The sequence below is a fragment of the Micrococcus sp. Alg238-R198 genome, from assembly GCF_900537135.1.
Classification (GTDB): domain Bacteria; phylum Actinomycetota; class Actinomycetes; order Actinomycetales; family Micrococcaceae; genus Micrococcus; species Micrococcus luteus.
The window spans coordinates 1-53,441 of sequence record NZ_UNRH01000012.1 but is presented as its reverse complement, the minus strand read 5'-3'; the positions used below and the strand labels follow the sequence as shown (position 1 = coordinate 53,441).

The following is a 53,441-nucleotide window of genomic DNA, read 5'->3' as shown; positions in this document are numbered from 1 at the left end:
TTCGACAAGACCGGCACCCTGACCGAGGGCGCCCACGTCGTCACCGCCGTCACCGCGATGCCCGGCGTGTCCGAGGCAGAACTGCTGGCGGTGGCCGCCGCGGCCGAGGCTGACAGCGAGCACCCCGTGGCCCGGGCCATCGTCACCGCCGCCGGGCAGCACCCGCAGGCCAGCACGTTGCGCAAGCGCGGCACGGACTTCAGTGCTGCCATGGGCCGCGGGGTGCGCGCCACCGTGGACGGCTCCGAGATCCTCGTCGGGGGCCCGAACATGCTGCGCGAGCTTAACCTGACCATGCCGGCGGAGATCACTGAGCACACCGCCTCCTGGACCGCGCGCGGGGCCGGGGTGTTGCACGTGCTGCGCGAGGGGTCCGTTATCGGCGCGGTCGCCGTGGAGGACAAGGTCCGCCCCGAGTCCCGGGCCGCCGTGGCCGCCCTGCACGCCCGCGGCATCAAGGTCGCGATGATCACCGGCGATGCCCGCCAGGTCGCCGAGGCCGTCGGGGCGGACCTGGGCATCGACGAGGTCTTCGCCGAGGTCCTCCCCCAGGACAAGGACACCAAGGTCACCGAGTTGCAGTCCCGGGGACTGTCCGTGGCCATGGTGGGCGACGGCGTCAACGACGCCCCGGCGCTGGCGCGGGCCGAGGTCGGCATCGCCATCGGCGCCGGCACCGACGTGGCCATGGAGTCCGCCGGCGTTGTGCTGGCCAGCAACGACCCCCGCGCGGTGCTGTCGATGATCGAGCTCTCCCAGGCCAGCTACACCAAGATGATCCAGAACCTGGTGTGGGCCACCGGCTACAACGTGCTCGCCGTGCCGCTGGCCGCCGGCGTGCTCGCCCCGATCGGGTTCGTGCTCTCCCCCGCGGTGGGCGCGATCCTGATGTCCGTCTCCACCATCGTGGTGGCCCTCAACGCCCAGCTGCTGCGCCGGATCGACCTGGACCCGGAGCACCTGGCTCCTCTCGAGCGCCCCCGGTCGCAGGCTGCCCTTCAACCCGCGACCTCCTGATCGCGCCTCTTGGCGCTAACTCTGATATGAACCCTCAACCCACTGTGGAAGGACCCACCATGAAACGCACCATGACGCTGACCGCCCTGGCCCTGGCCTCCGCCCTGACCTTGACCGCCTGCGGCACCGGCGCCCAGGACGAGAACGCCGGCGCTGAGGCCTCGGCCACCGCGACCAGCTCCGCCCCCGCCGCCACCCCTGCGGCCACGGCCACCGCGACACCGTCCACCACGGCGACCGGTTCGGCCGAGGAGGTCTCCGCCGAGCACAACGACGCGGACGTGATGTTCGCCCAAATGATGATCCCGCACCACCAGCAGGCCGTTGAGATGAGCGAGATGCTGCTGGCCAAGGATGACGTCCCGGCGGAGGTGGCCGCGTTCGCCCAGAAGGTCATCGACGCCCAGGGCCCGGAGATCGAGCGCATGAACGCCATGCTCACCGCCTGGGGCCAAGACCCCGTGGACACGGACGGTATGGAGGGCATGGACCACGGCGGGATGTCCGGGATGATGTCCGAGGAGGACATGGCCGCCCTGGAGCAGGCCCAGGGCACCGAGGCCGCCCGGTTGTACCTGGAGCAGATGACCGCCCACCACAAGGGCGCCGTGGACATGGCCAAGGACGAGGTCGAGGACGGCCAGAACCCGCAGGCCGTGCAGCTCGCCGAGCAGGTCATCGCCGACCAGGAGGCCGAGATTACCGAAATGCAACAGATGCTCGACAAGCTCTGAGCACCGTCGTCCGCTGCGGGCATCCGGTGAGACGCGGCTGGCGATAGACCCCGAAACCGGAACGGGTCCTCCAGGAAAGGAGACGAGCATGCAGGACAAGATCAAGGTCGCGGTGAACGGGTACGGGGTCATCGGCAAACGCGTCGCCGACGCGGTCCGGGCCCAGGAGGACATGGCGCTGGTCGGAGTCAGTGACGTCATCGCTGACTACCGGATCGCGACTGCGGCCGGGAAGGGTATCCCCGTCTACGCCTCTACCGAGCAGGCCCTACCGGTGATGGCGGATGCCGGCCTTCCCGTCGTCGGAGGCCTGCACGACCTGCTCGAGAACGTTGACGTCGTGGTGGACTGCACCCCGGCCCAGGTGGGCGCCGGCAACCTGGAGCTCTACCGTGCCCACGGGGTCAAATCCGTGTTCCAGGGCGGGGAGAAGCACGATCTCACCGGCCACTCCTTCGTCGCCCACGCCAACTACGCCACCGCCCTGGGCCGGGACAGCACCCGGGTGGTGTCCTGCAATACCACCGCCACCGTCCGGGCCCTTACCGCGCTGAAGGACGTCGGACTGCTGTCCAAGGCCCGGGGGGTGCTCATCCGCCGGGCCACCGATCCGTGGGAATCGGACCACTCGGGGATCATGAACACCATCGTCCCCGAGGGCCGAATCCCCAGCCATCAGGGGCCCGACGCCCAGTCGGTGGTCCCGGACCTGGACGTGGTCACCATGGCCGCCAAGGGAGCCCACACTCAGAACCACCTGCACTACTGGACGATCGAGCTCACCCGCCCGGCCGAGAAGCAGGAGGTGTTGGAGGCGTTCCGGGCGATGCCGCGGATCGCCTTCGTCCGGCGCTCGGACGGCGTCGTGGCGGTCAATAGCACCGTGGAACTCATGGAGGACCTGGGCCGGCCCCGGGGTGATATGTATGAGGTGGCCCTCTGGGAAGACATCCTCACCGTGGACGGCAACGAGCTGTACTACACCTACACGGTGGACAACCAGGCGATCGTCGTCCCCGAGAACATCGACGCGATCCGGGCCCTCACCGGAACCGTCGACGACGGCGGCGAGTCCATCCGGCGCACCGACCGCGCCTTGGGGGTGCGCCAGGACTTCGTGCGCTCCTCGGTGGCTGCCCGTTGAACTGCGCGGCAGACGCCGCTGAGGCGGTGCCCGGCCCCAGGAATGGGGGGTGGTCGGACACCGCTTCGGCGGCCGCAGACTACCGCAGCGGTCCTATGGCCTCCGGTCAGGTGCGAGAGGCCGTCGCGATCGCGTTGATGGCCTCATCCAACACCGCATTGAACTGCGCTGGGCTCTGGGCCGTACTCAGCCCTTCGGTCAGGGCGCGGGAGAAGCTGGCGATCACGCCGTGGTTGCGGGCCAGCAGGGTGGTGGCCTGGGCCCGGGTATAGCCGCCCGACAGGGCCAGGACGCGGATCACTCGGGGATGGTCCACGAACTCGCGGTAGAAGTCCGCCCGCTCCGGCAGCGTCACTTTGAGGATGACCGACTAGGGCATGTCTGACAATCGTTTGGACCATGCGATCACAGCATTCAGCACCACAGCGGACCGGTAGACGATCGCGTACTTGTCATACCGGGTCGCCAGACCCCGCCACTGCTTCAGGTGCGCGTACTGACGCTCGATGACGTTGCGGCCCTTGTAGGCGTCCGCGTCGAGGCTGACGGGGCGCCCGCCGCGGGCACCGCGCCGTCTGCGGTGGCCCTGCTGGTCGGCCGGTTCGGGGATGACCGCTTTGATCCCACGGGCACGTAGGTGGGTGCGGATCGCCCGGGAGGAGTACGCCTTATCGCCCAGCACGGCCTCGGGGCGGGTCCGGGGCCGCCCTACTGGCCGGGTCACGCGCAGCTGCGCCAGAAGAGGAAGCAGCATCGGGGAGTCCCCTGCCTGGCCGGGGGTGATCAGGCTGACCAGCGGCAGYCCGGTCCCATCGACGAGCTGATGGATCTTCGTGCTCAGCCCGCCACGGGAGCGCCCGATGCCGTGATCGGCCGGCTCCTCACGCGGATTCTTGTAGTTCGATCCATCCCCCTGTGTGGCGGGTGATGCTCGTCGCGTGCTGGTGGGCGCGGGCGATCGTGGAGTCCACCGAGACCGACCAATCGATCAGGCCTTCGGCGTCAGCGGCGGCGGTCAGCGTGGCCAGCACCGTGTCCCATGTGCCCTCTTCAGCCAAGCGCCGATGCCAGGTCCACACGGTCTGCCAGGGCCCGTAGACCTCGGGCAGATCCCTCCAAGCGATTCCGCACCGGTACCGGTAGATGATCGCCTCCACCATGGTGCGGGCGTCGGCGAACGGCCTGCCGGCGCGGCCGGTCCGGGTCGGGAGCATCGGGGCGATCAACTCCCATTGGGCGTCGGAGAGCATCTGGAACCGGGACATGTCCCCAGGGTCTCAGCTGACTCGTGCATCTATTCTCAGACACGCCCTAGTCGCAGCCATCGCGCTTGGCGCCCTGCCCTCAGGTGTCCTAGGGGCCGCGATCCTGCACATCGTGGGCCTGCGGATCATTATCTCCGGCAGCCTCGCCATCGCCGCCCTAGGACTAGCTCTCGCCGTGCTGGCCTCTGCGAACGGATCACTACCCCTGCTGGTCGTCAGCTTCATCGTGACCGGCTTCGGCCTGGGCGGCACCTKCGCCGTCGCTTCCGCCGCCATTATGGGCAACGCGCCTCCGCGAAAGGCCGGCATGGCGGCCTCGATCGAAGAAGTCTCCTATGAGATGGGCTCCCTCTCGGCTGTAGCACTCCTCGGGAGCCTCCTGACCTTCGTCTACGCCACAGTCGTCCGACTCCCGGATGGCACTCCCGCCGCAGCGGGGGAGAGCATTGCCGATGCCCTCGGGATCGCCGACGGAGATCTCGACGTGATCGCAGCCGCCACCTCCGCCTACGACACGGCCTATTTGGTCACGATGATCGTCCTCGCTGTCATGCTGGCTAGTGGAGCCGCTCTGACCAATCGGCTGCTCCGCGCTTACGGGCGCGGCAGCGAGGCAATGGAGTACGCCGAAAACCACTGAACCAATCGGAGGGGCGCATGATGGTGCGTGAGAGCAAGAAGACCATGATCCTCGACGCCGCGATCCAAGTGATCGAGGAAGACGGGATCACAGCAGTCACGTTTGACTCTGTCGCGGCCGCTGCAGGGATCACCAGGGCCGGGATCATCTACCACTTCCCGTCACGAGACGACTTGATCGCTGCGATCCACCAGAGACTCGCTGATCGCTGGGAGCGGCAGTTAGAGATCGCCTGTGGAAAGCCGACCGCTGAGGCAACGCCGATGGAGCGCCTGACCGCCTACATACTCACTTGTTCGACAGCCGCCTCCCGCGCCGAGTTCCAGMTGATTCTCGACAGCCAGCACACCCAGCACAAGGCGATCTGGGAAGACCTCATCGACCGATGGACCGGACGTAGCGAACGAGACGAAGCTGAGCGCGACCAGATGACCTCGCTCGCCCTGCTCGCTGCTGACGGGCTCTGGGTCAACGACCTGATCGGAAGCAGGCCCATCTCACAGGACCACCGGAGTGAAACCGCAAAGCAGATCATCGCGCTACTCCAGAATGACGTCCATGAATCCGAGGCCAAGCCCAACGGGTAAGCGAGCCAGCGCGCGGTTGGAGAAGGCCGGATCGACGAATCCGTCGAGCGCGATGATGGGCAACCCTGTCAAGCAAGATCGCACCCTGGCACCTCTGTCCAGCAGCACCCAACTGGCTCTGACACATGCGCCTAGTGGGTATACCCGCCTGGACGGGGTCAGCCTGTGACAAAGCTAGACCAGGAGAAGACCGCCGCGGTCCAGGCCGTGGTGACCCGCGCGTTCGGAGTCTCCCGGACCACGATCTACAAGGCCCTCAACACCACCGAGACCGGCCAGCCCTGAACGGCCCACGCCCTGTGGATACCCGTGGTCCGGGCCGGTTCTTCTCCGTAGGGTGAGACCCGTCGCGGTGTTCTTCTTCGAGGGCCGCGACGGTGAGTGAGCCGCCTGTTCTCCTGTCCGGGTATGGTCACCCCGCCCTTGTCTTGGTCAATAGGGGGCAAGGGGATTTCACTTCCGCCCGGTCCACGCGCGACCCATCGGCAGCGCCCAGCACACATCACCCGTGGTCAGACCGGGGAAGTAGTGCAACTAACGCAGTACCGCAGTACCGCATTCACCCGTGCGGTGCTGCGGTAGCGCGGTGGTGCGGTTATAGCGCTGACATCGCTGTCAAAATGGGCATGGGACACACTGAACCTACTGATCATTCCACTTCCTGGGCGGCGTCAGCCATCCCCTCTCGATTCGATCTTCAGCGGCCATTTCCTCCGTCATTTTCTTGGTCTTGCTCCAAGCTTGCCGAATTTCCTCATCACTCATACCGGGCCGCCACGTCTTTAATAACAATGCTTCAGTCCCAAAGACTGTGAACATCGCGATAGCTCCGCACGCAGCGTGACCCGGAGAAACGAACCACCCCACCATTGCCCCCACAAGTGGGGGAATAACGAACCCCCAAATTGCATAGCCCCACCCGCCTGGGTCTGAGTGACCAGCAGAAACAGTAAAGGGCCGCTCACACAAAGTCACGACAATAGAACTAACCACTACAGCAGCAGCAGTGAGGGCAAGGGAAAGAGATCCGCTCAAAGGGCTGGAGAGGAGCTTGCTCAACAGCCACCAAAACAACCAGACCACCGGGGACAGTAGCGCCGCAGTAGACAAGTGTCCCCCTACGGCCAAGGAAATAGGAACGACATGGGAGGGGCCCCCTTCCTTCGGAAAGGAACCCCTCCCCCTGTTTGGGATTAGCCCTGACATCAGCTCAGGCAAGCCTCCACAAGCCCGGGAACCCCCAGGAGTTCGGAGAGAACATTCACGGCATCCTCACCGATCTCAGCGGCAGCCTGACCGGAACGAATTGCACGCCAAATGCCGCTAACTCCGCCCCAAAGGCTCCGCGCCTTCTTAATCCAAGCAATGATCTTGAATACGGGGAACCCGAACTGAACGACGAAATTGCCAAGCGCCAGCGAGCATCCAAAAACATTAAACGCTGGACTTGCCTCAGCGTCGCCAGATGAATCCACTGGAGTCTGAATTGTCGTGAGGCCTTCAAGGTAAGGCGCGATTTTCTCGCTGTATCCCGGGTATGTGTGAGGATCAGCTCGCTTAAGCTCTTCAGGCATCGAATCCAGCGCCCTCAGAATCATGTCGAGCTGCTCATCTTCCGTGTAGGAGGACTGCGGCTTGCGCCACGCCGACTGAGGCGGCCGTCGCCCAGCATGAGGCGGCCGTCCAATCGGCTGCCCGGCGCCCGCCAAAGTCGGCGCAGCGACTGCAATCAGACCCCCAGAAACCAACGCTCCCGAAAGACCACGCATGGCTTGACGTCGATCGAAAATAATCCCCTCCAATATTCAGCTTGTCATCTGACGCATCGAAGCCTATCTGCGTGCTGTACATCACACAAGTTGCAGGCGAGGCCCCCTGTCATGCGGTGGCAGCAACAGGAGGGGAGGTGGACGTTCCCCGCCGGGGTCGGGCTTAGCTGACCTGGAGGATGAAGTATGTGGTGGGGTATCCCAGCGGGAAGCGGTCTTCTCCGTGGTCCACTGCACATCCCCTCGATGCTCACTCCGTCTGCTTGCGTTCGGTCCGTTGTGGCGAGTTCGTTCTTGCGCCGCGCGGCTGAGTGAACTATCTGTTCTCCCGTCCAGAGACCTCCCCTGACTTGGTCGATTGAGGGATGGAGGCCTTTCAGTATCCCCCGGCTCCTGGATGGTCAACCGGCAGCTACTCAGTGCGTATCGCTCTTAGTCAGACATGGGAAGAGGCGTCTCTAACGCAGTACCGCACTACCTCATTCATGCGCGCGGCACTGCGGTATTGCGGTCAGTCTTCGGGGTACTTGGCTTCGATGGCCTGGATGATCAGTTGGGACATGGGCACCCCGACCTCGACGCTGTGCCGGCGCAGGTGCTTGTGCAGGCGTTCGGGTAGGCGGATGGAGGTGGCCTTGATGGGCTCGGCGGCTGCCTGGGCGTGGGCGGCGTAGGCCAGGGTCATGTCCGGGCCGTCGGTGGGGGTGGCCGGGGTGGTGGTGCGGCGTCCGCGGGCGGCGCCGGGGGTGGGCTTGGTGCTCACGGGCGGGTCATCTCCTGGATCTCCTCGGCGACCTGGAGCCAGGGGCCGAGCGCGGTACGGGTGGGGTAGGTGCCGTGGGTGTGCTTGAAGCTCTCGCGGGTGGGGATCGTGGTGGCCAGCTGCGGGACGTTCTCGGCGGCCAGCAGGTCCACGACCTGGGTGAAGAGCTTGGTGCGGGGGTTGGCCTGGTTCAGCAGGGCCACCAGGCGCACGGTGGGGCCCAGGGCGTCGACGGTGGCCCAGGTGCGGGCGATGTCGTCGGCGCTGGGAGTGGTGGGGATGATGACCAGGTCGGCCGCTGCGGCAGCGGCGGACTGGACGTCGGGGGTGCCCGGTGGGGTGTCGATCACGACGAAGTCCGTGCTCGGGCGCAGCCGTTTGAGGTCGGAGAGGTTCACGGCCCGGTAGGTGAAGGGGATGGGCGAGCCTGTGGGGCGTTCTTCGGCTGCGATCTCCAGCCACTCGCTGGCCGAGCCCTGGGGATCGGCGTCGAGGACTTCGACGCTGTGGCCGGTGTGGGTCAGGGCGGCGGCGAGGCAGATGGTTCCCATGGTCTTGCCCACGCCTCCCTTGGAGGCGATGAACGCGATGGTGACAGGAGCTGGTGCCATGAGGGCAGGATAACCCGCACTAACGCAGTGCCGCACGCGGTGATGCGTTAGTGCGGTACTGCAATCCCTCGGGCCTAGGCGTACATATCGCGTTGGCCAGGGCGGGAGCTGGTGATGGCTCCTCCTCCGTGTGGCAGAGCGTGAGCTCCGTGTTGTCCACCAAGTGGGGATTCTGCTTGTTCAGGAGAGCTTCTCCTCCGTGTCGCTTTCCTCGAGGCTGGCACGCAGCTCGTTCTGGATGCGGAGCAAGGCCGGAGAGTCTGAGTCCTCATCGAAGGGGCAGACATGCGTGTGTGGGATGAGCACCTTGTCGGTGGGGCGTTCTGCGGGGCGTTGGATGGCGATGATCTTCCGACGTCGAGGAAGGCGCCACTGAGCCTTAGGGGGCAATCCAGCGCTCTCGTACTCTTCCGGCTGGAAGGGCCAGGGTGCTTCGCGTTCGGTGTAAATCCAGATGATCGGCAGTCGACAGCGTCGGCAACGGCCTCTCTTTGGTTTGGACCAGAGATAGGTGGCTGGGGCGTCGTCAGCAGGGTCTGAGAACAAGGCCTGCTTGATCTGCTGGGGTTCATGGAGACGATGCCGGGGTGGTGGTTGCTCTTGGCTCATGTGGGTCTCCTCTGCCTGCGCACGCCGGTGATGTTTGGATTCTCACCCGATGGCCGGCTGTACACCAGAGGAAGGAGGGACTGGTGCACGTGTAGGTGACAGTCGTCTTCACGCCGCGTCTGCGGGCGTGTGGTCCATGATCAACTCGTACTCGACCGGCGTCAATCGGCCCAGGCGCACCTGCCGGCGGCGGCGGTGGTAGGTTCGCTCGATCCAGGTGATGATCCCGGCCCGCAGCTCGGGGCGTGTCAGATGGTCTGTGTAAGCCGTACCGAGAGGAACGGTAAGAATCATGACCATGATCGACGAGAAGAACCCAGGCGAGCCCTCGGGCCAGGACCTGGTCGAGCAGCTGAAAGCCTCAGGGCAGCTTGATGCCCTGTTCGCGCAGATCGACGCGGGCGGCGTCGAGCTCACCGGTGACGGCGGGTTCGTGCCCGCGCTGGTCAAGGCCGCGCTCGAGCGGGGCCTGCAGGCCGAGCTGACCAGCCATCTGGGCTACGAGAAGGGCTCGAGCGAGGCGCCGAAGCACGCCAACTCCCGCAACGGGACCACCCCGAAGACCGTGGAGTCCGAGGTCGGGCCGATCGAGCTGGACGTCCCGCGAGACCGGGGCGGGTCGTTCACCCCGCGCCTGGTGCCCAAGGGCCAGCGGCGCCTCGGGGGCCTGGATGACATGATCATCAGCCTCTATGCCGGCGGAATGACGATCCGGGACATCCAGCACCACCTGGCCTCCACGATCGGCACGGACCTGTCGCACGAGACGATCTCCAACATCACCGACGCCGTGAGCGAAGAGGTCCTGGCGTGGCAGTCGCGGCCGCTGGAGGAGTTCTATCCGGTGATCTATCTCGACGCAATCCGGATCAAGATCCGAGAGAACAGCCAGGTCCTCAACCGTGCCGCCTACATCGCCGTCGGCGTGGACCTCGAGGGCATCAAGCACGTGCTGGGGATCTGGGTCCAGGACACCGAGGGCTCGGCGTTCTGGGCCCACGTCTGCGCCGATCTCGCCAACCGGGGCGTGCAGGACGTGCTGATCGTGTGCTGCGACGGGCTCAAGGGCCTGCCGGAGGCGATCGAGGCGACGTGGCCGGACTCGATGGTCCAGACCTGCGTGGTTCACCTGATCCGGGCCGCGATGCGGTTCGTGGCCTACCAGGACCGCAAGAAGGTCGCCGCCGCGCTGAAGCCGATCTACACCGCCCCCAACGAAGAGACCGCGAGGAAGGCGCTGGCCGAGTTCGAGGCCTCCGAGCTCGGCACGAAGTACCCGTCTGCAGCCGCGACCTGGGCGAACTCCTGGGAGCGGTTCATCCCGTTCCTGCAGTTCCCACCCATGCTCCGCAAGGTCATCTACACGACCAACAGCATCGAGTCGCTGAACTTCCAGCTACGGAAGGTGACCAAGAACCGCGGCCACTTCCCCTCGACCGAGGCGGCGGTGAAGCTGCTCTGGCTGGCGATCTGCAACATCGAAGACAAACGCGCCGCCGAACGCGCTCGGGACCGGGGCAAACCCGCCGGCCAGCGCAAAGCCCAGGGCCGGCTCGTCGAAGGCCAGGCCGTCACGAACTGGAAGCAGGCCCTCGCCCAGCTCGCCGCGGCCTACCCCGACCGGATCAACCCCTACCTGTGACCACCCCGCTTACACAGACAAGTTGACACGCCCCGCCGTACTGCCCGCCGATCACCTCCTGCAGCTTGCGGGCGTAGACCGCGTCAGGCTTCTCGGGGCTGGAGACGTGCTGAAGCTTCTGCTTGTGGATGTACACGAGAGACTCCCTCGATCGGGTCAGACGCGCGAAGGCCCGAGGGGCTCCACGCCGGACACCATCCACGCTACGCGGGTCTGACCGACCCGCGTAGAGCTGACCCACGCCAGAACTGCCTCGGTCACCACCCACGCCATGGACGCCAGCACCACTCGGGGGGTGAGCGCTTTCGCCATCCTCCGCCTGCGGATGCGGCGGGTAGGTGACTCCCAGCGGCACGCGGTACAACCGGTCGTTTGTGGCTGCGCTTCCACGAGCACGAGACCAGCCCCTCACACTCCGAGCGTCTCGCCCTATCTCCACTGCGCCTCTGCACTGCTATCTTCCTAGCCATGTTCACTCTCTGACGGCATCGCGCTGAACACCCCACCATCACGAGAGGAACAACTGTGCCCACTGACCTTCTGACTCTTCACTTGCCGCAGCTCTACCCTGCTGACCAGCTCCCTGGAGGACTCGACTTTCGAGGGTTGGACGTTGGGATGGCCGACGATCTGGCCCAGTGCTATCTGATGAGCTACCCACCCGACGTCGCCGCCTCCGACCTGGCCGAAGCGCGGGAGGAGATGGAGGCGACCTTCCGCGGCGACTACGGGGAGCTGCGCGCCGACGCGAGCGCCTCGGCGTGGGTGGACGGCCGCCTGGCCGGGGCGATCATGGTGGTCACCCACTCGATCTGGGACGCGGACCTCGCGGGGCCGTTCATCATTGACCTCTTCACCGATCCCGCCGCGCGCGGGAAGGGGGTCGGGCGCGCCCTGGTGCAGCACGCCGTCGACGTCTGCTCCGCCGCCGGCGACCCCGCCCTGAGTCTGCGCTTCGGCGAGGGCACCTCCGAGGCGGCCATGGGGATCTACCAGAAACTTGGATTCCAGCCCGTCGATTAGGCAGATTCGGTCGTTAGTGACGAGGGGCCCTGCCATGCGCCGTGTGCGCCACCTCCGGCCCTGCCCCCCGCCGCACGGCCCGCCACAACCAACCCGCCAGAGCGGCAGCCGCCCGTACGTTTCGGGCGATCCCCGGGACCCGCGGGGGCGCCCACCTGGACACCCAGTGTCACCCCGGCCGGATCCCGCCCGATACGCGAAGAGTCCACCGCGCGTCGTGTGGAACCTTGCCTGCATCTCGACAGCAAAGGCCCTTGCCCACCGATCCGCATCGTGACACAGTTCACCCCATGATGCAGCAGCAGTGACGCCGTGGGTCCGACGAGCCACCACCGGCCTCCCCGCGCGCCCGTCTCGAGCACGGCTCGACGGGTGCCTCTGCGCCCACCCCTTTCTTCAGAAAGCAGTCACCGCATGCCTGACATCATCGAATTCCCCCTGCCCGTCTCGTCGGACGACCCCCACTGGCGGGCCTACTGCCAGCTCGGAGACGAGTACAACCACGAACTGATCGGCACGACCGAGTGGGACGAGACCCCCACGGACGCGCTCATCCAGGCCGCCGCCGAGACCGACCACACGCTGCGCCGCTACCTGGCGTACGTCGACGGCGAGGCGGTCGGCTACGCCCGTGTCCTGATCAACCACGTCGACGACCCTGACGCGGCCGCCCTCAACGTCTACGTCCACCCGCGGCACCGCGGACGCGGCCACGGCCGGGCACTGGCCGAGCGGCTCGTCCTGGACACCGCCGGCCTCACCCGTTTCGAGACCTGGCCGCTGACGCCGCCGCCGGTGGCCGGGCAACGGGCGCTCACCCCGCCCAACGGCGCCGGCGCGGTGCCCGCCGAGCATCCGGGTGTGCGTCTCGCCCAGTCCTACGGCTTCGCGCTCGCCCAGATCGAGCGGGTGAGCCGGTATGACTTCGCCGATCCGGGGATCGACCCCGCCGTCGCCCTGGCCGAGGCCGAACGCGTCTCGTCGGACTACGAGCTCCACGCCTGGGAGGGCGCGGCCGACGCGTCCCTGCAGGACGACCTCGCCGTCCTCAAGGCCTGCATGGCCACGGACGTGCCCTCCGGGGAACGCACCGTGGTGGAGCAGGTCTGGGATGCAGCCCGCGTGCGTCGCATGGACGAGCAGATCCTGACGACCGGGCGGCTCTTCCGCGCGGTGGCGCGGCACCGTGCCACCGGCCGGATCGTCGCCCTGAGCGAGCTGGTGGCGCCCCGCTCGCGCCCGGACGGGCTGATCGACCAATGGGACACCATCGTGCTGCCTGAGCACCGCGGCCACCGCCTCGGCATGCGCGTGAAGGCGGCGAACCTCATCGCCGTGCGCGACGCGCTGCCCGAGGCCCGCGCGATCATCACGTGGAACGCCGAGGAGAACCGGCACATGCTCGACGTCAACGAGGCGTTGGGCTTCCGGCCCGTGCTGGCCGAGGCGTCCATGGAAGCGCCGGCACCGCTGCGACGTCGCTGACGGCCCGCGACCCGCGGCGCCGCCTCACCCCCGCTCGAGCGTCCGCTGGGCCGCCTCCCGCACCGCCCGCGTGAGCCGCACCAGGCGCGTCACGGGCAGTGTGGCCGCCTGCCAGTACAGGGGCACGAGGACGTCGTCGAGCCCGGGCACGCGGACCAGCCGGCCGGCGCGCACGTCCTCGACGGCCTGGGCGCCCACGAGCATCCCCCACCCCAGGCCGGCCCGGACGGACCGGTGGAACCCGTCGAACGACGGCGCCAGGTGCGTGGGCGGGGCGACGTCCAGCCCGGCGCCGCTCAGCGCGAGGCGCTGCAGGTCGTCCTTCGCGTTGTAGCGCATCATGGGCATCGCGCCGAGGTCGACGACGTCGCCCGCCGCGTGCCGGGCGAGCAGGGCGGGCGAGGCGAGCGGGACGTAGCGCATGCTCCCCAGCGGCTCCGCCGCACACCCCTGCACCGGCTGCGGCTCCGTGGTGACGGCGGCCAGCACCTCGCCCCGGCGCAGCAGCCGGGCGCTGTGGTCCTGGTCCTCGACGTGCAGGTCCAGGACCGTGTCGTCCCAGTCGGCGGCCTCGGCCAGGACGGGCCCGAACCACGTGCCCAGCACGTCGGCGGGCACGGCCAGGGAGGTGACGCTGCGCCCGGCCGCCGTGCGACCCAGCCCGGCCCACGCCTCCTGTTCGAGCACCCGCATGTGCCGGGCCACGCGCACCAGGCCGACGCCGGCCTCGGTCGGCTCGCAGGGTGTGCCGCGCCGGAGCAGCACCTGGCCCACCTCCCGCTCCAGGGCGCGGATGCGCTGGCTGACCGCCGAGGCGCTGACGCCGAGGTCGTACGCGGCCGCCTCGAACGAGCCCTCGTCCGCGATCGCACGCAGCGCCTGCAGCTGATCAAGGTTCATGAAGCAGAGCTTAGGCACCTGCAGTTCTCTTCGTTTGGCTCAGGCCCGGCCGGGCCCTAGCGTCCTCACCCATGTGGACCCTCGCCGGCACCGGCCTGCTCACCGGACTCGCCCTCATCGTCGCCATCGGCGCCCAGAACGCCTTCGTGCTCCGCCAGGGCGTGCGCCGGGAGCATGTGGGCGCCGTCGTGCTGGTGTGCATGGCTTCGGACGCCGTGCTGATCCTGGCCGGCACCGCCGGGGTGGGCGCGCTCGTGCAGGCCGTGCCGTGGCTGCTCGAGGTGCTGCGCTGGGGCGGCGCCCTGTACCTGCTCTGGTTCGCGGTCTCCTCCCTGCGTGCCGCGCTGCGCCCGCAGGGGCTCGTGGCCGAGCAGGCGCCGCGGACCGCGGGCTCGGTCGTCGCCACCACGCTCGCACTGACCTGGCTCAACCCGCACGTCTACCTGGACACCGTGGTGCTGCTGGGCAGCCTCGCCAACCAGCACGGTCCCGACGCGCGGTGGGTCTTCGCCGCCGGCGCCGTCGCCGCCTCGGTCCTGTGGTTCACCGCGCTCGGCTACGGCGCGCGCCTGCTGGCCCGGGTGCTCGCCGACCCGAAGGCGTGGCGCGTGGTGGACGTGGTGATCGCGGTGGTCATGGCGGTGCTCGCGGTCCGGCTCATCGCCGGTTCCGGCGTGTGGGGGTGAGCCGACAGACGCCGGTTCTGGCGTCGGGCTGAATCAAGGTCGCTCAACGTCGACCCGCCAGAGCTGGGCTCGTGCGGCCTCCGCGAACAGGGGTGCACCGCACGGCACCAGCCGCTCAAGGACGTCCCTGACGGTCAACGGAGGATTCCGTGTCGCGCCCGCTTGGGCTGCGAGGGCCGTCATCACTCGAGCCGGGTCCAGGTCGAGCTGGTTCATGAAAAACTCATCCGGACTCTGCACCTCGATGTCGAAGGACTCAACGACCTCCCGCGGGAAGTCCTTCAGATTCGCCGTGACGATCAGGTCAGCACGTCCCTGGATCGCGGCGGCGACCACATGCCGATCATCGGGGTCCGGAAGATCAATCCCGGGCACGAGCTGCTCCCACCCCTCGACCCGCGCGTCGTCGAAGGCGGCGTCCATGACCCCGGCACGGTGACGCGCCGCCCCCGACGCACGCATGTCTGGATGCATCGCTTCCAGTGCGCGCACCGTCTCGTCGAGGATCCGCCCACTCCATACCGGCCGATAGAGGCCCGCCTCGGCCAGATGCAGCAAGGTGTCCGCTTGGGCGATGGGCACGAGGACGCACGCGTCGAGCACCGCGCTGAAGCGAGCCACTACCCGCGCTCACCCCGGAGGTCGGCGCGAGCCTGACGCAACGCCTCGCGGTAGGACTCCGCCTTCTGGTCGTAGAGCCCCGCAGACGAGGCCTCCCCTACGAGGTCGCTCAGCGAGGCACGCCGCTCCCCGCGCTTCCGCTGCTGATAGGACACGACGTCTTGGAGCCGGATGCGTCGGTGCCGACCACCGGTCGTCCTCTCGTACGGCAACGCGCCCTCCTCGAGCAGCCTCACCAGCGTGGGACGACTGATGCCGAGGAAGTTCGCCGCCTCTTGTGTCGTGAGCAGCTGGTCGACGGGTGCCACCGTGATGGCCTTGCCCACCCGCATCGCCTCGACGACGTCCCGCAGGACGTTGAAAGCCTCTGGCGGCAGGGGGACCTTCTGGCCGTCAGGGCCGACCAGGGCGGCCGGCTGCGTCAGGCCGTCGAGGAACCTGCCGAGGTCGAGCATCTCCTCGAGGTCCGTCGGCGGCAGCACCGTGTGCTTGTCATTCACCGTCGCAGTCATGGAACAAGACTACCCGCGAAAAAGAAAAATTCGCAGTCCCCTCCCGCCTCCGCTTCCCCGCCCCGGGACACTGTGTCAGCCGCGCGCGTAGGCGAGCGACTCCTCGATGATCCCGACGACGACGGCCAGCTCCGCCTCGTCCCGCGGACCGTAGAGCATCCACTCCGTGCCGAAGTCCGCGTAGCCATGCGGTTCGAGCCATCCGAGCTCGGTCAGACGAACGCCGCGCTCGGGCGCCAGGACGAGGTGCACTGACGTGTCGTCCACCCCATGCAGGTGCACCGGCTCCCAGCGCCGGCCTGGTGAGAGGTTGACCTCCGGGGTGCGCTCCTCCGGCCGGCCTGTCAGGTGGACGGCGCGCGACGTTGCTGGCGAGACGGTGCTGTGGCCCTCCTCGACGCCGTCGAGGGCGAACACCGCAGCGACCAGACGGCCCCACAGCTCCGGCGATGATCGCTGATCAAGCTGTCGGTGGGGCCCCTCGGTCGACGTCGCGGGACGACTGCCCGGCCGGGGATCGTCAGCGGTGAGCCGGACACGGGGGCTCGCATCAGGATCCATGCAGACGATCCTGACGGGGCCCCGCCGGCCAGGCAAGGCCATCAGGCCCCCCTCACTCCCCGCCCAGCTCCTCCCGGAGGATCCGCGCGCCGGCCACGAGCGCGGCGGTCTTGTCCCGCGCCACGGAGCGAGCCAGCGGCGCCATGCCGCAGTTGGTGCTCGCGATCAGCTTGTCCGCGTCCACGAACTCGAGGGTCTCCCGGAGGGTCGCCGCGACCTCCTCGGGCGTCTCGATCTCGTCGCTCGCCACGTCGATCGCGCCGACCATCACCTTCTTGCCGCGCAGCAGGCCGATGAGCTCCGCCGGCACCCGGGAGTGGTGCCGCTCCAGGGCGATCGTGTCGATCGTGGACTCGCGCAGCAGCGGGAACGACGTCTCGTACTGGCGCCACTCCTCCCCGAGCGTGGCCTTCCAGTCGTTGTTCGCCTTGATCCCGTAGCCGTAACAGATGTGCACGGCCGTCTCACACGTCAGGCCCTCGGCCGCACGCTCGAGCGTCGCCACGCCCCAGTCGCGGACGTCGTCGAAGAACACGTTGAACGCGGGCTCGTCGAACTGCACGACGTCGACGCCCACCGCCGCCAGCTCCCGCGCCTCCTCGTTGAGGATGCGCGCGAACTCCCACGCGAGCTTCTCGCGGCTGCCGTAGTGGCGGTCGGCGAGGGTGTCGATCATGGTCATCGGCCCGGGCAGGGTCCACTTGATGGGCCGGTCCGTCCGCGCGCGCAGGGCCTTCGCGTCGTCCACGAACACCGGCGCCGGCCGGCCCACCTCCCCGACGACGGTCGGCACGCTCGCGTCGTACCGGTCGCGGATCCGCACCGTCTCGCGCCGGTCGAAGTCCACACCGCCGAGGTGCTCGATGAACGTGGTGACGAAGTGCTGGCGGGTCTGCTCGCCGTCGCAGACGATGTCGATGCCCGCACGCTCCTGATCGGCCACGGCGAGGGCGAGCGCGTCGAGCTTGCCCTCGCGCAGCTGCTCCCCCTCGAGCTTCCAGGGCGACCAGAGCGTCTCCTCCTCGGCGAGCCAGCCGGGCTTCGGCAGGCTGCCGACGAGGGCGGTGGGGATCAGGGTGGTCATCGGGTCTCCTCGGTGTCTCGTGCGGCGTGGGCGGCGGCCCAGCGTTCCAGCAGGTCGCGGTGCGGGCCCACGAAGTGCTCCTGCGTGTACTCCCCCTGCTCCCGGCCGAGGCGGGCCCGCTCCTCGCGGTCGTAGGCGATCCGGGTCTGCGAGAAGTCGCCGTGGTCCAGGCGCGGCCGGTAGACCTCGCCGGCCCCGGCGTTCGCGTTGTAGATCTCCGGCCGGTAGATCCGCTGGAAGGTCTCCATGGTGGCGATCAGCCCGGCCAGGGAGAGGTTCGCGTGGTCGTTGAGCAGGTCGCCCCGCGAGTAGAACGCCAGCGGCGCCACGGCCCCGCGCGGCAGGAAGCACCGGATCCCCAGGCCCATCCGGCCGAAGTAGCGGTCCGTGCGGGAGGGCTCGTCCTGGCGGTACTCGACCCCGAGCACCGGGTGCTCGTTCGTCAGCCGCCGGTAGGTGCGGCTCGTCGACACGCTGATGCAGATCACGGGCGGCTGCGGGAACCGCTCCCGGTACGCCTGCGAGTCGAGCAGGTGCTGGAACAGCCGCCCGTGCAGGTCGCCGAAGCCGTCGGGCTCCTCGGTCCCCGGCGACGTCGCCGCGTGCGCGGGCAGCACCACGGAGAAGTCGTGGTCGCGGACGTAGGAGGAGAAGTTGTTCCCCACACTGCGGCCGAGCACAGCGCCCGTCGCACGCTCGACCACCCGCACGTCGAGCATCTCCATGAGCGGGAAGTCGACATCCGCGCCGTCGTCGGCGGTGAAGTGCACGTCGATCGAGACGATCTCGATCCGTGCCGTGTAGCGGTCCCGCTCCGGGTTGTCCCAGGGGGCGAGGTCGTTGAGGCGCCCGTCGATCATGGCCAGGGCGGCGCGCAGGTTCTCCCGCCGGTCCGCACCGCGGGCGAGGTTCGCGAAGTTCGTGGTGGCGCGCGTGCTGGCGGCGGGCGTGTAGTCCTCGTCGAACGGCGTGGTGTGGATGCTGAACGTCAGGTCGTCCACGCGGGTGGGCGCGGTGCTCGGGACAAGGGTGGCGTGGCTCATCGGGTCCTCTCCGGGGTGCGGGCGTGGGTGGTGCGGTGGTGGGCGGGGGCGGGACGGGGCACCGCGGACGACGACGGCGCCCCGCGGCCGGCGGCGACGCGTGCGGCGCACTCGAGGCCGGCCTCGAGGTCCGCCTGCAGGTCGGCCACGTCCTCGATGCCGACGGAGAGCCGGACCAGGTCCGTGGGGACGGCCAGGGGCGTGCCCCGCACGGAGGCGTGGGTCATCTCGGAGGAGTAGCAGAGCAGCGATTCGACCCCGCCGAGGCTGACCGAGAGCGCGAACAGCTCGGTGGCCTCGGCGAACGCGCGGGCCGCGGCCTCTCCCCCAGCCAACCGGATGGAGACGATCCCGCCGAAGCCGTCCATCTGCCGCGCGGCGAGTGCATGGCCCGGGTGGTCGGGCAGCCCGGGGTAGAAGACCTGGGCGACCTCGGGGCGGCCCTGCAGCCAGCCCGCGAGCGCGGCGGCGTTGGCGCCGTGCCGGTCCATGCGCAGGCCGAGCGTCTTGAGGCCGCGGGCGGCGAGGTAGGAGTCCTGCGGGCCGGCGACCGCACCGGCGGCGAACTGCTGGTAGGCCACCGCCTCGGCCAGCGCCCGGCCGCGGAACTCGCGGTCGGCCACCACCACGGCGCCGCCGAGCACGTCCGAGTGCCCGCCGATGTACTTGGTGGTGGAGTGCACCACGACGTCCGCGCCGAGGTCGAGGGGCCGCTGGAGGTAGGGCGAGGCGAACGTGTTGTCCACGACCAGCAGCGCGCCGGCGTCGTGGGCGATCTGCGCCCAGGCGGCCAGGTCCGCGATGCCGAGCAGCGGGTTGGACGGCGTCTCCACCCACAGCAGCGCGGTGCGGCCGGGACGGACGGCCGCGGCGACCGCCGTCGGGTCGGTGATGTCCACGGGGGTGTTGGACACGCCCCACGGCTCGAGGACGGTGGTGATGAGGCGGTGGGTGCCGCCGTAGCCGTCGCCGCCCAGCACGATGTGGTCGCCGGGGCGCAGCACGGCCCGCAGGAGGGCGTCCTCGGCGGCGAGCCCGGAGGCGAACGCGAACGCCCGGTCGCCGTGCTCGAGGGCGGCGAGCTGGGTCTCGAAGCCGTTCCGGGTCGGGTTGGAGCCCCGGCTGTACTCATGCCCGGCGCGCAGCACGTTGATGCCGTCCTGCACGAAGGTGCTGGTCTGGTAGATCGGCGGCACCACGGCGCCGGTCAGCGGGTCGGGCTCCTGGCCGGCGTGCACGGCGGTGGTGGTGAAGCCGCGGACGGCGGGGCGGGACACGGAGCGGGTGGTGTGGTGGACGGCGGTCATCTCAGCGCACCTCCTGGGTGACGGCGGCGGTCTCGGGGACGGCGGGCGTGGCGGCGGGGACGGCCGGCCCGGCGGCGGACACCGCGGCCAGGGCACGGTCCAGGTCCGCGATCAGGTCGTCGGGACACTCCAGCCCGATGGAGAGCCGGACGGTGGTCTCGGCGATCCCGGCGGCCTCGCGCTGCTGCCGCGTCAGGCGGCAGTGCGTCATGGTCGCCGGGTGGGAGACGAGGGACCGGGCGTCACCGACGTTGACCACCAGCTGGAACAGCTCGAGCGCGTCGAGGAACGGGGCCACGGCCTCGGGGCCGCAGGCCAGGTCGAAGGAGAACACCGAGCCGACGCCGTCCGGGAAGTCGCGGGCGGCCAGCGCCGCGCTGGGATGCCCGGCCACACCGGGGTGGTGCACCCGCGCGACCGCGGGGTGCCCGGCCAGGTGTTGGGCCACGGCCAGCGCGGTGGCGGTGTGGCGGGCCACGCGCAGGTCGAGCGTCTCGAGCCCCTGGATGAACTGCGCCGCGCTCGCGGGGGCGAGGGTGGGGCCGAGGTCGTGCAGGAACTTGCTGCGGGCCAGCGTCAGGTAGGCGCCACGGCCGTGCCGCTCGACCAGCGTCTGCCCGCCGTAGCGGGCCTTGGGCCGGGCCAGCTGCGGCCACCGGTCCGGCGCCGCGCCGTAGTCGAACGTGCCGCCGTCCACGATCGCGCCGCCGAGCACCGCGCCGTGTCCGCCGAGGAACTTGGTGGCCGAGTGCACGACGACGTCGGCGCCGTGCTCCAGCGGCCGGTAGAGGGCCGGCGTCGCGAGGGTGCTGTCCACCACCACCGGCACACCGGCCGCGTGGGCGAGGTCCGCGAGCGCGGGCAGGTCCGGGAGGGTGGCGAGCGGGTTGGTGATGGCCTCGAGGAAGAACGCGCGCGTGTCGGGCCGGACCGCGGCGGCCCACGCGGGCGGGTCCGCCGGGTCCGCGAAGGTGACCTCGATGCCGAAGTCCGCGAACGTGTCCGTCAGCAGGTCGACGGTGCCCCCGTAGAGCTGGCTGGAGGCGACCAGGTGCTTGTCGCCCTGCAGCAGCGCCAGCAGGGACAGCGCGACGGCGGCCTGGCCGGTGGCCGTGGCGATCGCGCCGATGCCGCCCTCCAGTGCGGCGAGGCGGTTCTCGAACACCGCGACGGTCGGGTTGCCCGTGCGGCTGTAGGTGAAGCCGGGGGTCTCGAGCCGGAACATCGATGCCGCCGTGGCGTGGTCCGGGAAACGGAACGCCGTGGTCTGGTGGATGGGCGGGACGACCGGCCGGTGGGGTGCGGCGGGCTCGTAGCCGGCGTGGACTTGCTGTGTGGCGTGACGGGGCATCTGCTCTCCTCCATCGGTCCTGGCGGTAGCACCGGGCCTGCCGTTCCCGGGGGTCCGGGTCCGGCGGGCGGGTTGCTGCGGCGTCGTCGAGCCAGATCTCTCGGCCGCTCTGGATGGGTGGTGAGCCCATCCCACGCGGTGGGCCGCCGCGAGTCCAGCGGGCGGCCGGCTCGCGCGTCACATGAGCCGCCACCGCGCCATCCAGGACCGGCCGGAGCCTCTCCGGGGCGCGGCGGGCCGTGGCAGACCCGTGTGACGGACCGGCGTGGAGGGGGGGGTGTGTCAGACTCCCGGGCATGACGCAGAGCACACCGGGCGGACCGGCCACGGGCCTGCCCGACTTCCGTCCCTCGGGCAACCAGGGCGTGGACCCGGCGCTGTACGAGATAGAGAACGCGGCCATGGACCGTGAGGGCGCCCTCTGGGCGGCGCTGCAGGAGGCGGCGCCTTGGGCCGGGCGGACGCTGCTCGACCTCGGTGCGGGCACCGGCTTCTGGCTGCCCCGCTACGCCGACGCGGCCGAGACGATCGCCGTCGAGCCGGACGTGCGCCTGCTGGGGGCCGCCCGCGCCCGCCCCGGCGGGGCGCGCGTGCTGTACGGCTCGGCCGAGCAGATCCCGCTGCCGGAGGCGAGCGTCGACGTCGTGCATGCCCGGTTCGCGTACTTCTTCCCGCACCCGCGCTGGGACGTCCGACCCGGCCTGGACGAGGTCACCCGGGTGCTGCGGCCCGGCGGCGCGCTCGTGGTGATCGACAACGACACCGAGCGCGGCCAGTTCGCCGAGCTGCTGCGGGCGAGCACGAACGCGGCGGCGCAGGGCCAGGACACGTACGCGCGCGAGTGGTGGGCCGGCATCGGGGCCGAGACCCGTGAGGTCATGAGCTCGTGGACCTTCGACTCCCGCGCCGACCTCGAGGCCGTCCTGCGGCTGGAGTTCGAGCGAGGGGTCGCCGACGCGTGGCTCGCCGAGCACCCCGCAACGACGTCGCTGAGCTACGGCTACCTGCTCCACGTGTGGCGGTGAGCACGGACCCGCGTCGTCAGACGCCTGCCCCCCGCACCCCTGACGCTGAGACGCCCCCGCCGCCGGAAGGACGGGCGCGGTGGCTGGTCGCCTCCAACGCCCTCGACGCGGGTGGCCGGTCCGCCACGGACGTCGCCCTGGACGTCCTGGCGGTGCTCCTGCTCGGCGTGGGCGCCGACGGCATGGGCGTGCTGATGACGCTCTCCGGGTTGGGATTCCTCCTGCTCGGCGTGCCCATCGGCATCGTGGTGGACCGGCACCTCAGCCCGCAGCTGCTCGCGGCCACCGGCCTCGCCAAGGCGGCGGTGCTCGGCTCGCTCGTCGTGGCGTGGGCGCTCGACGCGCTCACGTTCGGCCACCTCGCCGCCGTCATGGCCCTGCTGGGCGTGCTCACGGTGCTGGCCGAGACCACCCAGACCGCGCTCGTGCCGCGCGTCGTGCCGGCCACCGCCGTCGCCCGCCTGACGGCGCGGCTCGAGTCCGCCGACGCCGCCCTCGTGTTGATCGTGCCCGCCGCGGCGGGCGTCCTCGTCGGGTCGCTGGGCGCAGGGCCCGTGCTCGGCATCGCGACGGCGTTCCTCTTCGCGGCGGCGATCGTCGCGCTCCGGGTGCGGTTGCGGCCCTCCGCCGCGGCGGACGTCCCGGACGACGACGGGGACCCCGGCGTCGCGGACGTCCTCTCCCGCTGGGCCCGGTTCGGGAAGGACGCCGCGGAGGGGTGGACGGTCCTGCGGCGCACCCCGGTCCTGTGGCTGCTGACGATGGGGTCGGTGGCCGCCAATGTGGGCATGGCCCTCTTCGCCCCGGTCGAGGCGGTCTGGATCCTGACCGACCTGCGGCTCGGGCCGGAGTTCCTGGGCGTCCAGATCACCGCGGGCGCGGTCGGGGCACTGGCGGCCTCGTCCCTGGCGGGCCGGGCCATCGACCGCCTGGGCGAGCGCCGGTGCATCCTCCTCGGCTCGGTCGGCTGCGCCGTGGCCGTGGGGCTGCACCTGCTGGCCTACGTCGACCGCGCTCATGCCGGGCCGTGGCTGCTGGCCGGCGCGGCCCTCTGGGGGTTCATGGTCCTGCTCGGGAACATCACCCAGGCCGCCGTGACCGCCCGCGCCTGCCCCGAGGGCACGCTCGGGCGGGTCACCGCGATGCGCCGCACCCTCACCCGGGGCTCCGTGCCGCTGGCGACCCTCGCGGGAGGTGCGCTCGGGGCGACGCTCGGGGTCGGCTGGGCGCTCGCGGGGTGGCAGGTCCTGGCGGTGGTCTCGCTGGCCGCCGTCGTGCCGGCCGCGCGGTGGGTGGATGCGGGGCGCGACGACGTCGACTGAGGCCGAGACGCTGACGCGGACGCCGAGGTCGCTTAATGTGTGGCCATGGTCAGCCGCCCCGTGCTCCAGCAGCCGGTCGTCGACGCCGCCGACATCCGTTCCGTCGCGGAGTTCTACCGCGAGCTCCTCGGCCTCCACTACCGCGCGGGCGACGAGCTCGCGGACGGCCGCGAGCCGGACAGCGCGGACTGGCTCGTGCTGCTGGACGACGACGGCCGCCGCGTCCTGACATTCCAGCGCACCGAGGAACTGAAGCCCAGCACGTGGCCGTCACCCGAGGTGCCGATGCAGCTGCACCTGGATTTCACCGTGCCGGACCGCGATTCCCTCGACGCGGCCCACGGCCACGCCCTGCGCCTGGGCGGGCGCCTCGTCCAGGACCGCTCCGACGACGAGGACGAGCCCCTGTACGTGTTCGCGGACCCGGCCGGCCACCCCTTCTGCGTCTTCGTGGGGTGAGCGCGGCAGACCGCGGCACGGCTCAGTGCCGTCGGTAAGGTCGTCGGGTGATCCCGCAACCCACCGATCGACTCACGTTCCGGTGCATGACCGACGCTGACCTCGACGACATGTGCCGGCTCCTCGGAGACGCGGAGGTCATGCGCTACTACCCGCGAGCCAAGTCGCGCAACGAGGTGCAGCGGTGGACCCGACCCGGACGCGGCCGATCCGATGGGCCCGATGCCCCACGACCCCTCCTGGGCCGGCGGCGGGGACGACTCCCTGCTCCAGCGCGCCGCCGAGACCGCCCGCGACCTGCTGCCCGGCAAGGACTGACCCGGGGGCCTCCGGCAGGAGGGCCAGGGGTGGGCGTGTCGGCCTGACCCTTGGTTGACTTGCGACGACGTCGGCCCACCCCACCCCGGGCGCCGTCGGACAGGGGGCGCTCACCCGGCGCCCCTCCCACCACGCCTGAGGAGGGCACCCATGGCTGATCAGCAGATCCCCGAGACGAAGAACTCCGACGCCCCCGGCGACCAGGACCAGGCCGCGCAGCAGGCGCCCGCCGAGGTCGACGGCCTCGCGGCCAAGGCCGAGCAGTCCGAGAAGGAGACCGAGGAGAACGACGAGGGCGGCTACGGCCACTGACCGACCACCTCGTCCCACCGACGACGCCCCGGGTGCCGCGCGCATCCGGGGCGTCGTCGCGCCCGGGGGGGCGTCAAGGTCGGCATCCGATGCCCCATCCCCTTGCACCCACCGGCAGTCGATGACTGAGTGTCACTCAGAGATATATCCCTCAATGATTCTCGGGGAGTGGCGGGACCCCGATGATCCGCATCTCCACACCACGTTGAAGAAGCTCAGGGATGCCGGGTTCATCGAGGAGTTCGACGGCGACGACGCCCGACGCGTCCATCGCCTCACCCCCGGGGACGCGGCGTCCTGATGAGCGACATCGAGCGCCGGCGCGGAATCCTGGCGATGGCCGACCAGATCATGGAGACGACATGAGCACCACACGCATGAGCAGTGGGCCGGCCTTCACCCCGGAGAAGGACCTCGCGAGGTTCGAAGACACGGCCCGCCGCGGCCAGCGGCTGACCGGGTTCTCCCTGGCCGCCCACGGCTGGCGCTTCGAGGACGCCGAGCCCGAGGACGTCGTCTTCGACATGTCCTACGAGACCGACCCCGACGACCACCACTTCGACCTCTTCCGGGCCGCCGGCTGGACGCCCGCGCTCACCTACGGCCACATCCGCCTCTTCAAGGCCGCCCCCGGTACCACCCCCGTCCACACCGGCACGGAGTCACGACTCGAGGAGGCGCTCGGCAACCGCGCCCTGTTCCTGCGGTACACCGCAGTGACGATCGCCGCCGTGCTCCTGGTGGTGCTGGCGATGGCGGCCGCCGACTGGCCTCTTGCGGCGGTGCTCGCCACCGTCGCGGGCCTCTACGTCCTCTCCTTCACGGACCTCGAATGGCGAGGACTCATCGGCTGGGGGCTCTTGCTGCTGGGTCTGGCGTTCCACATCGTCCGGTTCGGGCTGAAGCCCCCGTCGGACCCGGACCGGCGCCGATGACCACCGCGCCGGCCGAGGCGGCGCGCACCGCCGTCGTCGAGCCGCCGCCCGGCTACGCGGTGCTGGGGTGGGCGTTGGTGTTCGTCACGGCGCTCCCCTTGGTCCTCTTGCTCGTGCTGGATCAGGCCCTACGGTCGGCGGGCATCCTCGTGATCGCCGCGGTGAGCCTCGGGCTGGTCGTGTGGCTGAGCCAGGTGGCGTTCCTGCGCGCCCGCATCGAGCTCGCGGCGGACCCCGCCGCCGGCGTACTCCGCCTCCGGGCCCCGCTGTACTCCCGCGAGCTGCCCCTGGACTCACTGGCCACGGTGGAGGTCCAGGACGACGTCGGCCCGGGCGTCGCCTACATCAACTGGCCGGTGACGGGGCGGGCCCGCTCCCGCCGCGGCGTGCGCCTGGACCTCGGCGGCCCCGCCGGGCTGGTCCTCACCACCCACGACGGACAGCGGTTCACTGTGGTGACCCCGGATCCAGAGACGGCCGCGGAGCTGCAGGCGACGGTGACCCAGGCGACGTCGAGCGGCGACGTCCGGAATCGACTGCAGAAGTGACCCCTCTGACGCCCGCTGACACCCCCAGAAGGGTCACTTCCGCAGTCGATTCTCAGGTGTGCGCGCGACGCCCGTCCGTCGCACCCGCCCCCGCCCGCCGCATCGGCACGTGCGGGATGCCGTCCTCGAGGAACTCCGGCCCGTCCGGCGCGTAGCCCCAGCGGGCGTACCAGTGCGCCAGGTGGGCCTGGGCGTCCAGCACGCTCGGCCGCCCGCCGATCCGGGCGACCGCCTCGTCCAGCAGCGCCCCGGCCAGGGCCCGGCCCCGCGCGTCGGGGTGGGTGACGACGCGGCCGATGCGGGCGACGTCGCCGTCGTCCAGCAGCCGCAGCGTGGCGACGGGCGTGCCCGCCTCGTCCTCGACCCACAGGTGGACGGTGGCCGGCTCGAGGTCGCGGCCGTCCAGGTCCAGGTAGGGGCAGTCCTGCTCGACGACGAACACCAGCGACCGCAGCTGCCAGAGGCGGTAGGCCGTCGTCCGGTCGAGCTCGTCGAAGCCCGCGGCATGGACGGCAGGGGCGGGGCCGGGTGTGGCGGCGGGCGGCGTGGGGGCGGGGCGCTCGGGCATGAGCCGATGGTGCCACGGGAGCGTCCGACGCCCGGCGCCCGACGTGCTCCTGAGTGCTCCGGCGTCGCCGAATCCACTGCGGAACTGACCCTTCTGGCGACCGCCACCGCCCTCAGAAGGGTCACTTCCGCAGCGGATTCTCAGCCGTCCTCGCGGCGCAACGGCACCGGGACCGGCTCGGGCTGCGGCTCCCCGGTGGTGGTGGCCGCGAGCACGCCGTGTGCCGCCGCGGTCAGCACGGCGGCGAAGAGTCCCACACCCAGCGCCGTGGCGGCCCCGTCCGCGAGCAGGGGGATCACCATGCCCGGCACGATCGCGACCCCCACCATCACCACCGCGAACCACGCCGTACTCCCCCGGCCGGCGTAGAACACCTGACGCCCCGCCTCCTCCTGGTCCACCCGGTGGTGCACGTCGCGCAGGGCGAGGGCCACGCCCAGGAGGCACGCCGTCAGCAGCCCGACCGCCCATCCCAGCCCCAGCTCGTGCCGCAGTCCGGACACGACGCCGGCGCATCCCACGAGCGCCGCCGCGACGGCGATCCGCACGTGCCAGACCTTCTCCCGCTCCATCCCGTCCATGGCCCCACCCTGTCAGAGCGCGGGACGAAGGGCGAGGCGGCCGCAGGACCTCCCCTTCTGCTCAGGACCGTGTCCTGAGGACGCGGTCCTGAGCACGACGTGAGGTCCGGAGGAGCAGCGTGCTTCAGGGAGCCTGCCGCCTGCCCTCCAGCCGGGCCAGCACCCACTCCCACTGCCGCGGCGTGCTCAGGCGCAGCACCGGCGCCCCCTCCGCCGCGGCCTCCCGCTCCCGGGCCCATGCCCGCTTGCGGTCGAACGTGGCGGCGTGCCAGCGCAGGATCGACTCCTCCCCGAGCACCCGACGCCAGGACTCGCGGTTGCCGTTGCACATCTCCCCCTGCCCCACCACCCGGCGGATCGTGCGCCGCACCAGGCGCGTGAAGGTCCGGGCCCGCGAGTAGTCCAGGGCGATGACGACGTCGGTCCGCTTCATGACCATCGGCCGGTAGAAGCCGTAGGCGGAGTCCAGCACCCAGGCCTCCCCCGCCGTGACCGAGTCCGCCAGGGCGGTCTGCTCGGCCTCCGGCCGCGGGACCCAGCCCGGCAGCCAGCCGAACTCCTCGTCCACGAGGGTGACCGGCAGGCCGAGCACAGCGCCGAGCCGCACGGCCGCGGTGGACTTCCCGGCCCCCGTGACCCCGTGGAACAGGACGCGGCGGGCCTGCCGCACGTGGTCGATCGAGGCGGAGGGCATGGGAGGAGGCTAACGGCCGTGACACGATGGCCCCGGTCGCACACAGCAGGAGGGGAACGATGACACAGGTGCACACAGGCAACGCTCACAGGCAGATCGTGGACGGCCAGCGCGTCCGCGGGATCAGCCGGGCGGGTCATCCGGTGGTCTTCGGCGGGCTGATCGGGGTGGTCGGCGGCATGGCCTTCCTGCTCGCCGGGATCGCCGGGTTGCCCGGCGACGCTCAGAGCATGCTCCGCAGTGCGGCGGTCGCCCTCGCCGTCTTCGCCCTCGCGGCGGTCCTGCTCCGCCGCCGGACCCTGCCCGCCCTGCCGCCCCCGGCGCAGATCGCCCTGGTGGCGGCCGTGGTGGGCGCGCACTTCCTGCCGTTCGCGCGCGCGTTCGGCGCGCCGGTGTTCCGGTGGATCGGCGGGTCGATGCTGGTCCTGGGCCTGGTCGGCGCCCTGGCGGCGATGCTCCGCGTGCCCGCCGCGGGACCGGCCGGGGCCGCGGCGGCCGGCGCGGCGATGCTGCTGATCGTGGCGGGGCAGGCCCTGCGGCAGGGGGCGCCCGCCCCGGGTGACAGACTGCGCGCATGACCGACGCCCCCTCCCGCGCCGAGGCCAACCGGCGCACCTACGACGACGCCCGCCTCGCCGCGATCTACGACGTGGACAACCCCGCGGGCGAGGACCACGCGTTCTTCCGCCGGGTCGCGGACGAGGTCTCGGCCGCGCGGGCCAGCACCCGCATCGTCGACCTCGGCTGCGGCACCGGCATCCTGACGGTGACGCTCGCGGGCCCGGGGCGGGACGTTGTCGGGATCGACCCGGCCGAGGCCATGCTCGCGGCGGCCCGCGCGCGCCCGGGCGGGAACGGCGTCGAGTGGCGACACGGGGATGCGGGGCTGATCGCGCCGGACTCCGCCGACCTGGTGGTGATGAGCGGCAACGTGGCCATGCACCTGGTCGACGACGACTGGCACGCGTCGCTGCGGCGCATCGGTGCGGGGCTCGTGCCCGGCGGCCGCCTGGTCTTCGAGACGCGCAACCCCGTCCGGCGCGCGTGGGAGGGCTGGCAGCAGGACCCCACGGAGCGCACGATGCCGGCCGGGCGGGTCCTCGAGTCGGAGCGCACCTCCGCCCCGGACCGGCACGGGGTGGTGACGATGCGCGTGCGCACCGAGTTCCTCGACTCCGGGGAGGTGTCCGAGGTGGACCAGCACCTGCAGTTCCGCTCCGCGGAGCAGGTGCGCGCGGACCTGGCCGCAGCGGGGCTGCGGGTGGAACGGCTCTCCGGAGACTGGCACCGCACGGCCTTCGACCCCGCCGAGCACCCGCTCATGGTGGTGGAGGCGGTGCGGGACTGACCGGGCGGTGGACGGCGAGCCCCTATGCCCCTCAGCCCCCGAACCCGACCGCCGTGTCCGGGGTGAGGTCGCCGTCGCGCAGGCCCTCCAGCACGAGCCGCTCGTAGTCCGGAATCGGGCTCGGCAACGAATCCAGGGGGAACTACTCCAGGTGGGGGGCCTTGCCGGGCTCGCAGATCCGCGGCTCACCCGCCCAGGACCGGCAGGCCCAGAACCAGTCCACGCGCTGCTCGCGCGGGGTGTCCGTGCCGTCCGTGCGCTGCATGACGGTCAGCAGCTCGAGGGCAGCAGGCTCGATCTCGACGCCGAGCTCCTCCGCCGTCTCCCGGACCGCCCCCTGCCGGGCCGCCTCCCCCGGCTCCACGTGCCCGGCGGCGCCCGCCACCCAGAACCCGTCCATGTACCCGGTGTGATGCCGGCGCTGCAGCAGCACCTCCCGTCCCCGCAGCAAGAGGACGTAGGAGGAGGGCACGAGGGCGAAGGAGTGGGCGGCCATGGGCACCATCATCGCCTCACGGGACCGCCACTGCGGCCGGTGCGTGGATGACGCCCGTGACCTGGGCATTCGCTGGGAACTGCCGCTAGCGTGGGCGCCATGGCCTCCCCCTCCGTCACGGCTCGGCCCGTCGGCCGCCCCGCCCCCGACCTCCACCGCCGCCTGCTGCTGTCCGGGATCCTCTTCGGGGTGGGCGTGGCCGCCTTCGTCGACGAGGTCGTCCTGCACCAGCTCCTGCACTGGCACCACTTCTACGACCTGTCCACCGCGGCCGTCGGCCTGGTCTCCGACGGACTCTTCCACGCCTTCGGCTGGTTCGCCGCCGTGGCCGGGCTGTTCCTCTTCGCGGACGTGCGACGCCGCGGCGGCCCCGGCGTCGGCCGGTGGTGGCCGGCGGTGCTGATCGGCGCGGGCGCGTTCCAGGCGTGGGACGGCACCGTCCAGCACAAGCTCATGAGGATCCACCAGATCCGGTACGAGGTCATCCCCACGGAGCTGCAGGGCACCGGCCCGTACGCGCCCGTGGACGACATCCTCGTGTACGACCTCGTGTGGATGGCCATTGCGATCGCCTTCCTCGTGATCGGCACCCTGGCGTGGCGGCGCGGCTCCCGCCGGGCGGCCGCCCGTACATGAGCACCCCGGCGGGATCGGGGCGGAGCTCGGCGCCCAGGCGGCGAGCGCCCCGTTCCCGCTGGCCGGCGTCGTCATCGGCGGCGGACTCCTGCTGTTCCTGGTCGCCTATGCGGCGCTGGTCCGCGCCGGACGACGCCGGGGCCGCGCCTGGTCCGACGCGCGCACCCTGAGCGCGGCCGCGGGGGTGGTGGCCGGCGTCGTGGCGGTGGGACCGCTGGGGGTGCTCGGCCACCACGACTTCACGGCCCACATGTGGGGGCACCTGCTGCTGGGCATGCTCGCCCCGCTGCTGCTGGTGCTGTCCGCGCCGGTGACCGTGGCCCTGCGGGGCCTGCCCGTGGCGTGGGCGCGGCGGCTGTCCCGGGTGCTGTCCACGCCGTACGTGCGGGTGGTCTCGTACCCGGTGGTGGCGGGGCTGCTGAACATCGGCGGGCTGTGGCTGCTCTACACCACACCCCTGCACGCCTGGATGCATGCCTCCGCGGTGGGGCATCTGCTGGTGCACGTGCACGTGCTGCTGGCCGGGTGGGTGTTCACCGCCGCGATCCTGCAGGTGGACCCGGCACCGCACCCGCACGGACACCCGCTGCGGGCAGGTGTGCTCGTGGCGTTCCTCGCGCTGCACGCGATCCTCTCCAAGCACGTCTACGCGCATCCGCCGGCGGGCGTGGGCGTGGCGGAGGCCCAGGCCGGCGCCCAGCTCATGTACTACGGCGGCGACTGGATCGACCTCGTGCTGATCGCCGTCTTCTGCCTGGACTGGTACCGCCGCACCGCGCCGGTGCGGTCGGGGCGGGGCGGTGTGGTGGCCCGGGCGGCGTCCTGAGAAGACCGCTCGATGTGCTCAGGACCGCGTCCTCATGACGCGGTCCTGAGCACAGCAGGCGGTCGCGGGGATCCTGCGCCCCCGCCCGCGCCCCGGCTCAGTCGAGTCCCGCGGCCAGCTCGTCCAGGAAGGCCTTGAGCTCCTCCCGCTGTCCGGCCGGCCCGGGGTAGAGGTCGGCCATGCGTGCGGGGATGTCGGCGGCGGCCTCGCGCAGGTCCCGGCCGGCGGGGGCGAGGGAGATGAGGCGACGCCGCTCGTCGTCGGCGCTGCGGGCACGGGTGACCAGGCCGGCGTGGTCGAGGCGGCGCAGCAGCGGGGTGAGGGTGCCGCTGTCGAGTCCCAGGCGCGCGCCGATGTCGTTCACGCCCACCGGCCCGTCCTCCTGCCAGAGCACCAGCATCACGAGGTACTGGGGGTAGGTGAGGCCCAGCTCCTCGAGCAGGGGCCGGTAGGCGCGGGTCACCGCCCGGCTGGCGCGGTAGAGGGAGAAGCACAGCTGGCGGTCGAGGTCGAGGGGGGTGACGTCCACCCGGACAACCTACCCCGCAGACAACTCGATTGCACACAACCTGATCGCGGACTACCTTGGACCGTGGCCGCCGTCGAGCGGCCCCCGGCACCCCGGGCCAGACACCGTCAAGGAGCACACCGTGATCGAGATCGAGATCGAGCCCCTCTACACCACCGAGGCCATCGCCACGGGCGGCGGCCGCAACGGCCACGTCCGGACCGCGGACGGCCGCGTCGACATGGACCTGGCGATCCCCGCCGAGATGGGCGGCAGCGGCGACGGCGCCAACCCCGAGCAGCTCTTCGCCGCCGGCTACGCCGCGTGCTTCCACTCCGCCCTGCAGAGCGTCGCCCGCCAGGCCAAGAAGAAGCTCGGCGACTCCTCCGTGGGCGCCCGCGTCTCGATCGGCAAGGCCGGCGAGGGCTTCGGCCTGGCCGTCACCCTCGAGGTCGTCATCCCGGACCTGCCCCAGGACGAGGCGCAGCAGCTCGCCGACGCCGCCCACCAGGTCTGCCCCTACTCCAACGCCACCCGCGGCAACATCCGCGTGGACGTTCAGGTCGTCGACGACTGACCGCTCGGCGCGGCGGCCTCCGCGGCCACCCGCGGATCCGAGGGCTGGAGCACCATCACCAGCAGGGCGATCGCACCGAGCACGGGCAGCAGCGCCAGGAGCAGCCAGGCGCGGCTGAGCCCGGCGTCGTGCAGGCGCCGGGCCGTCAGCGCCCAGGCGGGCACCAGATGGAGCAGGCCCCAGACCCCCGAGAAGGCCTGGTAGGCCTCGGTCATCGAGTCGACGGCGGGGACGCTGAGACCGCTGACCGCGAAGCCGGGGAACACGACGGCGGAGGGGGCGGCCGTCGTCGTGTCCGCCCCGAGGGCCTCGAACAGGAGGGTGATGCCGAGGGACAGGTACAGCACCACCCACCAGAACTCGGCGCGCCCGCCCCGGCCGCCGAACTGCGCGTAGCGTCCGTAGAAGCGGCCCACGGCCCGGAGGAACGTCATGGCCGAATCCTGGCCCATGAGGTGGCCCGAGTCGATGCCCTCCCGCGTATCCGCACGTCAGGGCGCCGGTAGCCTGGCGCGCATGCCCTCCCCCTCCGGCTGGCAGGCCCAGCACGACGCCGACTACCGCGCCCACTGGCACGCCCTCGCCGCCCGCGCGGACCCCGACGCACTCACGTGGGTGGTGCTGGGCGACTCGGCCGCCGTCGGGATCGGGGCCGAGAGCGTGGAGCGCACGTACGTGGCCCAGGTGGCCGAGCGGGTGGCCGCCGAGACCGGCCGGCCCGTGCGGGTGGTGAACCTCGCCGTCAGCGGGGCCATGGCGAAGGACGTGCTCGCCGACCAGCTGCCCCTCATGCCGGCGAGCGGGGTGGACGCGGTGACGTGCGTCGTCGGCGGCAACGACGTCACCTGGGCTTGGCGGTTCCGCGAGGCCGCCTTCGAGGAGCCCCTCGAGGCGATCGCCCGCGCCCTGCCCGCCGGCGCCACGCTGGGCCTGGTCCCGACGTTCCGCATCCCGCCGTTCGAGGCTCGCGTGCGCCGGGCGAACACGGTGGTGCGGCGGGTGGCCGCCCGGCACGGCCTCGGCGTGGCGGACGTGCACGCGGCCACGTGGCGGCGGAATCTGAGGCACCAGGTCAGCCGCCTGGCCCGGGACCTGTTCCACCCCAACGGCGCCGGCTACGAGGACTGGGCCGCGGCGGTCGCCCCCGAGGTGCTGCGGCAGGTGCGGGGTCAGGCACCGGCCGCCTGAGGACTCCTCCCCGCCGCGCGCGAAGCGCACATCCGGCGTCCCTCACACCGGGGGCTAGACGGGGACCCATGCGATGCCTAGTCTCCCCTCACGCACTGCACGACGACCGGTCGGGCCGGCGTCCGGGAGCACGGGCTCCCCCGACCGACGGAGGTCCGCCTTGACCCCCTCACCCCCTTCCCTCCGCTCCGCCCGCCATGCCCTCCCGGCCACGACGGCGGCCCTGACCCTGGCCCTCACGCTCGCCGGCTGCTCCGGCGGCGGGGGCCCAGCGACGGCGTCCGGCACCATACCCTCCCCTGCGGCGTCCTCCGACACGACGCCGTCCCCGTCGAGCACGTCCGAGACCACCACGCCGTCCGCGGGCGGGCCAGCCTCCGGCACCACGGCGCCGAGCACTCCGGCGCCGGCCTCCGGGAGCGCCACGCAGGGTTCGGGCGGCGGCTCCACCGCCGGTGCCGGGTTCGTGCCCGAGGGCGCCGATCCCGCCAGGAACGGGGCTCTGCCGTTGAGCGAGGGCTTCCTCGCCGCCCTCCCGGAGGCCGCCGTCACGCACCGGGCGGGCAGTCCGACGGAGGACCCCCTGGCCCGGGCCCTGGAGGGCGTCGAGCTGCCCGGCACGCCCACGACGGACGTCAACGTGATCGCCTCCGAGCTGCAGGGCCTCCAGACCCCCGGGGAGGGGGGCGCGGCGATGGGCGGCGAACGCCCCGAGGGCACCCTGCGCCTGATGCTGCTGTGCGACGACCCGGACGCCGGCCCGTCCTCGGTGGGCATCCTCGGGGCGGACGGCTTCGCCGCCTACCAACCCCTGGGGTGGTCGGACCGCTGCGGCGGATACGTCGTCATGGTGCCGGAGTCGGACGCGGAGGACCTGGTGGTGAGCGCCGAGGCCCCCGAGGGCACCCGGTACCGCCTGAGCGTGATCACGGACCACGATCCGGTGGCCAACTGACCCCACCATCCCCGGGGCATCCTCTCCGGCAGGCCCTCCTGGATCCGGCAGGCCCTCCCGGAGCGGGGCCTGCGGACAGGCGGGCGGGGCCGCGTCCCCACGACGCGACCCCGCCCTCCTCCATCCACGGGCCGGCGGCAGGTGCCGGCCCTGGCCGTCAGCGTCCCCACGACGCCCCCGGCCGCCGACCGGGCACCCCTCCCCACGAAGGGCGCCCGGCCGGAGTCTCGTCACACGATCAATGGTCGTGCCCCTCGTGGCCCTCCGAGGGCTCGGCGCCGTGGTCGTGGCCCTCGTGGCCGTCGTCGTCGTGGTCCTCGTCACCGTGCGCGCCCTCCTCGGGCTTCACGGACTCCGGCTGGCCGGTGACCACGGCCATCTCGACCGGGGCGAACTCCAGGTCCTTCTCCAGGACGGTCTCACCGGTCTCCAGGTCCACGGCCACGAGCCTCCGGTTCTCCGCGTCCGTCACGTAGGCGGTGTTCCCGGCGACCTTCAGGATCGGACCGGGCTCCTGCCACTCGTCCTTCTCCTTCCACGGCTCGATCACCGGGTACTCGGCGGTGACCTCACCGGTCTCCTCGTCGATCACGGTGACCTCGCCGTCGTAGGTCAGCACGACCGCGGAGCCGTCCTCAGCGCGGCCGAGCGAGCGGAACCAGTAGGACGAGCCGAGGTCCACGGTGGTGAGCTCATCGGTGCGGGTGTCGATGAGGGCGATCCCCGTGGGCCGCTCGACGGCTTCCTTCGGCTCCTCCTCGACCTTGTGATCACCCAGGACGATGGGTGAGTCATGCAACCCGAACAGGTTCCCGGAGCGCTGGTACTCGGTCTCGACGTCCACCTTGTGGAACTCGCCGTCCCGGTACACGACGGGCCCGTTCTCGCAGCCCATCACGACGACGTCGCCCGCCTCCGTCGGCTGGGCCGCGGCCTCGCCGTGACTGCCGGGGCAGTCGTCGGTCTCGGCCGTGACCTCGCCGGTCTTCGGGTCGATCACCTGGAGCGTGTTCCGGGAGTCCTCGGTGCCCTGCGTGGTGAAGAGGGTGCCGTCGGAGAGCTCGAGCGCCACGCCGTGGTGCGGGTCCTCGGTCTCGGCCTCCGTCATGACGGGCATGAGGTCCGGGGTCGCCTTGTCCAGGTGGGTCGAGTCGAAGGTGCGGATCGCGCCCGTGCCGTCCGCGAAGAGGGTGGTCTTGCCGTTGTGGGTGACGACGTGGCCGGGATGCTCACCCGGGAACGTTACGCCGGTCATGCCGGGCGCGGACTCGTAGTGGTGGAAGTGATCGCCGTGGGCCTTGGCCTGGATGCCGGTGGAGAACACCTCCCAGCCCTTCCCGGTGGTCACCAGGACGTCCTTGCCGTTGCCGGCGTTGCTCAGCCGCGTGAAGCCCGTGATGTCCTGCTCCTTCACCACCTCACCGGACTCGGCGTCGAGCAGCGTGAGCCCGTCCTCGTGCGAGAGCAGGATGCGCGGCGTCACCGCGGAGACCTCGGTGGCCCGGGCCGGGTCGACGCGGTCCTCCGCGGAGACGGAGGAGGCCGCCGTCGCCTCACCCGCCGGCGACTCGGAGCCGCCCGCGGCGGAGGCGGGTGCCGACGTCGGGCCGGACGGGTCGGCGTCCGCGCCGCACGCCGTCAGGGCGATGGCCGCGGCGGCGAGGGTGGCGGAGAAGGTGGCGGTGCGCGTGGAACGGCGCTGCGGGGCGAAGTGGGACACGGGGGGCCTTTCACGAGAGCGAAAAGATGCGACTGATTCACAATAAAGACTGTTGCGGATGATTCGCAATACTGCGGTGGACCCCGCCCCGTCATCCCGGCGGCGCCGACGGCGCGCCCCCGTCGGGGGAACCGGCACGTGACGCCCTCGAGCGCGCGGCGACCCGCCTGTTCGAGGTGGGCGGGGCCTCCGCGACGCTGCGCACGCGCGGGCTGGACCGGCATGGGCGCAATGCGCGGGTGCTGGTCAGCCACAACCCGCTGATCTACCGCGCCCGACTGCTCGGCGACCGGGCCGTCAACGGCACGCCGCTCGGGCGCCACTACCGGCTGGGCGGCTGAGACGTCGGGCGGTGCGGCGCGCGGCGGAGCCCGTCAGGCCAGGCCGCGCGCCGCATGCCAGGCGGCGATCCGCTCGAGCGCCTCGTGGACGGCGTCCGGGCCGGCGGCGAAGGAGAGCCGGACGGACTCGGGCCCGTGGACGGCGTCGAAGTCGTCGCCGGGGGTCAGCGCGACGCCGGCCTCCTCCAGCAGGGCGGCGCAGTAGCCGACGGCGCTGCCGAACTCCGCCAGCATGCCCGGGGCGAGACGGGCCCAGAGGTAGAAGGCGCCGTCGGCGGGGGCGGCGTCGGCCCAGCCGAGCCGGGGCAGGGCGGCCAGCACGACGCCGCGCGTCGCCGTGAAGCCGCCGGCCTGCTCGGCACAGAACGCGTAGGACTCCTCGCTGAACGCGTGGACGGCCGCCTCCTGGGCCGCGGCGGGCGGGCAGAGGGCGACCGAGCCGGCGAGGCCGTCGACCGCGGCGGCGAGGTCGTCCGGCATGAGCATCCAGCCCAGCCGCCAGCCGGGCATGCCCCAGTACTTGGAGAACGAGCTGACCACGAGCGCGGTGCGGGAGGTGCGCCATGCGCAGGCGCCGGGCCCCTGCCCGTCCGTGTGCACGATGCCGTGGTAGATCTCGTCCGAGACGAGCCGCACACCGCGTTCCTCGCACCAGCGGGCGAGTTCGGCGAGCTCGGCGGCGCTGACCATCGTGCCCGTGGGATTGGCCGGGGAGGCGAGCACGAGCCCCGCGACCGGGCCCTCCGCGAGCGCCGCCTCCAGGTGGGCGACCGTGGGCTGGTAGCGGGTGCCGGCGTCGACGTCCACGTCCACCACCTCCACCCCGAGCGCCGTGAGGATGTTGCGGTACGCGGGGTAGCCGGGGCGTGGCAGGAGCACGCGGTCCCCCGGGGGGAACGCCGCGAGGAAGCCGAGCATGAACGCCCCCGAGGAGCCCGTGGTGATCGCGACCTGCTCGGGGCGCACGTCGAGCCCGTACCAGCGGCGGTAGTGGCCGGCGACGGCGGCCCGCAGCTCCGGCAGGCCCAGCGCCGGGGTGTAGGTGAGGGCACGGCCGGAGGCGTGGACGGCGGCGGCCGCGGCGTCGACGGCGGGCGGGGCGCCCCCGCCCGGCTCCCCCGCGCACAGGCTGACGACGTCGTGGCCGGCGGCACGCAGCTCGGCGACCCGGCCGAGGATGCTCATCACCGTGAACGGCGGCACCTGCGACCGGGCGGACGGCGCGAAGGCAGGGGCGGCGGTGCTGGAACGGGACGGGCGACGCATGGCCCGAGGCTACCCCCCGCTTTCGTTCGGGAAACGGCGCCCCGGGGACGACTTTCGTTGACGAAACGGGCGGGCGGGACGCCGTTTCATCAACGAAAACGTCGCGACACGCCGCCGTTTCCCGAACGAAGACGTCCGGCCCGCCTCGCGCGGCCCTCACTCCTCGGCGCCGAGCATCTCCCGGATGTCCTCGGCGGTGAGGGAGTCGGTGAAGGCACCGGCGCCGGAGTCGTCGGACTCGTCCATGAGCGCACCGAACAGCTCGGCCTTGCGCCGCTGCAGCTCGAGCACCTTCTCCTCGATCGTCCCCTCGGACACGAGCCGGTAGACCATCACGGTCCGCTCCTGCCCGATCCGGTGCGCCCGGTCCACGGCCTGCGCCTCCGCAGCGGGGTTCCACCACGGATCCATGAGGAACACGTAGTCCGCCTCGGTCAGGGTCAGGCCGAAGCCGCCCGCCTTCAGGGAGATCAGGAACACCGGCGCCTCGCCCTCGCGGAAGCCGCGGATCACGTCGGCGCGCCCGCGCGTGGAGCCGTCGAGGTACGCGTGCTCGATCTCCAGGTGGTCCAGCTCCTCGGCGATCACCCGCAGGAAGCTCGTGAACTGGCTGAACACGATCACGCGGTGCCCCTCGCCGATCACCTCGGTGAGGTCGTCGAGGAACCGCTCGAGCTTCGAGCTGGGCACGGAGGCGTACTGGTCGTCGACGATCTGCGGCGCCAGCGCGAGCATCCGCAGCAGCGTGAGCGACGTGAAGATGGTGAACCGGTTGCCGTCCATGTCCCCGAGCAGGCCCAACACCTTGCGGCGCTCGCGCTGGAGCACGCGGTCGTAGAGCTTGCGGTGGGCCGGCTCGAGCTCCACCTGGAGGATCTGCTCCTGCTTGGACGGCAGGTCCTTCGCCACGAGCTCCTTGGAGCGGCGCAGCATGAACGGGCGCACGCGGCGGCGCAGGGCCGCCATCCGCTCGGGGTCCCCCCCGGTCTCGATGGGGGTCACGTAGGTCTCGCGGAACCGGCGGTGGCTCGGGAACAGGCCCGGCACGACGACGCCCAGCAGCGCCCACAGGTCGCTGAGGGAGTTCTCCATCGGCGTGCCGGTGATGGCCAGCCGGAAGGGGGCGCGCAGGTCGCGGGCCACCGTGTGCACCTTCGCGGCGCGGTTCTTCAGGAACTGTGCCTCGTCGAAGACCACCCCGCCCCAGTCGAGTCCGCCGTACTGGCCGGCGTCGATCCTCAGGAGCGTGTAGCTGGTGACCACCACGTCCGCCCCCGCCACCTCGTCCGCCACGGCGGTGCCGCGCTTGCGGGTGGTGGTGTCCAGGACGCGCACGTCGAGGTCCGGGGTGAACTTCTCGGCCTCGGCCGCCCACACGGACACCACGGAGCTCGGCGCGACCACGAGGAACGGCGGCCGCTCGGGCCGGGCCTGGCGCGCGTGGGCGAAGAGCGCGAGGGTCTGGACGGTCTTGCCCAGGCCCATGTCGTCGGCCAGGATCCCGCCGAGGTCCTGCTCCCACAGGAACGCGAGCCAGCGCAGACCCTCCTCCTGGTAGGGGCGCAGGTCGGCCTTCAGGCCGGCGGGGCGCGGGGCCTCGGGGAGGCGCTCGACGGCGGCCAGACGCCCGACGGCGGCGGTCCACTCCGGGTCCTCGTCCACCTCGTCCGCGAGCTCCTTGAGGTCCTCCCAGAAGCCGACCTGGTGCCGTGAGACGGGGGTGTGCTCCGGGGTCCACTCCTGCAGGGTGGCGGCCTCGGAGAGCAGGGCGCGCAGCCGGTCGAAGGCGGGGTGGTCGAGGCCCAGGTAGGAGCCGTCCGCGAGGATCAGCGTGGTCCTGCCCTGCACGAGCGCGGTGAACAGCTCCACGAACGGCAGCACGTGCCCGTCCACGGAGACCTGCACGCCGAGGTCGAACCAGTCGTTCTGCGTGGCCTTCGTGCCGACCTCGATGCGCGGGGCGGCCTTCAGCTCGCGGTAGTCGGGGCGGTCGCCGGTGACGTCCACGCGCACGTGGTCCGCGCGCTGCAGCAGCGGCAGCACCTGCTCGGAGAACCGGGCGGCGCCCACGCCCTCGAGGACCTGCTCCTCCGCACGGCCGGCGCGCGGCCAGAGCTCGGCCACGGCGCGCAGCACCGCGTCCTCGTGCCGGGTGTCCCGCAGGGGGTCGCCGCCGGCGTCGAGGCCGAGTTCGCGGGGCGGGTCGAAGTAGAGCCAGGACCAGCGCAGCACGAGCTCGTGGCCGGGTCGGAAGTCGGCGCGCAGCCGCAGCACGGGCGGCTCGAACTCGGGCAGCTCCACGGAGGCGTCGCCGCTGGTCACGGGCAGGGCGCCACGCAGCCGCGGGTAGATCCGGCCGAGGAACTCCTCGCGGTCCGCGGCGGGCACGCGCACGGGCCCGCCGGCGAGCACGAGCTGCTGCACGGCCTCGGGGACGGGGCGTGCGGCGGGGATCAGGTGGAGCACGGCCTCCTCGTCCGTGAGCTCCACGCGGTAGAAGCCGATGCCTCCCACGGCGTGCACACCGCTCAGCCCGGGGCCGGGCGGGGCCGGGTCCAGGGACGGGGCCACGTCCAGACCGCCGTCGGGGGCGCGGGTGACGTCCAGCCCGACGGCGACGGGCGCCTCCAGCACCACGTCCGTCAGCAGCCCCAGCGGCACGAGCTCCACCCCGACCTCGCGGGCCTCCGCGAGCAGCTGCCAGATCCGCGGGGAGTCGAAGACGTGCAGACCGAACCAGGCGTCGCCCGGGTAGGAGTCCTCGGCCTGGACCTGACGCCAGATCAGGCGCATCGCCCGCTCCTGGGCGGGGGCGAACTCGGCGCGCGGGAACTGGAACGCCTTCCACGTCAGCCCGCCCTTGATCCACGTCCCCTTGGCCCCGCGCTTGAGCGGGCGCACGGTCACGTACAGCGGGCGGCCCTCGCGCACCTGCTCCTCCCCGGCGGTCGCCGGGCCCCACTGCTGGAACGCGTTGCGGGAGGACTCGGCCACGAGCTCCACGCCGATCGCCAGCGCGGGCGGCGTGCCCACCCGGCGCGGGCCGTGGAGTCCGGCCAGCGGCTCCATGACCCGTCGCCAGTCCAGGCCGGCAGGGGGTGGGGGTGCCGCCCCGTCCGCGGCCGGGGCGTCGAGGCCGGCCGGGCCGCCGCCGTCGTGGCCCCGGCCGGCGGGCGCGGGCAGCGCGTCCGCCGTGGTGACCATCTCGGCGAGCTTGCGGCGGGCGTCGTCGAGGGCCTGGTCGGCGTCGAGGCGGACCACCTGGTAGAGCGCGGCGGCCACGTGCTTGCAGTCCGTCCCGACCGGGCACGTGCAGCGCCCGCCCACCGGCTCCATGAGGGCGCCGGCGCCGTCCTCGGCGGCGTCGTCGTAGGCCTCCTGCAGCTGCACCTGCACCCGGTAGGGGCTGGGCGCGGTGCCCTGGACGGAGGCGCTCAGACGGCCGGTGGCGGCGTCATAGCGCAGGCGCCCCACGGCACCCGACGCGGCCACGGCGAAGCCGCGGTCCGCACTGGTGGGCCCGACGACGGCGCGGATGGCCTCGGTGCGCAGGTGCGGCAGGACGTCTCCGGAATCTGCAGTGGCCATAGCGAGCAGTCTTTCACGGACCGTGCCGGGCCCGCTCCGACCGACGCAGGTTCGGCGGCGTGCCCACTCACGGGCCCCGGGTCCGCACACCTGAGACCTTCAGCCCGACCCGCCCCGGACCCTAGAGTGCGCCCATGGCGTCCACACAGCCCTCCCCCGTCCCCGCCGGTGCCACGCCGGCGTCCCACACCTCCCCCCTCGGCCTGTCCCTGCCGGACGGCCGGGGCCGTCGCGTCCTCGTCACCGGTGCCACCGGTTACGTGGGCGGGCGCCTCATCCCCGAGCTGCTCGCCGCCGGCTTCGACGTCCGGGCCGGCGCCCGGAACCCCTCCGACCTCGCGGACCGACCGTGGTCGGACAGCATCGAGGCGGTGGAGCTCGACCTCACCGAGGCGGACCTCGTCGAAGCCGCCATGCAGGACGTGCACACCGTGCTCTACCTCGTGCACTCCATGGGCGGGGGCGGCGACTTCGTGGCCCAGGAGCAGCGGATCGCGGACATCGTGGGCACCGCCGCGGACACGGCCGGCGTGGCCCAGCTCGTCTATCTCTCCGGCCTGCACCCGGACACGGTCCCCGTCGCGGAGCTGTCCGACCACATGCGCTCCCGCGCCCTCGTGGCCGAGCGTCTCGAGCGGGCGGCGACCCCGGCACTGACGTTCGAGGCCGGGGTGATCATCGGCTCGGGCTCCACCTCGTTCGAGATGATCCGCCACCTCGCCGAGCGGCTGCCCGTGATGCCCGGCCCGTCCTGGCTGAGGAACCGGGTGGAGCCGCTGGCCATCCGCGACGTCCTGTACTACCTCCTGCAGGCCTGCGCCCTCCCGGAGCCCGTGCAGCTGCGGGCCCAGATCGGCAACGGGCACCCCCAGCCGTTCGCGAGCGTGCTGGTGGACTACGCCAAGGCCGCCGGCCTGTCCCGGCGCATCGTGATCCCCACCCCGTTGCCCTTGAAGACCCTGGCGGGCTTCTGGATCGGCATGGTGACCCCCATCCCGGTCGCGGTGGCCCTGCCCCTGGCCGCATCCCTCGCCGAGGAGGCGGTCGTGGAGGACCGCTCGGTCCGCGACCTCATCCCGGACCCGCCGGGCGGGCTGACCTCCTACATGGACGCCGTGCGGCTGGCGCTGAAGCGGGAGAAGGAGGGTCCCCTGGACGTCACCTTCGACGCGGACCTCCAGAGCTCCGCGGACCCGGCCGCCTCTCTGCCCTCGGATCCCGAGTGGGCCGGCACCACGGTCTACACGGACGAGCGCGAGCGCGAGTCCGACCTGCCCGCGCAGGAGGTGTGGCCGGTGATCGAGTCGGTGGGCGGCGCCAACGGTTGGTATTCCACCCCGCTGCTGTGGAAGATCCGCGGGCTGATGGACAAGTTGGCCGGCGGGCCCGGCCTGACCCGCGGCCGGCGGGACCCGAACCACCTGCGACGCGGCGACGCCGTGGACTGGTGGCGGGTGGAGGACGTGGAGCCGGGGCGGCGGCTGACCCTGCGGGCGGAGATGAAGGCCGGCGGGCGGGCCTGGCTGCAGCTGAGCACCGAGCCGCGGGAGGGCGGAGGCTCCGTCTACCGCCAGCGGGCGGTCTTCATGCCGGACGGCCTGCTCGGACGCGCCTACTGGACCGCCATCCTGCCCTTCCACGCCGTGGTGTTCCCGGAGATGGCCGCGAACATCCTGGCCGAGGCCAGGCGCCGGCACGACGGCGGCGAGCGTCCCCGCACCCGCGGCCTGCTGCGGCCGCTGGTGGACCGGCTGCCCCTGCGTCGCAACCCGTTGGACAGGCGAGCCCGCGGCGCCGGCGGCGCTCAGTCGCGGGACTGACCGTCGGGGCCACGCCCCCAGTGGGGCCGGGGGCGTGACCGGGCCGCCCGGCGCAGCCACCGCCGCCCGGGGGACAGCCGGGCCCAGTTGACCTGCAGGGTGGTGACCGCCATCCGGCCCTGCCGCACCCGCTGGCGCAGGGAGTGGAAGATGCGCCCGGCGACCTCCACCCGCAGGTCCGGATCGAACCGGATCCGGCGGCCGGCCAGGGCCAGCTGGAAGGACAGGTCCAGGTCATCGTGCACGTCCCCGCGTTCGCGGTGGACGCGGGTCCGCACAGCCTGCCACGCCTCGGCGCGCAGGGCGCAGTTGGAGCCCCAGACGGGGGTGGCCGCCACCGCGGCGCCCGCCCCCCAGCGGTACGTGCCGGTGTAGAGCGCCGCCCGCACCTGTCCCCGGAGGCCGGGCTGGTCGTGGAAGGTCCCCGGCCCGGTGAGGGCGTCGAGCCCGGGGTCGGCGTCGAACCGGGCCACGATCCGTTCGAGCCAGTCCGCGGGCATCCGCGTGTCGGCGTCGCAGCGCACCAGCAGCTCCCCGACCGCGGCGTCCAGGCCGGCGGCCGCCGCGGCCGGGACCCCGCGGCGCGGCTCGCGCACCACCCGCGCGCCGGCGGCGCGGGCGAGCACCGCCGAGTCGTCCACGCAGCCGTTGTCCACCACCACCACCTCCAGCGCCGGCCGGCTCTGGGCGGCCAGCAGCGCGAGGCACACGCGCAGGTGCTCGGCGTCGTCGAGCACCGGGACGACCACGGAGACCGTGGGGCGGGCCGGGGTCACCGGGTGCGCCCCCGGCACACGGCGAGGGCGGCGCCGACCCCGGCGCCGACGAGATCGGCGGCGAGGTCGCCGATGGTGTCCGTGTAGCCCACGCCGATCTCCGGGGTCACCGCCGTGTGCCCCCACCATTCGGCCAGCTCCCACACCACGCCCAGGGCCACGGCGGCGGCCGCGATCCCCAGCCCGGCCAGGCCCGGGCCGAGCAGCGCCACGGCCTGCCCGGCCTCGGTCCCCCGACGCCGGAGCCACGCCCCCACCACCAGTGCCGTCAGACAGGCGACCACGGCGGAGGCGGCGGCGTGCACGAGCAGGTCCAGCCACGGCACCCGCGGGTAGAGGCCGATGACGCTCAGCCACCCGGCCAGCAGCAGGACCGCCTGCGCGGCCCAGTCCAGGGCGCCGCCCGGGGCGAGCCAGCGGGTGAGCCACTGGGAGCCGAACACGAGCAGCATCGCCGCCGCGGACGGCCATCCGGCGTGCACCGCCGCGACCGGGACGAGGATCAGGCCGAGCGCGCGCAGCAGGTCTGCGGGGATCAACGGCAGCATGTCAGCGATCGTCCGGGTGGGGGCGGCGTCCCGGCCGACGGCCGCGCCGATCGGGACGACGGCTCGTCAGCAGCAGCCAGAGCGCCGGCAGCAGCAGGGCGGAGCCGAGCGGGTAGGCGAAGTCCTCCACGGGCGCCTGGCCCACGTAGGCACCCACCAGCAGCTCATGGCCGTAGTCGAAGAGCCCCGCGGCGATCATCACGTTGTCGAAGACCGCCGTGAGGGCCCACAGGGCCACCAGGGTGGCCGCCACGGCCCGCAGGTGCTCGCCCCGCACGCGGCCGACGAGGGCGGCGCCCACGAGCACGGCCAGGGCGAAGCCCACGAAGACGAGGACGAGGTCGAGGAAGGTCACCGGCTGCCCCCGTCGGTCGGATCGGCCGGCGTCGCGGCACGGGCGTCACCTCGCCGGCCGCGCAGCAGGCGCAGCGCCCCGGTGAACAGCACCATCGTGATCTGGCTGAGGAAGAGCAGGAAGAACCCCTCCTCCAGGGGCAGCTGGGGGGCGAGCATCACCCCGGTCATGTAGGGCGACTGCCGGTGCAGGAACACGCCTTCGGCGATCCCCCACAGGTCCCAGGCGAAGAAGTAGGCCACCCCGGCGGCCAGCACCAGCAGCGCCGGGAGCGGGCGATGCCACAGGAACAGCTCGAAGCGCCGGTCCACCAGCAGCATGCAGCCGATGACACCCAGCAGGGCCAGCAGGTAGATCATGCCGCCGCCCCCCGGGTCAGCGCCCACCCGATCAGCAGCAGGGTCACGAGGAAGCCGGTCACGTAGTTCAGCGGAAGGAACAGCTGCCAGCCGCGGTGGGCCGCGCCCGAGGTGGCGTCCGTGATGCGGCGGAAGCGCAGGGTGTTCACCACGTAGGGCACGGCCAGCAGCGCCGCGAGCGGGCCCGGCGGGTCGGTGGCCAGCAGCAGCAGGCCCGCCGCCGCGTACAGGCCGGCGGCGAGCAGGACGGTGCGCCGAGCGCCCAGCACGGTGGCCACCGAGGCCAGGCCCCCCTCCCGGTCCGGCACCACGTCCTGCACCGCCCCGAACATCTGCGAGGCCATGCCCCACAGGAAGAACGCCCCCAGCAGCGCCGCCAGGGCGGGCGTGGGGGTCGCCCCGGCCAGCGCGAGGCCGTAGACCGCGGGGGAGACGAAGTGCGTGGCGGAGGTGGCGGCGTCCAGGAAGGGCCGCTCCTTGAACCGCAGCCCCGCCCAGGAGTACGCCACCACCGCGAACAGGCTCACCGCGAGCACCAGCACGGCGGCCCACTCGCCCCGCACGGCGGACCAGCCCGCGAGCACGGCCACGAACGGCACGGGCAGCAGCACCGACCACGCCAGCACCCGGCGGCGCACCGCGGGGTCGCCCAGCACGGAGCCCTCCACACCCCCCTTGCGGGGGTTGCGCAGGTCCGAGGCGAAGTCGAACACGTCATTGATGCCGTACATGGCCAGGTTGTAGGGCACCAGGAAGAACACGACGCCCAGGACCACCAGCCACGCGGGCAGCCCCCCGGTCAGGATCGCGGCGGCGGCGAACGGGTAGGCCGTGTTCACCCAGCTGACCGGCCGGGACGCCCAGAAGAGGGTGCGGATCATGTGCCGCTCCCCCCGGGGCCCGCGGGCCGGGCCCTGCGCGCGTCGTGGCGCAGTTCGTCCCGGACCACTTCGGCGGAGATCAGGCACATGGGCACCCCGATTCCCGGGCGCACCGAGGAGCCCGCGTACATCAGGCCGGCCACGTCCGCGTCCCGCACCGAGGGGCGGAACATGGCCGACTGCGCCAGCGTGTGCCCGGGGCCCAGCAGCGAACCCCGCCAGGCGTGCACGTCCGCGGCGAAGTCACCGGGCCCGTAGGTGCGCCGCACCACGATGCGCTCGGCCAGGTCGGGGATCCCGGCCCAGCGGGCCAGCTGATCGAGGGCCCGGTCCGCCACGGCCTCCACCTGGGCGTCCCCGGCGCGGTCCACCCGCCAGCTCTGGCCGTCACGGACCCGGATGCCGCCGCGCCCCCACCCCGGCTCGGCGGGGGCCGGGACGAGGATGAAGAGGTTCTCGTCGCCCTCCGGGGCCACGCCCGGGTCCGTGGCGGAGGTGCGCGAGACGTAGATCGACGTGTCCGCGGCGAGGTCCTCCCCCCGCTCGATGCGCCCGAAGTTGTCCTCCCAGTCCGCCGTGAACAGCAGGGTGTGGTGGGCCAGCTGGGGCAGGGATCCGCGCACCCCCACGCACACGAGCACGCCGGAGGGACCGGGGTCGCGCCGGTCCCACGTGGACTCCGCGACGCGCCGGCCGGGAGGCAGCAGACGGGTCTGCACGTGGTGCAGGTCCGCGGCGGCCACCACCACATCGGCGTCGAGGCGTCCCGCGGCGCCGTCGTCGGACCGCCAGGCGACGCCGGTCACCCGGCCCGGGCGGCGACGTCGGCCCTCGTCCCCGCGGGCTGCTCCCGGCCTGGGCAGGCGGGCGGCCAGGCGTCCGAGGCGGCCGGCGGGGGCGGGACGGTCCACGACCTCCACGGCGGTCGCCTCGACCCCGGTGCGGATCTCCACACCGGCCTCACGCACGACCTCCGCCATGGCGTCCACGAGGGCCGCGAACCCGCCGAGGGGGTACTGCACGCCGTCGGCGAGGTCCAGATGGGACATCAGGTGGTACATGGCGGGGGCACGGTCGGGGGACGTGCCGAGGAAGACCGCCGGGTAGCCCAGGATCTGGCGCAGCCGGGGATCCTGGAAGCGGGCCGCCACGTGGGAGCGCAGGCCCCCCAGCAGCTGGGGCCCGAGGGCCGGCAGGGCGCGCAGGACGTCCGGGTGGGCCAGGGCGGCCGGCCGGCGGAAGTCCGTGTAGAGGAAGTGCTCCTTGGCGAGCCCGTAGATCCGGGACGCGGAGTCGAGGTAGGCCCGCAGCCGGCGCCCGGCGCCGGGCTCGAGGGACTCGAACAGCGTCTCCGCGTGGCCGGTGCGCACGTCCACGGGGGGCTCGTGGAGGTGCCCCTCGAAGTACACCCGGTAGCCGGGGTCCAGACGGCGCAGGTCCAGCCGTTCGGCGGCGGAGGTCCCCATGAGGCGGAACCAGCGGTCGATCACCTCGGGCATCAGGTACCAGGAGGGCCCGGTGTCGAAGGTGAACCCCGCCTCGGACCAGCGTCCGGCACGGCCGCCCAGGACGGCGCCGCGCTCCAGCAGCGTCACCCGGTGCCCGTCGCGGGCCAACAGGCCCGCCGTGGCCAGTCCGGCGAAACCGCCGCCCACCACCACGGTGCGCGGGCCGAGAGCGGTGTCCCGGGCGCTCATCGGCGGCCTCCCCGGCGGCCCCGTGCCAGGACGCGGGCGGCGATCCGGGCCTTTTGATGGTCCGGCACCCGGACACGGCGGTGGGCCAGCTCGGCCGCCGGGGTCGCCTCGATCCGGTCCACCAGGGCCGCGAACAGTCCGTGCGCCAGGGCCACGGCGCGCCCGGCCCCGGGGTCCAGGACACGGATGCCGGGCAGGGCGGCGTCGAGGTCGGCGCGGACCTCGGCCACGAGCTCGGCCTTGCGGGCCTCGGTGAGCACGCCCGGTGCGGCACCGGGCAGGTAGGTGCGGCCCAGCTCGTGGTGGTCCGCGGCCAGGTCCCTGAGGAAGTTGACCTTCTGGAACGCCGCCCCCAGCCGGGAGGCCTGCGCGCGCAGCTCCTGCCGCTGGCCCGGGGTCCGGGCCCGCGTGCCGGGGAGGGAGAGGAAGACCTGCAGGCACATCAGCCCCACCACCTCGGCCGAGCCGTGGATGTAGGCGTCCAGCGACTCGGCGCCGTGCTCGCGGATCCCCAGGTCCGCGCGCATGGAGGCGAAGAAGGGACGGGTCAGCTCCGGGGTGATGCCGTGGCGACGGGCCACGTCGGCGAAGGCGTGCAGGACCGGGTCGGTGGCGAAGCCCGACGCCATCGCGGCCTCACACGCCCGCTCGTAGTCGTCCAGGGCGGCGCGGACCCCGGCCTCGTCGAGCCCGGCGGCCACCGCGACGCCGTCGACCACCTCGTCGGCGACGCGGACCATGGCGTAGATCGTGGCCACGTCCTGGCGTGCCTGCCGGGGCAGGGTGCGGCAGGCCCAGGAGAAGGACGTGGAGTAGCGGCGGATCACCTGGGCCGCTGCGGCGTGGGCCGTCCGCGTGTACAGCGCGGCAGGGCTCGGGGTGGGCGCGGCCATCTCAGGACCTCCGGGTCAGCACGGCGTGGCAGGCGTCGGCGAACTCCGCCCGGACCGTCTCGTCCAGGGGCAGGGCCGCGATGCGCTCGCGGGCGCGGACGGTGAGCTCGGCGACGACGTCGAGGGCGTGCTCCCGGGCACCGGCCGCCTCGAGGGCGCGGCGGGCGGCCTCGATGTCCGCGGGGGTGGCCGGGCCCGCGTCGAGCAGGGCGCGGACGGCGGGGATGCGGCGGCCGTGGGCGGTGAGCACGGTGGCCTTGCCCTCGCGCAGGTCGCCGTCGGCGGACTTGCCGGTCTCCCCGGGATCGCCGAACACGCCGAGGACGTCGTCGATCACCTGGTAGGCGGCGCCGAGGTCGGCGCCGGCCTCGCCCATCGCCCGGGCGAGGTCGGGATCCGCCCCGGCCAGGAGGGCGCCGGCGCGCAGGGGCGCGCCGACCGTGTAGTGCGCCGTCTTGAGCCGTTGCATGGCGAGGATGCGGTCGGGATCGGGCTCCTCACCGGTGTGGCGGGACAGCCCCAGGAGCACGTCTTCGAGCTCGCCGGCCGCGGTCACGGCGGCGGCGTCGAAGACGACGGCGGCGGCCTCGGCGGCCCGGGCGGTGTCGGCGGCACAGGTGGCGGCGAGCCGGAACGCCTGGGTGAGCAGGACGTCCCCCGCGATGAGGGCGACGGCGACCCCGGCGTGGGCGGCGTCCGCGGCGGGCACCCCGCGGGCCTCGAGGCGGTGCCGGGCGGAGGCGTGCACGGCGGGCTGGCCGCGCCGCAGCACGTCCCGATCGATGACGTCGTCGTGGACGAGCAGCGCGGTGTGCAGCAGTTCGAAGGCGGCCCCGAGTCGGTCGACGGCAGCGCGGCCGGACGGAGGGACCGGGTCGGCGGTCGCCAGGCGCCAGCCGAGCTCGACGAGACGGGGGCGGATGAGCTTGCCGGCGCCCACATGGACGTGGAGCGAGTCGAGCAGCTCGGCGAAGGCGGCGGATCCGGGTGCCTGGGCCGCGGCATGTCGGAGCGCGGCGTCCAGCTCGGCGGTCACCCCGGAGAGCGCGGCCTCGCCGCCCGTCCTCGCTTCACCCATGGCGCCTCCTCGGTGGCGGACACGACGCGGCACCGACCGCCGCATCTGTTCGACCGTCTAACTTCTGGACGCAGAAGACACTACGGGCCTCGCCGGTCCCGCGTCCATGCGCGGCGGTCCCGGGCGGCGCGATCTCACGACGCACGGGGCCGCCGTCGGGATCAGGCGTCGGCGGACGCCGTCTCCAGGGTGATCTCCGGGTCCACGATCTGACCCTCCCACTCACCGGAGACCCCGTACACGACGCAGTGCTTCTCGTCGGTGCCGTAGTTGCCCAGCTCGGAGGAGGTCAGGACGGCCCCGTTCAGCTGGTCCTCCTTCTCCTCGCTCAGGCGCTGGGCCTGGGCGGTGCAGGTCTGGGCGGCGGCCGGGTCGGCCTCCTCGCCCTCGGCCACGGCCGGCACGGCCCACAGGTACTCCGCGGTGTGGGCGCCCTCGCAGTCGGTGGTCTCGAAGGAGGACAGGTCACGGGCGCCGAGCGGGGCGGTGAAGCACGTGCCGGCCTCGTAGTCGGCCGGGGCCGCGGACAGCGACGACGCCGAGGCGGACGACGACTCCACACCCTGCGCGGACGCGGAGGCGGGCGCCGTCGTCGAGGCGGACGCGTCGGCGTCGGACGAGTCCTGACCGCCGCACGCGGTGAGGGCCAGCAGCGCGGCAGCGGACAGGCCGGCAAGACGGGCGGAACGGGACAGGGCGGCGAAGGCCATGGGGGTGCTCTCCTCGAGTGACGTGGGACGCGCCGGGGTGTGGCGCCGACCTCAGCACTCTAGCCACGCCCGGCCGTCGGGATCGGACTGAGGTGACGTGGCCCACATCTGATGGGTGGCCCGGCTCGCCTGCCACACTGAGAGGCATGCAGACCCCGGCCACGCCCTCCCCGCCCGACCGCCCCTCCCCCGTCGCCCGACCGTGGTTGGCGGCCTCGGACGTCCCGGTCGCAGGCCCCGACGACGTCGAGCGCGTGGTCCTGCTGTCCCCGGAGGGCGAGGCCGTGGGCACGGAGGCCAAGGCCACGGTCCACCGCCGCACCGAGGACGGCGGCACGCCCCTGCACCTGGCCTTCTCCTGTCACGTGTACGACGAGGCCGACCGGTTCCTGCTCACCCGCCGGGCGCTGGGCAAGGCGGCGTTCCCCGGGGTGTGGACCAACGGGTTCTGCGGGCACCCCGGCCCCGGCGAGTCCCCCGCGGAGGCCGTGCTGCGCCGCGCCCCGCAGGAGCTGGGCGTGGAGGTGTCCGACGTCGTCGAGGTGCTCCCCGACTTCCGCTACCGGGCCGCGGACGCCTCCGGCATGGAGGAGCACGAGATCTGCCCGGTGTTCCGTGCCCGGATGCACGGCGACCCCGCCCCGGAGCGGGACGAGGTCGCGGAGTGGTGCTGGGTGGAGCCGGCCGATCTGGCCGCCGCCCTGGCCGCCGTCCCCCGGGCGTTCAGCCCGTGGCTCGTGGAGCAGTGGCAGCAGGGGGCGTTCGACCCGCGGTGAGCGGCCGGCGCGGCGACGCCGCGCGGGCCGTCAGCGGCCGTTGACGTCGTCGAGGTGGGCGGCGGTGGACTGCACGGCATCGTCCTGCCCCGGCTCGGCGTCGCCCTGCTGGCCCTGCTGCTCCTCGGCCAGGCGGCGGACCTCCGCGATGTCGAGGCCCTTGACCTGGTCGAGCAGCTGCTCGAGCGCGGCGCCCGGCAGGGCGCCGGCCTGGGAGAACACGAGCACGCCGCCGCGGAAGGCCATGAGCGTGGGGATGGAGGTGATGCCGGCCATCGCCGCCAGCTGCTGCTGGTCCTCCGTGTCGACCTTGGCGAACACGACGTCCTCGTGCTTCTCCGAGGCGGCCTCGAACACGGGGGCGAACTGGCGGCACGGGCCGCACCAGCCGGCCCAGAAGTCCACGAGCACGGTGTCGTTCTCGGCGACGGTGGAGCCGAACTCCTCGAGGGTCAGGTCCTTGGTGGCCATGGTGGGTCCTTTCGTCAGCGGGGCCGACGCGAGCGCGTCGGCGATCGTCCTGCCGACCACAACGGACGCCCCGCCGCACCTATTCCGCCCCACCCCGCTTTCGTTCGGGAAACGGCGGCGTGTCCCGGCACTTTCGTTCGGGAAACGGGCGCCTTCCACGCACTGTCGCGGCCGAGACGGGAGCCGTCGTCGTCGCTTCCTAGACTGACCGCATGACCGCCACTCCCGCCCTGCCCCTGCTCGTGCTCAACGGCCCCAACCTGAACCTGCTCGGCACCCGCGAGCCCGAGGTCTACGGCACGGCCACCCTCGACGACGTCCGTGCGCTCACCGAGGCCCGCGCGGCCGAGCACGGGCTGACCGTGGACTTCCGACAGTCCAACCACGAGGGCGAGCTCATCGACTGGATCCAGGAGGCCCGCACCTCCCACGCTGGCGTCCTCATCAACCCCGCCGCGTACTCGCACACCTCCATCGCGATCCGCGACGCCCTCGCCGCCGTCGACCGGCCGATCGCCGAGGTGCACATCTCCAACGTCCACCGGCGCGAGGCGTTCCGGCACCACTCGCACGTCTCCGCCGTCGCCGACGTCGTGATCGCCGGGGCGGGCGTCCAGGGCTACGCCCTCGCCGTCGACTGGCTCGCCGCGGCTGTGCGCCGCTGAGCGCTGGTCAGGACCCGCCTGGCCGTGCCTAGGTGTTGTGGGTCATGAGGTTCTTGCCACGAGGCGCCGGCTGAGATGAGACGAGTGGGCCTCTCCCGCAGGATGGAAGTTCCTCAACAACCCACCTGCCAGAAGAGACCCACTCATGACTCACGCTAACGCACCCCTGACCCCCACTGGCCGTCTCAGGATGGTCCACCGCCACCTGCACGACGGGATCCCGCAGTCCCACGTGGCCGCCGAGTTCCGGGTGAGCCGGCCCACGGTGGCCACCTGGGTCGCCCGCTACCGCGCCCAGGGAGAAGCCGGCCTTCAGGACCTGCCCAGCCGGCCGCACCGTTCACCTGCCCAGCTCGATCCGGTCTTGGTCGCCCAGATCCACGCCCTGCGGCGGGAGCGCAAGTGGTCCAGTTGAGTCCCTGATAGTGGTGTAACCCTCCCCGGTCGCCAACACCGTCCCCTTCACGGACGCGGTCACCGTGGGAGCCTTCGAGCGAACCTTCCACAGCACTCTCGAAAGGACATCACCACGATGACCGCTCCACACATTGTCGACCCTGAACGCCTGCTGCGCGAAGCTCTCGGGGAGGCCTCCCCAGACCTGTTGCGCCACCTGCTGCAGACCGTGATCAACGCACTGCTCTCCGCCGACGCGGACGCGGTCTGCGGCGCCGAGTACGGCCAGGCCTCCCAGAGCCGTACCGCACAGCGCAACGGCTACCGGCACCGACCCCTGGACACCCGCGCCGGCACGATCGATGTGGCCATCCCCAAACTCCGGGCCGGCACGTACTTCCCCGAATGGCTCCTCGAGCGCCGCAAACGGGCCGAGTCCGCACTGATCACC

The 53,441-nt window shown here is 72.3% G+C and carries 60 protein-coding genes and 5 pseudogenes (1 of these 65 running past the window's edge); 30 read left to right on the top strand and 35 right to left on the bottom strand.

Translation table 11 applies throughout. The annotated features are described in order from the left end of the window. The 3 genes from G6R13_RS10495 to G6R13_RS10485 form a co-directional block, all read left to right on the top strand. A protein-coding gene (locus tag G6R13_RS10495) for a copper-translocating P-type ATPase (protein ID WP_196489436.1) crosses the window boundary here: on the top strand, nt 1-1,017 show its 3' portion. Its footprint begins 999 nt before the window's first position; the window shows 1,017 of its 2,016 coding nt (coding positions 1,000-2,016); its start codon lies beyond the left edge, outside the window; its stop codon occupies nt 1,015-1,017. Nucleotides 1,018-1,076: 59 nt separating this feature from the next. Next, nucleotides 1,077-1,751 (top strand): DUF305 domain-containing protein, encoded by a 675-nt coding sequence (locus G6R13_RS10490; protein ID WP_060974078.1) that lies wholly within the window; start codon nt 1,077-1,079, stop codon nt 1,749-1,751. An 88-nt stretch (nt 1,752-1,839) separates the two neighbouring features. After that, nucleotides 1,840-2,895, top strand: a complete 1,056-nt coding sequence (locus G6R13_RS10485) for a type II glyceraldehyde-3-phosphate dehydrogenase (protein ID WP_002854314.1) — start codon at nt 1,840-1,842, stop codon at nt 2,893-2,895. Between the two features lie 106 nt (nt 2,896-3,001). Here the strand turns inward: G6R13_RS10485 and G6R13_RS10480 are convergent, their stop codons facing one another. Both G6R13_RS10480 and G6R13_RS10475 read right to left on the bottom strand, forming a co-directional pair. After that, nucleotides 3,002-3,250, bottom strand: coding sequence for a hypothetical protein (locus G6R13_RS10480; protein ID WP_060974079.1), 249 nt, complete (start codon nt 3,248-3,250; stop codon nt 3,002-3,004). Between the two features lie 15 nt (nt 3,251-3,265). Further along, a protein-coding gene (locus tag G6R13_RS10475; RefSeq protein ID WP_163721645.1) for an IS5 family transposase occupies nt 3,266-4,160 on the bottom strand; the annotation gives its coding sequence in 2 pieces (ribosomal slippage) (nt 3,266-3,802 and nt 3,804-4,160; 894 coding nt in all). Between G6R13_RS10475 and G6R13_RS10470 the strand changes: the two genes are divergently transcribed. Both G6R13_RS10470 and G6R13_RS10465 read left to right on the top strand, forming a co-directional pair. Next, nucleotides 4,054-4,800 carry an MFS transporter gene (locus G6R13_RS10470; RefSeq protein ID WP_205521358.1) on the top strand — a complete coding sequence of 249 codons (747 nt, stop codon included), beginning with the start codon at nt 4,054-4,056 and terminating at the stop codon, nt 4,798-4,800. The two genes, G6R13_RS10475 and G6R13_RS10470, sit on opposite strands and share 107 nt — an antisense overlap. Before the next feature lie 17 nt (nt 4,801-4,817). Beyond that, entirely contained in the window at nt 4,818-5,387 is a 570-nt protein-coding gene (locus G6R13_RS10465; RefSeq protein WP_163721643.1) for a TetR/AcrR family transcriptional regulator, read from the top strand. 1,205 nt (nt 5,388-6,592) lie between these two features. Here G6R13_RS10465 and G6R13_RS10460 read toward each other — a convergent pair. From G6R13_RS10460 to G6R13_RS10440, 5 genes and pseudogenes are all read right to left on the bottom strand, one after another. Beyond that, nucleotides 6,593-6,961 carry a hypothetical protein gene (locus tag G6R13_RS10460; RefSeq protein WP_127435415.1) on the bottom strand — a complete coding sequence of 123 codons (369 nt, stop codon included), beginning with the start codon at nt 6,959-6,961 and terminating at the stop codon, nt 6,593-6,595. Between the two features lie 706 nt (nt 6,962-7,667). Beyond that, a complete protein-coding gene (locus G6R13_RS10455) occupies nt 7,668-7,919 on the bottom strand; it encodes a hypothetical protein (RefSeq protein WP_049147591.1) in 252 nt (83 codons plus the stop codon). Further along, nucleotides 7,916-8,530, bottom strand: a complete 615-nt coding sequence (locus tag G6R13_RS10450; RefSeq protein ID WP_065423796.1) for a ParA family protein — start codon at nt 8,528-8,530, stop codon at nt 7,916-7,918. The genes G6R13_RS10455 and G6R13_RS10450 overlap by 4 nt, the downstream gene beginning before the upstream one ends. 180 nt (nt 8,531-8,710) lie before the next feature. Continuing rightward, nucleotides 8,711-9,139, bottom strand: coding sequence for a DUF6083 domain-containing protein (locus tag G6R13_RS10445; protein WP_127435416.1), 429 nt, complete (start codon nt 9,137-9,139; stop codon nt 8,711-8,713). A gap of 108 nt (nt 9,140-9,247) precedes the next feature. After that, nucleotides 9,248-9,391: pseudogene (locus G6R13_RS10440) on the bottom strand (IS3 family transposase); the annotation flags it as partial. Nucleotides 9,392-9,437: 46 nt separating this feature from the next. Between G6R13_RS10440 and G6R13_RS10435 the strand changes: the two are divergent. Beyond that, on the top strand, nt 9,438-10,781 hold the full coding sequence (locus G6R13_RS10435; RefSeq protein ID WP_012750929.1) for an IS256-like element ISMlu11 family transposase: 1,344 nt from the start codon (nt 9,438-9,440) through the stop codon (nt 10,779-10,781). A gap of 34 nt (nt 10,782-10,815) precedes the next feature. Here G6R13_RS10435 and G6R13_RS10430 read toward each other — a convergent pair. After that, nucleotides 10,816-10,917, bottom strand: a pseudogene (locus G6R13_RS10430) (manganese catalase family protein); the annotation flags it as partial. A 482-nt stretch (nt 10,918-11,399) separates the two neighbouring features. On the opposite strand from G6R13_RS10430, the gene G6R13_RS10425 reads away from it, so the two are divergent. Continuing rightward, nucleotides 11,400-11,804: a GNAT family N-acetyltransferase gene (locus G6R13_RS10425; RefSeq protein WP_148244930.1), complete on the top strand. Its 405-nt coding sequence runs from the start codon at nt 11,400-11,402 to the stop codon at nt 11,802-11,804. Nucleotides 11,805-12,218: 414 nt separating this feature from the next. Continuing rightward, a complete protein-coding gene (locus G6R13_RS10420; RefSeq protein ID WP_163721641.1) occupies nt 12,219-13,289 on the top strand; it encodes a GNAT family N-acetyltransferase in 1,071 nt (356 codons plus the stop codon). Between the two features lie 24 nt (nt 13,290-13,313). On the opposite strand, the gene G6R13_RS10415 is transcribed toward G6R13_RS10420, so the two are convergent. Next, on the bottom strand, nt 13,314-14,189 hold the full coding sequence (locus G6R13_RS10415; protein WP_163721639.1) for an ArgP/LysG family DNA-binding transcriptional regulator: 876 nt from the start codon (nt 14,187-14,189) through the stop codon (nt 13,314-13,316). Between the two features lie 71 nt (nt 14,190-14,260). Between G6R13_RS10415 and lysE the strand changes: the two genes are divergently transcribed. After that, nucleotides 14,261-14,875 carry an L-lysine exporter gene (gene lysE, locus G6R13_RS10410; RefSeq protein WP_060973796.1) on the top strand — a complete coding sequence of 205 codons (615 nt, stop codon included), beginning with the start codon at nt 14,261-14,263 and terminating at the stop codon, nt 14,873-14,875. Nucleotides 14,876-14,908: 33 nt separating this feature from the next. On the opposite strand, the gene G6R13_RS10405 is transcribed toward lysE, so the two are convergent. From G6R13_RS10405 to G6R13_RS10375, 7 genes are all read right to left on the bottom strand, one after another. Further along, entirely contained in the window at nt 14,909-15,496 is a 588-nt protein-coding gene (locus G6R13_RS10405) for a PIN domain-containing protein (protein ID WP_036314945.1), read from the bottom strand. Further along, nucleotides 15,496-16,008 carry a helix-turn-helix domain-containing protein gene (locus G6R13_RS10400; RefSeq protein ID WP_134416925.1) on the bottom strand — a complete coding sequence of 171 codons (513 nt, stop codon included), beginning with the start codon at nt 16,006-16,008 and terminating at the stop codon, nt 15,496-15,498. Before G6R13_RS10400 ends, G6R13_RS10405 begins: the two co-directional genes overlap by 1 nt. Before the next feature lie 75 nt (nt 16,009-16,083). After that, the gene (locus G6R13_RS10395; protein ID WP_060973795.1) at nt 16,084-16,425 is read right to left on the bottom strand and encodes a luciferase family protein; all 342 of its coding nucleotides are present in this window, start codon (nt 16,423-16,425) and stop codon (nt 16,084-16,086) included. A 196-nt stretch (nt 16,426-16,621) separates the two neighbouring features. After that, a complete protein-coding gene (locus G6R13_RS10390) occupies nt 16,622-17,653 on the bottom strand; it encodes a methionine synthase (RefSeq protein ID WP_036314939.1) in 1,032 nt (343 codons plus the stop codon). Continuing rightward, complete coding sequence (locus G6R13_RS10385) at nt 17,650-18,696, bottom strand: DUF1852 domain-containing protein (protein WP_052520042.1); 1,047 nt, start codon at nt 18,694-18,696, stop codon at nt 17,650-17,652. The genes G6R13_RS10390 and G6R13_RS10385 overlap by 4 nt, the downstream gene beginning before the upstream one ends. After that, nucleotides 18,693-20,003: a cystathionine gamma-synthase gene (locus tag G6R13_RS10380; RefSeq protein WP_041103384.1), complete on the bottom strand. Its 1,311-nt coding sequence runs from the start codon at nt 20,001-20,003 to the stop codon at nt 18,693-18,695. The genes G6R13_RS10385 and G6R13_RS10380 overlap by 4 nt, the downstream gene beginning before the upstream one ends. A gap of 1 nt (nt 20,004) precedes the next feature. After that, nucleotides 20,005-21,354 carry a PLP-dependent transferase gene (locus G6R13_RS10375; RefSeq protein ID WP_020626562.1) on the bottom strand — a complete coding sequence of 450 codons (1,350 nt, stop codon included), beginning with the start codon at nt 21,352-21,354 and terminating at the stop codon, nt 20,005-20,007. A 296-nt stretch (nt 21,355-21,650) separates the two neighbouring features. On the opposite strand from G6R13_RS10375, the gene G6R13_RS10370 reads away from it, so the two are divergent. The 8 genes and pseudogenes from G6R13_RS10370 (at nt 21,651) to G6R13_RS12360 (ending at nt 26,273) form a co-directional block, all read left to right on the top strand. Beyond that, nucleotides 21,651-22,379 (top strand): class I SAM-dependent methyltransferase, encoded by a 729-nt coding sequence (locus G6R13_RS10370; RefSeq protein WP_041103385.1) that lies wholly within the window; start codon nt 21,651-21,653, stop codon nt 22,377-22,379. After that, nucleotides 22,376-23,701, top strand: coding sequence for an MFS transporter (locus tag G6R13_RS10365; RefSeq protein WP_240335738.1), 1,326 nt, complete (start codon nt 22,376-22,378; stop codon nt 23,699-23,701). The genes G6R13_RS10370 and G6R13_RS10365 overlap by 4 nt, the downstream gene beginning before the upstream one ends. A 45-nt stretch (nt 23,702-23,746) precedes the next feature. Further along, entirely contained in the window at nt 23,747-24,160 is a 414-nt protein-coding gene (locus G6R13_RS10360) for a VOC family protein (RefSeq protein ID WP_060775191.1), read from the top strand. Between the two features lie 47 nt (nt 24,161-24,207). Continuing rightward, a pseudogene (locus G6R13_RS12460) lies at nt 24,208-24,342 on the top strand (GNAT family N-acetyltransferase); the annotation flags it as partial. Nucleotides 24,343-24,628: 286 nt separating this feature from the next. Beyond that, nucleotides 24,629-24,790: a hypothetical protein gene (locus tag G6R13_RS10350; protein WP_153239435.1), complete on the top strand. Its 162-nt coding sequence runs from the start codon at nt 24,629-24,631 to the stop codon at nt 24,788-24,790. Nucleotides 24,791-24,911: 121 nt separating this feature from the next. Beyond that, nucleotides 24,912-25,091, top strand: a complete 180-nt coding sequence (locus tag G6R13_RS10345; RefSeq protein WP_158184041.1) for a hypothetical protein — start codon at nt 24,912-24,914, stop codon at nt 25,089-25,091. A 61-nt stretch (nt 25,092-25,152) separates the two neighbouring features. Continuing rightward, nucleotides 25,153-25,725 (top strand): DUF2812 domain-containing protein, encoded by a 573-nt coding sequence (locus G6R13_RS10340; RefSeq protein ID WP_049145701.1) that lies wholly within the window; start codon nt 25,153-25,155, stop codon nt 25,723-25,725. Further along, nucleotides 25,722-26,273: a hypothetical protein gene (locus tag G6R13_RS12360; protein ID WP_225348748.1), complete on the top strand. Its 552-nt coding sequence runs from the start codon at nt 25,722-25,724 to the stop codon at nt 26,271-26,273. Before G6R13_RS10340 ends, G6R13_RS12360 begins: the two co-directional genes overlap by 4 nt. A 52-nt stretch (nt 26,274-26,325) precedes the next feature. Here G6R13_RS12360 and G6R13_RS10330 read toward each other — a convergent pair whose 3' ends face one another. From G6R13_RS10330 to G6R13_RS10320, 3 genes are all read right to left on the bottom strand, one after another. After that, entirely contained in the window at nt 26,326-26,841 is a 516-nt protein-coding gene (locus G6R13_RS10330; RefSeq protein WP_049145708.1) for a GNAT family N-acetyltransferase, read from the bottom strand. Nucleotides 26,842-26,981: 140 nt separating this feature from the next. Then, nucleotides 26,982-27,422 (bottom strand): hypothetical protein, encoded by a 441-nt coding sequence (locus tag G6R13_RS10325; RefSeq protein ID WP_010080019.1) that lies wholly within the window; start codon nt 27,420-27,422, stop codon nt 26,982-26,984. 124 nt (nt 27,423-27,546) lie between these two features. Then, a complete protein-coding gene (locus G6R13_RS10320; protein WP_049145716.1) occupies nt 27,547-28,116 on the bottom strand; it encodes an adenylate kinase in 570 nt (189 codons plus the stop codon). Nucleotides 28,117-28,175: 59 nt separating this feature from the next. On the opposite strand from G6R13_RS10320, the gene G6R13_RS10315 reads away from it, so the two are divergent. Together G6R13_RS10315 and G6R13_RS10310 are read left to right on the top strand one after the other, a co-directional pair. After that, nucleotides 28,176-28,694 carry a hypothetical protein gene (locus tag G6R13_RS10315; protein ID WP_163721637.1) on the top strand — a complete coding sequence of 173 codons (519 nt, stop codon included), beginning with the start codon at nt 28,176-28,178 and terminating at the stop codon, nt 28,692-28,694. Further along, on the top strand, nt 28,691-29,464 hold the full coding sequence (locus G6R13_RS10310; protein WP_163721635.1) for a class I SAM-dependent methyltransferase: 774 nt from the start codon (nt 28,691-28,693) through the stop codon (nt 29,462-29,464). The genes G6R13_RS10315 and G6R13_RS10310 overlap by 4 nt, the downstream gene beginning before the upstream one ends. 142 nt (nt 29,465-29,606) lie before the next feature. Here G6R13_RS10310 and G6R13_RS10305 read toward each other — a convergent pair whose 3' ends face one another. Further along, complete coding sequence (locus G6R13_RS10305) at nt 29,607-29,960, bottom strand: NUDIX domain-containing protein (RefSeq protein ID WP_225348749.1); 354 nt, start codon at nt 29,958-29,960, stop codon at nt 29,607-29,609. Nucleotides 29,961-30,059: 99 nt separating this feature from the next. Here G6R13_RS10305 and G6R13_RS10300 point away from each other — a divergent pair, with 99 nt between their 5' ends. Beyond that, a complete protein-coding gene (locus G6R13_RS10300; RefSeq protein ID WP_163721633.1) occupies nt 30,060-30,596 on the top strand; it encodes a DUF2243 domain-containing protein in 537 nt (178 codons plus the stop codon). 13 nt (nt 30,597-30,609) lie between these two features. Further along, nucleotides 30,610-31,422 (top strand): cytochrome c oxidase assembly protein, encoded by an 813-nt coding sequence (locus G6R13_RS10295; protein ID WP_163721648.1) that lies wholly within the window; start codon nt 30,610-30,612, stop codon nt 31,420-31,422. Between the two features lie 97 nt (nt 31,423-31,519). Here G6R13_RS10295 and G6R13_RS10290 read toward each other — a convergent pair whose 3' ends face one another. Further along, nucleotides 31,520-31,951, bottom strand: coding sequence for a MarR family winged helix-turn-helix transcriptional regulator (locus tag G6R13_RS10290; protein WP_012751108.1), 432 nt, complete (start codon nt 31,949-31,951; stop codon nt 31,520-31,522). A gap of 136 nt (nt 31,952-32,087) precedes the next feature. Between G6R13_RS10290 and G6R13_RS10285 the strand changes: the two genes are divergently transcribed. Beyond that, nucleotides 32,088-32,507: an organic hydroperoxide resistance protein gene (locus G6R13_RS10285; protein WP_205521359.1), complete on the top strand. Its 420-nt coding sequence runs from the start codon at nt 32,088-32,090 to the stop codon at nt 32,505-32,507. Here G6R13_RS10285 and G6R13_RS10280 read toward each other — a convergent pair. Further along, nucleotides 32,489-32,941, bottom strand: coding sequence for a DUF805 domain-containing protein (locus tag G6R13_RS10280; RefSeq protein WP_061866797.1), 453 nt, complete (start codon nt 32,939-32,941; stop codon nt 32,489-32,491). The two genes, G6R13_RS10285 and G6R13_RS10280, sit on opposite strands and share 19 nt — an antisense overlap. An 82-nt stretch (nt 32,942-33,023) precedes the next feature. On the opposite strand from G6R13_RS10280, the gene G6R13_RS10275 reads away from it, so the two are divergent. Then, a complete protein-coding gene (locus tag G6R13_RS10275; protein ID WP_010080009.1) occupies nt 33,024-33,695 on the top strand; it encodes an SGNH/GDSL hydrolase family protein in 672 nt (223 codons plus the stop codon). Between the two features lie 508 nt (nt 33,696-34,203). Continuing rightward, nucleotides 34,204-34,650 carry a hypothetical protein gene (locus tag G6R13_RS10270; RefSeq protein WP_098094159.1) on the top strand — a complete coding sequence of 149 codons (447 nt, stop codon included), beginning with the start codon at nt 34,204-34,206 and terminating at the stop codon, nt 34,648-34,650. A gap of 238 nt (nt 34,651-34,888) precedes the next feature. Here G6R13_RS10270 and G6R13_RS10265 read toward each other — a convergent pair whose 3' ends face one another. Continuing rightward, the gene (locus G6R13_RS10265) at nt 34,889-36,370 is read right to left on the bottom strand and encodes a PQQ-binding-like beta-propeller repeat protein (protein ID WP_163721631.1); all 1,482 of its coding nucleotides are present in this window, start codon (nt 36,368-36,370) and stop codon (nt 34,889-34,891) included. 155 nt (nt 36,371-36,525) lie between these two features. Between G6R13_RS10265 and G6R13_RS10260 the strand changes: the two are divergent. Next, nucleotides 36,526-36,711, top strand: a pseudogene (locus G6R13_RS10260) (acyl-CoA dehydrogenase); the annotation flags it as partial. Nucleotides 36,712-36,744: 33 nt separating this feature from the next. On the opposite strand, the gene G6R13_RS10255 reads toward G6R13_RS10260, so the two are convergent. Continuing rightward, complete coding sequence (locus tag G6R13_RS10255; protein ID WP_163721629.1) at nt 36,745-37,977, bottom strand: aminotransferase class I/II-fold pyridoxal phosphate-dependent enzyme; 1,233 nt, start codon at nt 37,975-37,977, stop codon at nt 36,745-36,747. 156 nt (nt 37,978-38,133) lie between these two features. Then, nucleotides 38,134-41,565, bottom strand: coding sequence for a DEAD/DEAH box helicase (locus G6R13_RS10250; protein WP_036340482.1), 3,432 nt, complete (start codon nt 41,563-41,565; stop codon nt 38,134-38,136). A gap of 134 nt (nt 41,566-41,699) precedes the next feature. Here G6R13_RS10250 and G6R13_RS10245 point away from each other — a divergent pair, with 134 nt between their 5' ends. Continuing rightward, nucleotides 41,700-43,385 carry an SDR family oxidoreductase gene (locus G6R13_RS10245; RefSeq protein WP_049145750.1) on the top strand — a complete coding sequence of 562 codons (1,686 nt, stop codon included), beginning with the start codon at nt 41,700-41,702 and terminating at the stop codon, nt 43,383-43,385. On the opposite strand, the gene crtX is transcribed toward G6R13_RS10245, so the two are convergent. The 9 genes from crtX to G6R13_RS10200 form a co-directional block, all read right to left on the bottom strand. Beyond that, nucleotides 43,370-44,179, bottom strand: coding sequence for a C50 carotenoid glucosyltransferase CrtX (gene crtX, locus G6R13_RS10240; RefSeq protein WP_163721627.1), 810 nt, complete (start codon nt 44,177-44,179; stop codon nt 43,370-43,372). The two genes, G6R13_RS10245 and crtX, sit on opposite strands and share 16 nt — an antisense overlap. Continuing rightward, nucleotides 44,158-44,709 (bottom strand): hypothetical protein, encoded by a 552-nt coding sequence (locus tag G6R13_RS10235; protein WP_163721625.1) that lies wholly within the window; start codon nt 44,707-44,709, stop codon nt 44,158-44,160. The genes crtX and G6R13_RS10235 overlap by 22 nt, the downstream gene beginning before the upstream one ends. Nucleotide 44,710: 1 nt before the next feature. Then, nucleotides 44,711-45,064, bottom strand: a complete 354-nt coding sequence (crtYh, locus tag G6R13_RS10230) for a C50 carotenoid gamma-cyclase subunit beta CrtYh (RefSeq protein WP_144824554.1) — start codon at nt 45,062-45,064, stop codon at nt 44,711-44,713. Further along, nucleotides 45,061-45,450, bottom strand: a complete 390-nt coding sequence (gene crtYg / locus G6R13_RS10225) for a C50 carotenoid gamma-cyclase subunit alpha CrtYg (protein ID WP_036314902.1) — start codon at nt 45,448-45,450, stop codon at nt 45,061-45,063. Before crtYg ends, crtYh begins: the two co-directional genes overlap by 4 nt. Next, on the bottom strand, nt 45,420-46,304 hold the full coding sequence (locus tag G6R13_RS10220; protein ID WP_036314900.1) for a prenyltransferase: 885 nt from the start codon (nt 46,302-46,304) through the stop codon (nt 45,420-45,422). Before G6R13_RS10220 ends, crtYg begins: the two co-directional genes overlap by 31 nt. Further along, nucleotides 46,301-48,001 carry a phytoene desaturase family protein gene (crtI, locus tag G6R13_RS10215; RefSeq protein WP_163721623.1) on the bottom strand — a complete coding sequence of 567 codons (1,701 nt, stop codon included), beginning with the start codon at nt 47,999-48,001 and terminating at the stop codon, nt 46,301-46,303. The genes G6R13_RS10220 and crtI overlap by 4 nt, the downstream gene beginning before the upstream one ends. Then, entirely contained in the window at nt 47,998-48,894 is an 897-nt protein-coding gene (locus tag G6R13_RS10210) for a squalene/phytoene synthase family protein (protein ID WP_063189943.1), read from the bottom strand. Before G6R13_RS10210 ends, crtI begins: the two co-directional genes overlap by 4 nt. A gap of 1 nt (nt 48,895) precedes the next feature. Next, a complete protein-coding gene (locus G6R13_RS10205; RefSeq protein ID WP_163721620.1) occupies nt 48,896-49,972 on the bottom strand; it encodes a polyprenyl synthetase family protein in 1,077 nt (358 codons plus the stop codon). Between the two features lie 161 nt (nt 49,973-50,133). Continuing rightward, a complete protein-coding gene (locus G6R13_RS10200; protein ID WP_063189941.1) occupies nt 50,134-50,682 on the bottom strand; it encodes a hypothetical protein in 549 nt (182 codons plus the stop codon). 146 nt (nt 50,683-50,828) lie between these two features. Between G6R13_RS10200 and idi the strand changes: the two genes are divergently transcribed. Further along, nucleotides 50,829-51,458, top strand: a complete 630-nt coding sequence (idi, locus tag G6R13_RS10195) for an isopentenyl-diphosphate Delta-isomerase (RefSeq protein WP_036384334.1) — start codon at nt 50,829-50,831, stop codon at nt 51,456-51,458. 30 nt (nt 51,459-51,488) lie between these two features. On the opposite strand, the gene trxA is transcribed toward idi, so the two are convergent. After that, complete coding sequence (gene trxA, locus G6R13_RS10190; RefSeq protein WP_080772554.1) at nt 51,489-51,929, bottom strand: thioredoxin; 441 nt, start codon at nt 51,927-51,929, stop codon at nt 51,489-51,491. A gap of 212 nt (nt 51,930-52,141) precedes the next feature. Between trxA and aroQ the strand changes: the two genes are divergently transcribed. From aroQ to G6R13_RS10175, 3 genes and pseudogenes are all read left to right on the top strand, one after another. Further along, nucleotides 52,142-52,594: a type II 3-dehydroquinate dehydratase gene (aroQ, locus tag G6R13_RS10185; RefSeq protein ID WP_020628425.1), complete on the top strand. Its 453-nt coding sequence runs from the start codon at nt 52,142-52,144 to the stop codon at nt 52,592-52,594. A gap of 145 nt (nt 52,595-52,739) precedes the next feature. Then, nucleotides 52,740-53,006, top strand: a pseudogene (locus G6R13_RS10180) (leucine zipper domain-containing protein); the annotation flags it as partial. Nucleotides 53,007-53,126: 120 nt separating this feature from the next. Continuing rightward, nucleotides 53,127-53,441 (top strand): transposase (locus tag G6R13_RS10175; RefSeq protein ID WP_205521357.1); only part of this gene is annotated, 315 nt, incomplete at its 3' end.

Bases quoted from the DNA above. Each gene is read 5' to 3' on its own strand.
- G6R13_RS10385 (WP_052520042.1), bottom strand. From the start codon at position 18,696: ATGAGCCACGCCACCCTTGTCCCGAGCACCGCGCCCACCCGCGTGGAC.
- G6R13_RS10255 (WP_163721629.1), bottom strand. From the start codon at position 37,977: ATGCGTCGCCCGTCCCGTTCCAGCACCGCCGCCCCTGCCTTCGCGCCG.
- G6R13_RS10320 (WP_049145716.1), bottom strand. From the start codon at position 28,116: ATGCCCTCCGCCTCGATCGACCACGTGCGGCAGGCCCGCCGCGTCCTG.
- G6R13_RS10350 (WP_153239435.1), top strand. From the start codon at position 24,629: ATGGCTGATCAGCAGATCCCCGAGACGAAGAACTCCGACGCCCCCGGC.
- crtI (WP_163721623.1), bottom strand. From the start codon at position 48,001: ATGAGCGCCCGGGACACCGCTCTCGGCCCGCGCACCGTGGTGGTGGGC.
- G6R13_RS10250 (WP_036340482.1), bottom strand. From the start codon at position 41,565: ATGGCCACTGCAGATTCCGGAGACGTCCTGCCGCACCTGCGCACCGAG.
- trxA (WP_080772554.1), bottom strand. From the start codon at position 51,929: ATGGCCACCAAGGACCTGACCCTCGAGGAGTTCGGCTCCACCGTCGCC.
- G6R13_RS10235 (WP_163721625.1), bottom strand. From the start codon at position 44,709: ATGCTGCCGTTGATCCCCGCAGACCTGCTGCGCGCGCTCGGCCTGATC.
- G6R13_RS10205 (WP_163721620.1), bottom strand. From the start codon at position 49,972: ATGGGTGAAGCGAGGACGGGCGGCGAGGCCGCGCTCTCCGGGGTGACC.
- G6R13_RS10245 (WP_049145750.1), top strand. From the start codon at position 41,700: ATGGCGTCCACACAGCCCTCCCCCGTCCCCGCCGGTGCCACGCCGGCG.
- G6R13_RS10220 (WP_036314900.1), bottom strand. From the start codon at position 46,304: ATGATCCGCACCCTCTTCTGGGCGTCCCGGCCGGTCAGCTGGGTGAAC.
- G6R13_RS10370 (WP_041103385.1), top strand. From the start codon at position 21,651: ATGACGCAGAGCACACCGGGCGGACCGGCCACGGGCCTGCCCGACTTC.
- G6R13_RS10210 (WP_063189943.1), bottom strand. From the start codon at position 48,894: ATGGCCGCGCCCACCCCGAGCCCTGCCGCGCTGTACACGCGGACGGCC.
- G6R13_RS10340 (WP_049145701.1), top strand. From the start codon at position 25,153: ATGAGCACCACACGCATGAGCAGTGGGCCGGCCTTCACCCCGGAGAAG.
- G6R13_RS10450 (WP_065423796.1), bottom strand. From the start codon at position 8,530: ATGGCACCAGCTCCTGTCACCATCGCGTTCATCGCCTCCAAGGGAGGC.
- G6R13_RS10330 (WP_049145708.1), bottom strand. From the start codon at position 26,841: ATGCCCGAGCGCCCCGCCCCCACGCCGCCCGCCGCCACACCCGGCCCC.
- G6R13_RS10485 (WP_002854314.1), top strand. From the start codon at position 1,840: ATGCAGGACAAGATCAAGGTCGCGGTGAACGGGTACGGGGTCATCGGC.
- G6R13_RS10280 (WP_061866797.1), bottom strand. From the start codon at position 32,941: ATGACGTTCCTCCGGGCCGTGGGCCGCTTCTACGGACGCTACGCGCAG.
- G6R13_RS10415 (WP_163721639.1), bottom strand. From the start codon at position 14,189: ATGAACCTTGATCAGCTGCAGGCGCTGCGTGCGATCGCGGACGAGGGC.
- lysE (WP_060973796.1), top strand. From the start codon at position 14,261: ATGTGGACCCTCGCCGGCACCGGCCTGCTCACCGGACTCGCCCTCATC.
- G6R13_RS10345 (WP_158184041.1), top strand. From the start codon at position 24,912: ATGACTGAGTGTCACTCAGAGATATATCCCTCAATGATTCTCGGGGAG.
- G6R13_RS10490 (WP_060974078.1), top strand. From the start codon at position 1,077: ATGAAACGCACCATGACGCTGACCGCCCTGGCCCTGGCCTCCGCCCTG.
- G6R13_RS10420 (WP_163721641.1), top strand. From the start codon at position 12,219: ATGCCTGACATCATCGAATTCCCCCTGCCCGTCTCGTCGGACGACCCC.
- G6R13_RS10375 (WP_020626562.1), bottom strand. From the start codon at position 21,354: ATGCCCCGTCACGCCACACAGCAAGTCCACGCCGGCTACGAGCCCGCC.
- G6R13_RS10315 (WP_163721637.1), top strand. From the start codon at position 28,176: ATGACACAGGTGCACACAGGCAACGCTCACAGGCAGATCGTGGACGGC.
- G6R13_RS10200 (WP_063189941.1), bottom strand. From the start codon at position 50,682: ATGGCCTTCGCCGCCCTGTCCCGTTCCGCCCGTCTTGCCGGCCTGTCC.
- G6R13_RS12360 (WP_225348748.1), top strand. From the start codon at position 25,722: ATGACCACCGCGCCGGCCGAGGCGGCGCGCACCGCCGTCGTCGAGCCG.
- G6R13_RS10380 (WP_041103384.1), bottom strand. From the start codon at position 20,003: ATGACCGCCGTCCACCACACCACCCGCTCCGTGTCCCGCCCCGCCGTC.
- G6R13_RS10300 (WP_163721633.1), top strand. From the start codon at position 30,060: ATGGCCTCCCCCTCCGTCACGGCTCGGCCCGTCGGCCGCCCCGCCCCC.
- G6R13_RS10435 (WP_012750929.1), top strand. From the start codon at position 9,438: ATGATCGACGAGAAGAACCCAGGCGAGCCCTCGGGCCAGGACCTGGTC.
- G6R13_RS10305 (WP_225348749.1), bottom strand. From the start codon at position 29,960: ATGGCCGCCCACTCCTTCGCCCTCGTGCCCTCCTCCTACGTCCTCTTG.
- G6R13_RS10425 (WP_148244930.1), top strand. From the start codon at position 11,400: ATGGCCGACGATCTGGCCCAGTGCTATCTGATGAGCTACCCACCCGAC.
- G6R13_RS10360 (WP_060775191.1), top strand. From the start codon at position 23,747: ATGGTCAGCCGCCCCGTGCTCCAGCAGCCGGTCGTCGACGCCGCCGAC.
- G6R13_RS10445 (WP_127435416.1), bottom strand. From the start codon at position 9,139: ATGAGCCAAGAGCAACCACCACCCCGGCATCGTCTCCATGAACCCCAG.
- G6R13_RS10275 (WP_010080009.1), top strand. From the start codon at position 33,024: ATGCCCTCCCCCTCCGGCTGGCAGGCCCAGCACGACGCCGACTACCGC.
- aroQ (WP_020628425.1), top strand. From the start codon at position 52,142: ATGACCGCCACTCCCGCCCTGCCCCTGCTCGTGCTCAACGGCCCCAAC.
- G6R13_RS10400 (WP_134416925.1), bottom strand. From the start codon at position 16,008: ATGACTGCGACGGTGAATGACAAGCACACGGTGCTGCCGCCGACGGAC.
- G6R13_RS10310 (WP_163721635.1), top strand. From the start codon at position 28,691: ATGACCGACGCCCCCTCCCGCGCCGAGGCCAACCGGCGCACCTACGAC.
- G6R13_RS10325 (WP_010080019.1), bottom strand. From the start codon at position 27,422: ATGGACGGGATGGAGCGGGAGAAGGTCTGGCACGTGCGGATCGCCGTC.
- idi (WP_036384334.1), top strand. From the start codon at position 50,829: ATGCAGACCCCGGCCACGCCCTCCCCGCCCGACCGCCCCTCCCCCGTC.
- G6R13_RS10390 (WP_036314939.1), bottom strand. From the start codon at position 17,653: ATGACCACCCTGATCCCCACCGCCCTCGTCGGCAGCCTGCCGAAGCCC.
- G6R13_RS10460 (WP_127435415.1), bottom strand. From the start codon at position 6,961: ATGCCTGAAGAGCTTAAGCGAGCTGATCCTCACACATACCCGGGATAC.